We start from the raw sequence: 49355 nt of genomic DNA on the forward strand, positions 1-49355 counted from the left end.
CTGGCGAGAGATCGGAACCCAAGCTGATTGGGCTAAACAAACTCACCGTCGAGCTTTGCGGTAAAATAAATCCATCGCAGTAAGTACTCACCAAGCAGCACCATGAAACTCAACGCCGATCTTTCCCAACGCGCAGTCGTCAACAGCAACAACGTCGAGTGGGTTGCCTCACCAGCCGCTGGTGTATGGCGCAAACCCCTGGAGCGAGATGGCGATGAAGTGGCGCGTTTAACCTCGATTGTGCGTTACGACCCGGGCTGTGCATTTCCGGAACATGAACACGGCGGTGGCGAGGAATTTTTCGTGCTTGAAGGCACGTTCGAAGATGAGTTTGGTGCCTACCCAGCAGGTACCTTTGTTAAAAACCCGGTGGGCACCAAGCATTCGCCCAAGTCTACCGAGGGTTGCACCATACTCGTGAAGCTGCGCCACATGCGGCCTGAAGATCAAACCCCTGTGGTCATCAATACCAACACAGCAGAATGGCGACAGGGCCTGGTGCCAGGCTTGAAGGTCATGCCGCTGGACAGTTTCGAGACCCGTCACACTGCGCTGGTGAAGTGGGCGCCCGAGACCTATTTCAATATGCATCGCCACATGGGCGGCGAGGAAATTTTCGTGCTTGAAGGTGTGTTTTCAGATGAACATGGCGATTACCCTGCGGGCACCTGGATACGCAGTCCGCATGCCAGTGCACACACACCGTTCAGCAAACCGGGTTGTACCATTCTTGTCCGCACGGGTCATTTGATCGACGCATAACAAATTGGCACTAATTGTGTCAGTTTGGTGACTTGTCTCTTAGAAGGTTTCACCTCATCCCAAGCACGCGCAACTTGGTAACAGTACCAAACCCAATTGGACTGTTGCCATGTCGTATACCACCCGAATTTTCTTTCCTGCGCTTCTTGTTTCACTCCTGGCCGCATGTGGTGGTAGCGACAACAACAGCAATACCCCCACGAGAACAGAAGGGCAGGAAAACCTTCCTGCCCTAAGCGCGGGAAGCGATCAGGAAGCCGCAGAGCGCAGCACCATCGAGTTGCGCGCAACGGTGCAAAACACGGATCAAAATTCTGTGGTGGCTTATGCCTGGTTTCCTGTCAGTGAAGAAACAGTGTTCTTTGGCGATGCGGGTCGCTCCGACGAATCAGTCCTGAATTTGCAGTTACCCCAAGTCAACAACGACACCCCTGTCGAGTTTGTGGTGCAAGCCCAGCTTTCCAATGGCACCGTGCTGGAAGACCAGGTTCAAATCACCATCCAGAACACTTTCGACAACGCTTTGCCCGTGGTCAATACCACGGTGGTGCCAATCCAGACTGACAACAGGTTGATGGCCAGCGCGTGTGATTCCACCGATTCCGACGGTACCATTCAAACTTACCAGTGGCGCAATGAAACACTGAACATTCAATACGAAGAAACAAGCTGCAATTTGAGTGCGCAGCTTCCCGGTTCGCCTGAATCACAAACCTACACCTTGCGGGCCATTGCAATCGACAACGAAGCTGGCCTGGGCTTCAAGCTGTTCAATGTCACTACGCCCAACCGCCCTGCCAATACTGCACCAGTGATTCAAAGCGCCAGCGCATTGCCTGAACCGGTACGTCCCGGTGAAATGTTGAACCTGCAAGTGAACGCAAATGATGCCGACGGCGACACTTTGTTTTATCGCTGGACACAAACAGCAGGTACCATGCTGGCGATCAACAACGCCGACAAGGCAATGGCTCAGGTACAAATTCCAATCGACCTAGCCAATCAAACCCTGAGCTTCCGCATCGAAGTGTCGGACCGGGCCAATTTCCAAACCTCAGTGGACCAGCGCAGCGTGGATGCCAGCGTGCGCAGCAACACCAGCAGCAACGCCGGTCTTCTGGAATGCCTGCAAGACCCCACACGCTTGGGTTGTCCCTTGGCTGGCTTGTTGTCTGCTCCACCAGTTGGTACCCAACAACCCAACAGTGCGCAGTTTTCAGCGGGCCAATGCACACCCTTCTATGGCGGCGGTTTGAATGGGCAAGGCTATACCCACCTGTTGGGTGCCATGCACGAGCACACCGCCTATTCTGACGGGCAAGCCAACACCGATCCGCTTCAGGTGTACCAGCAAACCCGTGAACGCGGCATGGACTTCGTGATGTCCTCGGATCACTCCGACAACCTGGCCATTCCTCTGGCCTTGCCCGACACCGACAATTGCACCGACAACCCTTTGTCTTGTCTCATCTCTGATCCCGACAACCTGCCCAACAGCCTCACCAAGTGGCGCAGTACCTTGAACCAGGCCAATCAGGTGACTGGCGAGTCGCCTGGCCTGTTCACCGCCATGCGGGGGTTTGAATGGACCTCTGACCGCTTCGGGCATGCCAATGTGTACCTGAGCAGAAACAACATCAACGCCAAGCTGGGGCCGGGTTATCTGGTGTCCATGGACCTGTTCTGGCAGTGGTTTGTACTGTCGCCCCAATTGGGCGGTGGTGGTGACGGCATTCTGGTATTCAACCACCCGGGCCGTGAAGACGCCCTGCACAGCGCCCTACTGCAAATTGGCGAGGGCGTGGGGCAAGCCACACGCATGGCTGGTGCGCTGAATGCCTTGAATGTGTTTCAGCAAGGCGACCCAGCCTATGCCTTCAACGACTTCAAATATGTGGCACCTGCCGACTACCGCGTGGTGGGCATTGAGGTGTTTGGCAAAGGCGATGAATACGACACCGATGGCAAGTTTGGCTCTTGGTACGGCCACGCCTTGGACAAGGGTTGGTACGTGGGGCCAGCCGGTTCGGAAGACCACCATGAAACCAACTGGGGCGGTGGCAATTTGCCCAAAACAGTGCTTATATCGCGTGCCAACAATCAAGCCGATATTCGCGAAGCTTTTTTAGCACGCCGCTTTTACACAGTGGCTCAAAATGAAAATGCCCTGCGCATGAACTTTGAAGCCGTTACGCAAGATAACCAGCGTCTGCCCATGGGCTCACGCATTGGTACAAAGGCGAATACGGTTCAGTTTGAATTTAACGTTAGCAGCATCGATCCAATGGACGCCTTGCAGGACATGTCGTTTGAACTGTTCAGTTCGCAGTCAGGCCCGCGCAGCAATCAGGAGCAGCGCTACCTGCCCCTGCAAACCCAGACCGGTAAAAATGGACGATTCACTGTAACCCCGAGCGATGGAAAGAACTGGTACTTCGTGCGCGTCAAACGTGGCGATCGAATTGTGGCGGTGAGCGCACCAATCTGGATATTCAAGGGTAGCGAGCCATTGCCGGAATGTGCTGCGTCATGATTCCTTGATCTGCATCAAGACCAGGCTTTTTCAAGCTGGTTATGATGCAGTGATGAACCCAGACACCGTTTCTCAATCCGAGGGTCTTGCAGCCAGCCAGTTTCGTCGTGCAGACGGCCTGTGGGAGGGCATTGCCCGCGTCAGCGGCATGGACTGTGGTGCCTGCGCGGTAGACATTCAGCATGCTGCAAGACAGGTGTCCGGGTTCAAAGAATTTTCAGTCAATCCGGCCAGTCACCTGGCGCACTGGGTGGCTGTCAACCCGATTGCAATCGACCAGTTGGTCGACAAAACACAACGACTTGGTTATATCCTTGGCCTGCAAAAAGCTGAATCGGGCGCAATTCAGGCACAGCGCAATCGAAGGTCAGCCCGGTCTCGTTTCTTGCGTTTTCTGGTGGCCGCACTGTGCATGATGCAGATCATGATGTACAGCACGCCTGAATATATTTTCGCAGCTGAAGACATCGGCCTGTCCGAGAGCGGCCTGTTGCGCTGGGCGCAGTGGGTGCTTGCCCTGCCCTTGATGTTGTATTGCGCGATCCCTTATTACAAACGTGCTTGGGCCGCCACGGTACAGGGTAGGCTGGTGATGGACCAGCCCATCGTAATCGGTCTCTTGCTTGCCTTTGTTTTAAGCAGCTTGAGCTTGGGCAATATGCAAAGCCATGTGTGGTTCGATTCGATTGCCATGTTGCTGACCTTGTTGCTTCTGGTTCAAATGCTGGTGGACAACCAAACGGCGCACGCCTTGAATCATTTGGCCACGCTCCAGCCCGACATGCCAGTTCAGGTGGATGTGCCCGATGACAATGGTGGCTGGAAAACAATGCCTGTGGCGCTGTTGCGTGCGGGGCAGGTGTATCGCTTGAACAAGTCCCAGGCGGTACCAGTGGATTCCGAATTCAGTCCCGCCCATTCCAACTCAAGCGAAACCCTGTGGGTAGACGAAGCCATGCGCACTGGCGAAGCTGACCCTGTTGCCAAGCACAAAGGTGATCTGGTTCAGGCTGGTAGCCGTCTGTTGAGTGAACAATCTCTTCTGCGTGTTACATCGCATCCAAGTGGTGACAGTCTGTTGTCAATTGGCCAGTTGTTGTTGCAGGCTTTGGCCGCCAAGCCAGGCGATCAAGACAAAGTCGATCGAATTTTGCCCTGGTTTGTATTCGGAGTAATGGTCTGTGCGGCCGGCACAGCGTTGTATTGGGGTGTGGTTCAATCACAAGCTGAACTGGCTGCCAGCGCTACCCTGGCAGTATTGATCGTGACCTGCCCTTGCGCTTTGGCACTGGCTTTGCCTTTGGTTCGGCTGTTTGGCATTCGCCGCCTTGCAGATGCGGGTGTTTTGGTTCGAAATCCCCAGGCTTTGGATACCTTAGCCAAAGTCAATGTGGTGGCCATGGACAAAACCGGTACGTTGGCCACACACAATGCGGTGCAGGTGAGTCAGCAAGCTGTTCTCGGTTATCTCGAAATCACTGATTCCGACAAACTGAACGCCTTGTGCATGTTGGCCAAGCGCTCCGCCCATCCACTTTCAAGGGCGGTCGCAGCCCATCTGTTTCAGCCGCTCAATGTGCAAGGCATAGCGCAGCCTATTCAATGGCTTTATTTTGCAGAATTGCCGGGTGCCGGTTTGGTGGGTGTATGCAAGTTGTTGGATCATTCGGTTGAACTGCGTTTGGGCTCTTCCGAACATTGCGGACTCGGTGGGCGGCATGGCAACACAAGCGAAGTATTTGCAGTGTGTGTGACTGACAATAATCCGGATTCTCGGCAGGTGTTGAAGTTTGCCGTGAATTTACAAACGGATGGCGAGTTGATTGACCAGCTGGCTGTTTTGAATCAACAGGGTTTGAGTTTGAATTTGTTGTCGGGTGATCAAGCCAATGTCGTTGAGCGATGGATGCCCTCGTTGAAGTTTGATTCCCGCATGGGCGGTATGTCCCCGGAAGAAAAGGTCAACTGGATTGCATCGCAACAGGCGAACAACCATTGCGTGGCCATGGTTGGCGATGGGTTGAATGACAGTGGTGCTTTCGCACAAGCCAATGTGTCGTTCGCCGCATCGGGTGCGTCGACTTTAAGCGCAGGGCAAGCTGATTTCTTGATGACCAAGCCCGGCATGGCGGGCTTGGTGTCGGCTGTCAACACCGCGCGAATGGTTGAAACCATTGGTCGTCAAAACCTGTTCTGGGCATTGGCCTACAACGGCGTCGCTGTGCCGGTGGCTACCATGGGTCTGCTAACCCCCTGGATGGCCTCTGTCGGCATGGGCTTGAGCAGCTTACTTGTCTTTATGAATGCCCTGCGCGTGAAACACGGACGATAGCTCATGGACATTCTTTTTTTGCTGATCCCTTTGAGTCTGGTGCTGGTGGCCGTGATCGGCATTGTACTGTTTTGGGCAGTCAACACAGGCCAGTTTGAAGTGTCTTCCAAAGAAGCCAATCAGATTGTTGAAGACGACGACAGTAGCAAAATCACTGACGATTGATTTAGATCAAGGCGGCTTGACTGTCGCAAGCGCACACTGAAACCTCCAAATATTTTCAATTTTCCGGAGGCTTTCGTGGCCCAACAACTTCAAAACGAACACTACAACTACAAAGTAGTTCGGCAGTTCTCAATCGCCGCGATTGTGTGGGGTGTGGTCGGCATGGTGGTCGGCTGCTGGATCGCCGCACAACTGGCCTGGCCTGAACTGGGGCAGGGCATTGAGTGGCTAAGTTATGGCCGCTTGCGCCCGCTGCACACCAATGCAGTTATTTTTGCCTTTGGTGGCTGCGCGCTCTTCGCCACGTCCTACTACGTGGTGCAGCGAACTTGTAATGTGCGTTTGATTTCTGACAAGTTGGCCGCCTTCCATTTCTGGGGGTGGCAGGCTGTGATTGTCGCGGCGGCCATCTCACTGCCTTTGGGTTTCACACAAGGCAAGGAATACGCCGAGCTGGAATGGCCCATCGACATTCTGATCACCTTGACATGGCTCGCCTACACGGCCGTGTTCTTTGGTACCTTGGCCATCCGCAAGGTCAACCACATTTACGTGGCCAACTGGTTCTACGGCGCGTTCATTATTGCGGTAGCGTTGCTGCATGTGGTTAACAGCGCAGCCATTCCTGCAGACTGGATGAAAAGCTATTCCGTGTATGCCGGTGTTCAAGACGCCATGGTGCAGTGGTGGTATGGCCACAATGCCGTGGGCTTCTTCCTGACTGCGGGCTTCCTTGGCATGATGTATTACTTCATTCCAAAGCAAGTGGGCAGGCCTGTTTATTCTTACCGTTTGTCGATTGTTCACTTCTGGGCACTCATCTTCACTTACATGTGGGCAGGTCCCCACCACCTTCACTACACTGCCTTGCCCGACTGGACCCAATCCGTGGGCATGGTGTTCTCTCTGATTCTTCTGGCGCCAAGCTGGGGTGGCATGATCAACGGCATCATGACCTTGAGCGGTGCCTGGCACAAGCTGCGCGACGACCCCATCCTTCGCTTCCTGGTCGTTTCCTTGAGCTTTTATGGCATGAGCACCTTTGAAGGTTCGATGATGTCCATCAAAACCGTGAACCAGCTGAGCCACTACACCGATTGGACGATTGGTCACGTTCACAGCGGCGCTTTGGGCTGGGTGGGTTTCATCTCCATGGGGTCTTTGTACTACCTCTTCCCCCGCCTGTTCGGCAAGGCTGAAATGCACAGCAAATCAGCCATTGAAGTGCACTTCTGGGTCAGCACCATCGGCATCGTGTTGTACATCGCAGCCATGTGGATTGCCGGGGTAATGCAGGGCTTGATGTGGCGGGAATTGAACCCCGATGGCACCTTGGCCTACACCTTTGTTGAAAGCGTGAAAGCATCCTATCCCTACTATGTAGTTCGTTTCCTGGGGGGCGTGTTGTATGTCGGCGGCATGGTTGTGATGGCCTGGAATTGCTGGATGACCGCCAAAGGCGGACAGCGTGTTGAGGCAAAAATACCTGCCTTGCCTGCATACGCTTAAATTGGGGACCATGATGAAATTCAAACACGAAAAAATTGAAACCAATTCCTGGCTCATGCTGGTGCTGGTACTGCTGGTGATCAGCGTGGGTGGTGCAGTTGAAATCGCACCCCTGTTTTTCCAGAAAAGTACCACCCAGCCTGCACCGGGTGTTGTGCCCTACAGCGCACTTCAGCTGGCAGGCCGCGATGTGTACCTGAAAGAAGGTTGTTTTAACTGCCACTCGCAAATGATCCGCCCCTTCCGCGCTGAAACATTGCGCTACGGTCCATTTTCAACTGCTGGTGAATTTGTATACGACCATCCGTTTCAGTGGGGGAGCAAGCGCACCGGGCCCGACCTTGCACGTGTCGGCGGTCGTTATTCCGACGAATGGCATCGCATTCACTTGATCAACCCGCGCGATGTGGTGCCTGAATCAAACATGCCCGGCTATGCGTGGCTGGAAAAGAAAAAACTGAATGGCGAAAAACTGGTTCAACACATGCAGGCGCTTGTGAAAATTGGTGTGCCCTACACCGATGAGCAACTGGCAGCAGCACCTGCTGAAGTGGCTGGAAAAACTGAACTGGATGCATTGGTGGCTTACCTTCAAGGTTTGGGTGTGCGCCAGGCTGTACAGGGGAACTGACATGGACATGCTGAACGATGTGAATTTCTGGCGACAAGCCATCACCGTGGGTGCTTTTGCCTTGTTTCTTGGCATCACCTTCTGGGCTTATAGCCGGAAGCGAAAAACCGAGTTTTCGAAAATCAGCGATTTTGTGGTTCAAGACGACGACAGCACAACGATTGCAGAGAGGTCAAAATGAGCGATTTTTTTTCAACCGTTGTGCCTTGGGTCGTGGCAGTGGTCACAGTCCTCAGTGTGTTGGCATGCGGCGTTGTGTTGTGGGTTCAAGCCAGTAAAAAACTGAAAGTCAGCCTGGACGAGAAAACCAACTCCACTGGCCATGTTTGGGACGAAGACCTGAAAGAATTGAACAACCCAATGCCGCGTTGGTGGATGGGCATGTTCTATCTCAGCGTGGTGTTTGGCTTGGGTTACCTGGCGTACTACCCTGGGTTGGCTGTTTGGGAGGGCGTAAGCCAGTGGACGTCTGCAGAGCAATACAAAGCCGAGCGTGCAAAAATCGAAGCGGCTGCTGCGCCTTTGTATGCTCAATTTTCCGCCATGAGCATGGAAGAAGTGGCGCGTCATTCCGATGCACTAGGCATGGGCCAGCGTCTGTTTCTGAATAACTGTGCGCAGTGTCATGGGTCTGATGCGCGTGGATCGAAGGGCTTTCCGAATCTGGCGGATGCGGATTGGCTGTACGGTGGTGACACAGAAAGTATCCGCGTATCCATCGAAGCAGGCCGCCAGGGCATGATGCCACCCATGATCGACGCAGTGGGTGGTACGCAAGAAGCGCGCGCGGTTGCGCAGTATGTGTTGAGCCTTTCCGGTCGCAGTAACAATTCTGTCTTGGCCCAGTTGGGTCGTGAAACCTTCAAAAACGTGTGTGCAGCCTGTCACGGTGAAGACGGCAAGGGCAACACCGCCATGGGCGCTCCCAATCTGGCAGACCGAATCTGGTTGTACGGCGGAACCGAGAACGCCATTGTAGAGGCGATCGTCAAGGGGCGTGCGGGCAACATGCCTTCACATGCCCACCTGTTGACTCCAGAACAGATTCGCGTGGTGAGCAGCTATGTGTGGCAAATGAGCAATTCGCCCGAACAAGGAAAGTGACCGTGAGCAACCTCAAAGGTGAAGAATGGATCCCCATGTTTCAAGCCGACCAGAAGATTGTTCCGCGGTCGGTGTGGGGTAAGTTCGCACGCTCTCGCTGGGTCATGGTGTGGTTCACGCAGTTGTTGTACTACGGCACAGCATGGCTGGAATACAACGGCCGCCAGGCCTTGCTGTTCGATCTGGACACCCGCCGGTTTTTTCTCGGCCCTTTGGTTTTTTATCCGCAAGATTTCATTTACCTGACGGGCCTGCTGGTGATCTCGGCGCTGAGCCTGTTCTTGTTCACCGCTGTAGCGGGTCGTGTGTGGTGCGGCTATGCCTGCCCACAAACCGTGTACACCGAAATTTTCATGTGGTTTGAACGCAAGATAGAAGGCGACAGGAACGACCGTCTGCGCCGTGCTGCAGGCCCATGGACATTTGACAGGGCTTGGCGGGCTGTCGCGAAGAATTCAGTCTGGATTCTGTTTGCCGCCTGGACCGGGTTTACCTTCGTTGGTTACTTCACACCCATTCGGGAGCTGACTCAGGAACTGCTTACCTTCACTATCCAGCCCTGGGAACTATTCTGGATCGGCTTTTACAGCCTGGCGACATTCGGCAATGCAGGCTTCATGCGCGAGCAGGTGTGCAAATACATGTGTCCGTACGCGCGCTTTCAAAGCGCCATGTTCGACAAAGACACACTGCTGGTGACCTATGACGAAGCCCGTGGCGAACCCCGTGGCAGCCGCAGTAAAAAAGCAGACCCCACCGCGCTTGGTTTGGGTGCGTGTGTTGATTGCAATCTGTGTGTGCAAGTGTGCCCCACAGGCATCGACATACGCAAAGGTTTGCAATATGAATGCATCGGTTGCGCTGCCTGTGTCGATGTGTGCGACCAGGTCATGGACAAAATGAATTACCCGCGTGGGCTGGTTCGCTACAGCACACAGAACGGGTTGAAAAATGCATGGAGCAAGGCACAAATGTTGCGCCGAGCGTTCCGCCCACGTGTGCTGGTGTACACCGCCGTGGTGTGGCTGCTGATCGCAGGCATGGCTGCAGCAATTGTGGCGCGCGATGATTTAAGGGTTGATGTATTGCGAGATCGCTCTGTCAGTTTTCGCCTTGCCGAAGACGGACTGATTGAGAACGTGTACCGACTCAATCTGATGAATGCCAGCGAGAAAGTCCTTGAAGTTCGAGTCAGCTTGTCAGGTGACAATCCCGATTTCAGGGTGGTTGAAGACGCGCCAATTCGGGTCAAGCCCACTGAAAGTCAATGGGTGGTTTTACATGTTCAGGCAGACCCGGAAGGGGTTGAGTCAGGTTCCAATCCGATTGTGTTCAATATTCAAAGCGCCAGGATTGTGGACGGTATGGTTCAGCCTGCGAGCGCTCAAACTGTCGAAGAAGATGCCGTATTTTTGGCACCCCGTTAAGGAGATATTGCGCCATGAAAAAGAACGACAACGCGATGATGAAACAACCCTGGATGTGGCTGGTTTGGGGTTTGCCTGCCACGGTGGTGTTGGCGGGTTTCGTGACAGCCTGGATCGCAGCGTCTAACCCTGAAGCGATCGTTTCAGAGCCCCACAACAAAGTGGGCTTGACTATTCAGCAAGCCAAGCCTGAGGTGCAAAAGGCTCAGTGAACCTTTCCTGTAGCCAGGTTTTGTAAACCAGCGGAATCCAGAATTGTCAGGTTTTTTTGATCAATCCTGATCAACTCATCTTTCTGCAATTTACTGAAAGTTCGGCTGACCGTTTCAATCTTCATGCCCAGGTAGCTGCCAATTTCTTCTCGGGTCATGCGCAGCACCATCTCGCGGCTCGAGAAACCCCGCGCCTTTTGGCGTTCAGCCAGATTCACCAGAAACGCCGACAAGCGCTGCTCGGCCCGCATGCTACCCAGCAGCAGCATGGCGTTTTGGTCCTTCACAATTTCCCGGCTCATGATGCGGTGAAAGTGCATTTGCAAGGCGTGAAACTCTTGAGCCAATTCATCCAGTCTGGAATAGGGAATTGTGCAAACCTCCGAATCTTCCAGTGCCACTGAATCACACATGTGCTGCCCGGTACCCAAACCATCCAGCCCGAGTAATTCCCCCGTCATCTGAAATCCAATGACCTGGTCACTGCCATCCTGATTGTTCACCAAGGTTTTGAAGGTTCCGGTTTTCACGGCGTACAGGCTAGAGAAGGTCTCTCCCGTTCTGAACAGGTTTTCGCCCCTGCTTACCTTGCGGCGCAGGCTGACCAGGGAATCCAGTCTGTCCAGTTCATCGGTTTTCAATCCAACTGGCATGCACAGCTCTTTCAGATTGCAGTTGGAGCAATTGTGTTTCAGCTCCTGAATGGAGACTGTGCAGGCTTGATTCAGCATGTGCAGGTAGACCACCATGTGTATGAGTATGGGCTCATTTTACTCAAGGCTTGATGCAGATCAAAGCATGCACTGCAACGACCATGCACTATGTTGGTGAATAAACGTCAAACAGGGCGATCAACATGTCGGCAATCATCTTTCCGTTCAACACACAGCACAGTGTTCTTGCCTCACCGGCGACTCCACTTGCGCTGAATGATTTGCTGGCTAGTTACGATGTTCCAGGGCCTCGCTACACCAGTTACCCGACGATTGACCAGTGCACCGAATCGGTAGGCTCCATTGAATTTGAAGACGCCTTGCGCAGCCGTTGTCTGGGTGGCTTGCGACGCCCTTTGTCGCTGTATGTCCACGTGCCATTTTGTGAATCGGTGTGCTACTACTGTGCCTGCAACAAAGTGGTGACCAAGAAACACGATCGTGTGGCCCATTACCTGAATTGCATTGAACGTGAGGCCATGTTGATTGCGCGCATGGGTACAGGCAACCTGACCCCGGTCACCCAGTTTCACATGGGCGGTGGCACGCCGACGTTTTTGAATGATCAGGAACTGCTGGGTCTGGTTCAGGGTTTGAAAATGGTGTTTCCATTCGCAGCAAATGCAGAAATGTCGATCGAGGTTGACCCTCGCACCGTGGACGAAGTTCGTCTGCTAAGCTTGCGCGGCATTGGTTTCAATCGCATCAGTTTTGGTGTTCAGGATTTCGACCCACAGGTACAGAAGGCTGTACACCGTGAACAAAGCTTTGAATCGGTTGATACTTTGGTGAAAGCTGCACGCCGTTTCGGCTTCGAATCCATCAATGTGGATTTGATCTACGGCCTGCCCAAACAAAACCCGGGAAGCTTTGCGAAAACGCTGGATCAATTGATCAGCCTGTCACCAGACCGTGTTGCCTTGTATGGCTATGCCCACATGCCAGAGCGCTTCAAACCACAACGCCGCATTCATGATGCGGATTTACCGAATGCCGCAGGTCGTGTGGCACTGTTGGCCCAGGCCATTGAACGCATGCAGACAGCGGGTTACGACTACATTGGCATGGATCATTTCGCCAAACCCCAAGACCCCCTGGCGGTGGCCAAGCGGCAAGGCAGGTTGCACCGCAACTTTCAGGGCTACACCACACAGCCCGATGCAGATTTGATTGGCCTTGGTGTGAGCGCGATCAGCAAAGTGGGCTCTGTCATGGTACAAAATACCCGTGAACTGAACGAGTATGAAGACTCTCTTTCACGGGGTCATTTGGCCATGTTCAGAGGGCATGAATGCAATCGCGATGACCTGATCCGCTACAGCGTCATCATGGGTCTGTTGTGCCAGGGCAGTGTGCGGTTTGCAGACTTTACACTTTGGCACTGGATTGAATTCGACACCTACTTTGCGGATGAACTCAAAAGGCTTCATGACTTCATGGCGCAAGGTCTTGTTGAACTGACTGCAGAGGGCATTCAAGTCACCGCCTTGGGCTGGTTTTTTATTCGACCCATCGCCATGGTGTTTGATCGCTATTTTCATCAACGAACCACAGGTCAAAGCAAGGTGCTCTAATTGATCAGCGTTTCATTGCTTGCTTCTGCATTCGCGCTTGGCCTGCTGGCCATGCCGCACTGTGTTTCCATGTGTGCTTGCCAGTTTGCGGCGCCCTGGTTACGCAAGCCACTCTATTTTCAAGCAGGGCGCTTTCTTGCCTATACCGCGGGTGGTGCGCTGGCTGGTGGAATTTCTTCTGGCGTATTGGGTATGGCTTCAAATGGCATTCAGGTTTTTCAGGCTTTGAACTGGATGCTGATGTCCGTGCTCGCATTCTCGGCCGTGTTGCTATTGTGGCGCGGCCAATCGCTGGGCGTGCTGGTTCAAGAGCGAATCCAATTGCCGCCCGCCCTGCAGCGCAAGCTGGGCGCTGTGCAGCAGGTCAGTCCTGTCGCATCATTCAAAGCCGGTTTGCTGTGGCTGCTCATGCCCTGTGGCGTGTTGTGGGCGGGTTTCATGCTGGCTTACATTGCCGGCAGCCCGTTGCAGGGTGCCTTGATCATGGCGGTGTTTGCACTCACCAGCGGTGCCGGTTTGCAGTTGGTCAGCAGCCTTCGGCAAGCCCTGTCAGGTCGCGTGGGTGACGCACTCATGCTTCGTGCCAGTGGCTTGATTATTCTGCTTGGCTTGGGTGTTATGTTGGGAAGGCAGGCCGGTTTCATCTCCAGCCCGGTGTGGATGGAAAGCATGGGCTTTTGCCTGTGACTGAACGCAGCGCTTTAAAACTCCTCAGCCCACTTCCTGAATTGCCCCAGCGAGTTTTTGAACAGATGGTCGATGTCAGCCAAATGTTCATCTACAAATTCGCGCACCATTGAACTGGTACTGGCAGGTTCCACCCGCAAGTGGGCCTCGCACTGGCCGTCGGCGTTGCTTACGCGCATGTTCAGCTTGTGTGCAATGCGCAGCATGGCCTCATTGTCCATCAGCGTGTAAATAAACAGCATTTCAATGCCTTCATTGCGTGCTCTGCGCAAAGCCCTTTGAAACAGCAGCGTACCCAGGCCATGCCCGCGCATATTGGCATCCAGCGACAGCCCCAGTTCTGCGCCCTTTGGCGCTGTGCTGTCTTTGGGCTGGTTCAGTTCGGCCAAATGCACCACGCCCAGCAACACATCGTCACGCCCGAAAATGCCAAACACTGAATCCCGCTCAAAATCAATGCTGCCGGTGTACTTCGCAATTGCGGCATCCCCCAGCGCATAACTAAAGCGCAAACGGCGGTCAGTCTCATCCAGGGCCAGCAAGTGTGCAAGAATTAAAGGGCGGTGTGAATCATCCAGCTCCACAATAGGAACTTTGGACAGGCCCAGAATGGACGCAGCCCTGCGCCCCAAGACGCTGGGAATATCAAACCATTCAATGGGCTCTGACGACATGATGAACTCGACTGCAAAATTGTGAAAAATCGGAAATATGCTTACATGATCCACCAACAAGAAAGCAAGCCGCAACCCAACACCCCGCAAGTTGGAGTACCTCTTCAAATTCGCGAATTGGGTTTGGTGGACTATTTGCCCACCTGGGAGGCCATGCGAAATTTCACAGACGCCCGCTCAGAGCAGGATAGCGACGAGATCTGGATTTGTGAACACCCCGCAGTATTCACTTTGGGCCTTGCCGGCGACCCTGCGCACATGTTGCAACGCAGCAACATACCCTTGGTGAACACCGATCGAGGTGGGCAAATCACCTACCACGGCCCTGGGCAAATTGTGATTTATCCACTTCTGGACCTTCGCCGCTTCGGTTTAAAGGTGCGCGAGTACGTCCAATTGCTTGAGCAAAGCATTATCGACGCCCTGGTACAGGTGGGTGTGGCGGATGCCCAACGCAAGCCAAACGCCCCTGGCGTGTACACCATGCACCATGGCAGCCTGGCTAAAATTGCCGCCTTGGGCATCAAGATCCGCAAGGGGTGTAGTTATCACGGTCTGTCGCTGAATGTAGCCATGGATTTAAAGCCCTTTCTGCACATTAACCCTTGTGGTTACGCGGGTTTGGAAACAGTGGACTTGGCCGCGATTGGTGTTAAAATTTCACAAGCTGAGATGCAAATGCATCTGATGAAATACCTGATTCAACACCTTGAAGCTGCGCGATCCGCGGTGGCAAAGTAAACACATGGCCCACATCACCCAACGGCCAGGGAGCAAAAAACGTGTCCGAGATCAATGAAAAGTCCGCTGTGGCCAAAGAACTGAGCGCAGTCAGCGATCCGACCGTCAAGCAAAAAGCGGCTGCAAAAACCGCCCGAATTCCCATCAAGATTGTGCCTGTTGAGCAGTTGAAAAAACCCAGCTGGATCCGGGTGAAAGCCGGTTCACCGTCTACCCGTTTCTACGAAATCAAAGAAATTCTGCGCGAGCACAAACTGCACACCGTGTGCGAGGAAGCCTCTTGCCCCAACATTGGTGAGTGCTTTGGCAAAGGCACCGCCACCTTCATGATCATGGGCGACAAGTGCACACGCCGTTGCCCCTTCTGCGATGTGGGCCATGGCCGCCCTGATCCGCTGGACGAAAACGAACCCCTGAATTTGGCAAAAACCATTGCTGCCCTGCGTTTGAACTACGTGGTAATTACCAGCGTAGACCGTGACGACCTGCGCGATGGTGGCGCTGGTCACTTTGTGGCCTGTATTGAAAAAACCCGTGAATTGTCGCCCAACACCAAAATTGAAATTTTGGTGCCCGACTTCCGTGGCCGCCTGGACCGTGCCTTGGGTATTTTGAATGCAGCCCCGCCCGACGTGATGAACCACAACCTGGAAACCACCGAGCGCCTGTACAAAGAAGCCCGACCCGGCTCAGACTACAAACACTCGCTGAAACTGCTGCAAGAATTCAAGAAAGCCCACCCCAACACGCCCACCAAAAGCGGCATCATGGTGGGGCTTGGCGAAACAGATGAAGAAATTTTGCAAGTGATGCGCGACATGCGCGAGCACCAAGTGGACATGATCACGATTGGTCAATACCTGGCACCTTCTGGACACCACCTGCCGGTGCGCCGCTATGTGCACCCCGATGTGTTCAAAATGTTTGAAGAGAAAGCCTACGAAATGGGCTTTACGCACGCAGCCGTTGGGGCAATGGTTCGCAGCTCATACCATGCAGATGAACAAGCGCATGGTTTGGTCTAACACACCGCTCGCCGTGCCTGCGTTTTAAAATTCGCTTCAATTCAATTCGGTGAATGTCGGCCTGCACCCGTTTCAGGTGCCGAATGAACGCATAACGAGCCAGGGTGCCCAAAGCAAAAGCGCCGCCCACCGCGAACACGGTGAATATCAGCAGGTACAGAAAAATTTCTGTGCCTTCTATGGCGTGCAGCACGGTACTCAAAATGTAAATTGAGTCCAGAAAAACAATGGTCATCAAACCCAAAGTGATCGATACACTGATCTGTTTGGCTTGTCGCTTGGCCAGCAACTGAGCTTCCAGTTTGTCAATTTCGGCCTCACTCACCGTACACCCCACCACCTGAATATTGCCAATCTCCGCGCCTCGTTGCGCGGACTCGCATTGTCAGGCGTCTTGCAATTTCAGTCCATAGAGGGTTTGCTGCGATGCATCAGTAAAAGCACCAAGAACGTGATTATCTGAGCATATTTGTCACGTAAACGGTGTACCTATTCACCTGCTTTTTGTTCAGTTAATTGCGAAACTGCCCGGCGCTGATAAATTCTCCGAAGCGTTCACACCACACAACAGCCGCGCTGTAATTTTGCAAATCAATATTTGGCGGAAGGTCGAGAATGAATCCGCCGAAGGTTTTTACAGAACCCACTTGCAGGGATTGGCTTTTGATCTCCAAAAAACCCGCTTCGTCTTCCACAAATTTTGGTACCAGGTACAAGTAATAATCGGGCCCCGGTGAAAGCTCACCTTCGAACACGGCCTGGCTTGCAGACAAGGTTAAGCGGCCTTCTCCCCAATGTAAAAAGTCGCTACCTTTCAAATCGCGTTTGAATTCTGTCGAGAACAGCGCCCCGCTTTGCGACGCCGTAATGGCTTCAGCGCCCGGGCTTTCAGGCTCTACAAGAATGGGGAGTAAATAAATACCCAGCGCAACACCAACAATTAGCGCGCCAGCGTGGGTAATCAAGAGGAGAAGTTTTTTCATGGTGTTTCGAGCCGTCAGGGTGTGAACTTCTCAGTTCGCTCCCTGGGCTCAAAACGTTGCACGCGCTGTTGAATAATTCTGGCTTACAGTTCCCGCTTGTCGGCACACTCGCCCAGGCTGCCATCGAGCCGGCAACGAATACGCTTCAAAATTTTCATCATTTCAGGGTCGTAGAATCCCTCAGCAGTCATCTGGATTCTTGATTCCCGCATCAGCACATCGTACTTGGCGCGGTCGCCCTCGGGAATATCCAGCCAGGCTGCGGCAGGTACACCTTTTTCAGAGGTGTCCACCAAGGCAATGGCACGGTCAAACTGCTTTTGAATCCACTCGCGCGACTTTTGCCCGTAACCTTCGGGAAACTTGTCTTTGCGAATCAGAATATTCGCGGTTAGCTGCACCAGTGGAAAGCGATAAATGCCACCTTTGGTTCCAATGCCTTTGTACAGTTCCAGCGGTTGGTAAGCGATTGCAGGTGCGGCAATAATGTCCACCTGCCCATTGTTGAACTTCGTACCGAAGTTGATCACTTCACTTGATACTGGCTGCGCACCCAGTTGCTGCACCATTTTTGCTTGCGACTTGTCATAGTCCAGCACCGCAATTTTTTTGCCCGCTGCTTTTTCAACTGAATTAATGGCCCTGTCGTTTACCATCACATACGCTGCGCCAATCGGCAAAATGCCGGCCACTTCAAACAGGCCCGAAGTCATTTTGTCATTCAGCTTTGGGCTGCTCATGAGGTCGATCACCGTGCGCAGGTGCTTGTAAGTGGGCACCGCGCCAATGGAATCGATACTGCCCACAAACTTGTTGAATTGCCTGCCACGCAAAGTTGAAATGGCTGCCGCATCGCATTTGCCGGTTTTGAAATCTTCGGCTGCAAGGCGTTCATCCACATACGCTTCCAGCTCAATATTGGCACCCCAGGCCTTGGCGGCCACTGCGTAGTCTTTCGCCTGTGCAAAGGCAGGGCCGCTGCGCCCGGCGATGTCAAAAATACACATCTTGGTGGTTGCTGCGTTGGCTTGAAGGGGTGCAACCAGGCTTGCGCCCAGCAATACGAGTGCTGCAGCTTTGATGGTGTTCATGTCGTCTCCGGTAATTTTGGGCTTTTTTTGTAATGTTTCAGCCCTTTGGGAGATTTCATTCTACAGAAGAATTAATCCACCGCATCTAATGAGAACCAAGCTGCAGCCAGTCGATCAATGCAACTACCATTGGCGCACGGGCTAATTCCTTCGAGTGCATGAATTGGCGATCCAGCTTTTCCTTGATCAGCCTGAATTAAGCCGAATCCGTAGTGGTCCTGAAAGTTCAAGTGCTCGTAGTTACGCGGCTGCTCTGTTACCACCACTAGAAACTGATTTTCACCGGCAGGGCCTGCAGCTTGAATGGGTTCATTATTCGGAGGTAATTGCAGGGGCTTATTGGCTCCTATCGACAATACCGGTACACGTGCATTTGGAAGTAATTGAATCAGCGACTTGTCGCTACCACGAACATACACTGCCACGAAACCTGACTCTTGGGACTGAATTTGAAAACGCAACAAGTCCACACCAATTTTAAGCACGGTTTGTTCAATTTCGATATTCAGTGCGCTGTCGGCTCTGTCGATTACAGCTTGAAACGACGCATCCAAGTTGTTGGTCAGCTCTGGACTGATTGGTATTGGTTCAGCCGAGGCCCCATCTGTTTGAACAACAGTTGTTTTCGTGGTGTCAGCTTTTTCCTCCATGAGTTGAACATTTGGGTCAAAGTTGAATGTCGCAACTAGAGCCGTAACTGCAATCGTAGCAACAATCACTGGGCCCCAAAGCTTCATCGGCCTTATTAAGTGAGATCGTTTTGGACGTGTTTCCGGTTGGGGGTGGTGCAACAAAGCCGGCCACTTGTGATGCAGAGGACTCAGGCCTAAACTGCGCACCCTGATAATGTTGCATTAGGGACTTCCTGTGTAGCCACCACAGGGAGTCTGCCGCATACTTCGGTTTGACATTTTTAACCGAATTGGAGCAAGTACATGAAAACCAAACCGATGTTGTCTGCCGACGACGTTCAAGCAATTTTGACAGCTGCCCGCGCGGAAGCCGAAGCCAACAGCTGGGCTGTAACCATTGCCGTGGCAGACGACGGCGGACACTTGCTGGGTCTGATCCGCCTGGACGGCGCACCACCCATGAGCGCACACATTGGCCCTTCCAAGGCCAAGTCTGCGGCCATGGCCCGCAAAGACACCAAAATTCTTGAAGACGTGATCAACAACGGCCGCACTGCCTTTGTAACCGCTCCTTACGTAGACGGCCTGCTGGAAGGCGGCGTAACCATTGTGGTCGATGGCCAGGTGGTGGGCGCTGTGGGTGTTTCTGGCGTTAAATCAGATCAAGATGCGCAAGTGGCTCGCGCCGGTATTGCAGCACTGAAGCTGTAATAGTTGCTATTTGAGCTCTTCAGAAAACCCCGGGCATTGGCCTCGGGGTTTTTTTATGTCCGTACGCTCGTCTAAAATGGAACGGTAATTACCGATTCTGGAGCGCTATGAGCTATCAACCTAATCCGGTTCCCAATCAGGAGGAGTCCAACCGCACCATCGTTTTGGTGGCGTACGTGTTGGGCGCTGTGGGTATATTCACGGCCTTTATTCCAATCCTGATCGCTCTCATTATTTGTTACGTGAAGCGGGGTGAAGCAACCGGCACCATTTATTACAGCCATTACGACTGGCTTATTTCAACCTTCTGGATCGGCATGTTCTGGTTCGTGGTGGCCATGGTCACCATGGTGTTTGGCGTGGGCTTTATTGTTTACGGCGTTTTAAGTGTGTGGTTGCTTTACCGCTTCGTGAAGGGTTTGCTCCGTTTTAGCGAAAGGAAAGCGGTTGTTTAATCAAGCTGGGGTTGTATTGGGCCGGCTTGCTGGCGTTTGCTTGCTGGTGTTGTTGCAGGCCTGTGCTGGTTTGCAAGAGGGTGATGCTGACGCTGTGGTGCTTGAAGACGGCACCGTTTTTACCGGCTTTGAAACAGAAAAACCTGCCGTGCAAAAAGCTTTGTTGGCCCAGTTTCGCGAGTGGCGCGGCACACCTTATAAATTGGGAGGCAATTCAAAAGCGGGCATCGATTGTTCAGCCTTTGTTCAACAAACCTTGTCGACTCATTTCGACATTACTGCGCCGCGCAGCACTACCCAACAAGTCAATATGGGTGCAGAAGTCGACCGCGATTCGATGCAGGTGGGCGACCTTGTATTTTTCCGAACGGGCTACACCACCAAGCATGTTGGCTTTTACTTGGGCGATGGCAAGTTTCTGCACGCATCAACCAAGGTAGGTGTCACCATCAGCAGGCTAGATGATTTGTATTGGCGCAAAACTTTCTGGAAGGTGCGCAGGGTGATGTGAATTACTCAGCAAATTCATTATTTGCACGCAAAAGGCCTGATGTAAACCGTACATACTGTTTGTCACAGAACAGGTCAAAGACCACCAACAGCGATCGAATATTATCCTACTTGAATAAAACATATTGTTATACTAAAATAGGATTCTTAAGTGATGGAGGTAACTATGCTTCAAACTCTTCGCAGAGCCGGGGGCTCGCTCGTGATGACCGTGCCCAAGGCGTTTATTGAGCAGAATGGTTTGGGCGAGGGTTCTCAGGTGGAATTGCATCTTCTGGGCAAGACAATGACAGTTGAAGCACCGACCCGTCCACGTTACAAACTGGCTGATCTCATGGCTGAAATGCCGGAAGGGTTGCCGCTTGCCGAAGGCTGGGATGAAATGCCCTCGATTGGGTTGGAGAACGGCTAATGGCGTATATGCCAAACCGCGGCGATATCGTGCACCTTGATTTCGATCCGTCATCTGGTCGAGAGATGAAAGGCCCACATTTTGGCCTTGTTCTAAGCGGAAAAGTATTTAATCAGCAGGGTTTGGCGATGATTTGCCCAATTTCTCAAGGGGCTGCTGCTGCCGCTCGGACTTACGGGACGGTCGTCACTTTGATGGGTGCTGGCATCGACACTCAGGGCGCAGTGCATTGCCATCAATTGAAATCACTAGACTGGCGATCGCGGAATGTGCGTCTTAAAGAAACGGTTCCGCAGTACATCGTAGACGAGGCCTTGGCCAGAATCGAGGCCATCCTATTTGAATGACGCTCACCAAAGCTTTTTAAATTTTAGTCATTCGTGTCTTATTCAAAAAAACCCGCCAAACTTCGGCGGGTTTTTTTTATTACTAAATACAACGCCGGTTTATCGCTGCTGGGCCAGTGCCTCAATGCGCTGCTCAATGGGTGGGTGGCTGCTGAACAAGGCCATCACGCCGCCCTTGCCTGAAATACCTGATGCAGCCATGTTCGAAGGCAGTTCACCCGCCTGCATGCCACCCAAACGCTTCAGGGCGGAAATCATGGGTTGCTTGTTGCCCATCAACCATGCGGCACCCGAGTCGGCGCGGAATTCACGCTGACGCGAGAAATACATCACGATGATGGAAGCCAAAATACCCAGCGTAATTTCCATCACGATGACCGTGATGAAGTAACCCATGCCCGTGCCGCTCGATTCGGAATCGTCTTTGCGCAAAAACTGATCCACCATAAAGCCCACCACGCGGGCCAGGAAAAACACGAAGGTGTTCACCACGCCTTGAATCAGCGTGAGCGTGACCATGTCGCCGTTGGCAATGTGCGCCACCTCGTGCGCCAATACGGCTTCGGCTTCTTCGCGGCTCATGCTTTGCAGCAAGCCGGTGCTAACCGCCACCAGTGAATTGCTTTTGCTGGGGCCGGTGGCAAATGCGTTGGGTGCACCTTCGTAAATGGCCACTTCCGGCATGGCAATACCGGCTTTGTCGGCAAAGCGCTGCACGGTGCCAACCAACCACTGCTCGGTGGGGTTGCGCGGTGTTTCAATCACCTGTGCGCCGGTGCTCCACTTGGCTACTTTTTTGCTGATCAACAGGCTGATGAATGAACCACCAAAGCCCAGTACAGCACTGAATGCCAGCAGCATGGTCAGGTTAAGCTGACCCCCGGCCATGAACTGGTTCAAGCCCAGCACATGCACGGTTATGCCCAGTACCACCATGATGGCGACGTTGGTGGCTAAAAATAAAACAATGCGTTTCATGATGCGTGTTGTCCTTTCAACAATTGCAAGGGGGTCACCTGGTGAAGGGTGTGTTTCAGTTGGCGGCGAACAGCACGTGCTGCTGATTCAACCGCTTTGTCAATTGCGCTAAGCCAATGCGGCCCGGCGCTGTCTACGATCAATGGGGCTTCTTGCCCATCGATACGAATTTCAATTACACAGTTGCGCTGGTCGGCCTGCTGTGCAGAATGCCGGTCCAGCTTCACGGTGATGTTTTTAATCTGGGTCGAAAGTCGATTGATGGCCGAGCGCACACGGCGTAGTACGTACCTGCGCAGGGTTTCATCGATCTCGGGATGCCGAGCCACAATTTCAGTTTTCATGGGTGCGTCCTCCTTTCGGGGAAATAGACAGTTGAAGTGTACGCCGGTTCAATGTAAGAATAAATGGAACAATTGCTTAGTAAATATTCGAATAAATCGAAGGGTTAATGAAACTTACCGACTTGAACTTTCACCACCTGCGCTATTTCTGGATGGTGGCCAACACGGGTAGCCTGACTGCGGCGGCCGAGCGACTTGGGCTGCGCGCGCAAACGCTTTCCAGCCAAATTACCCAGTTGGAACAAACCTTGGGGCGGGCTTTGTTTCAGCCGGTGGGGCGGGGTTTGGGGTTGACCGAGGCCGGGCGAATTGCCCTTCGCTATGCCGATCAAATTTTTCAGTTGGGCGAGCAAATGGCTGAAAGCCTGGGCGATGAACAACTGGATTACACACTGCGCTTGTCGGTGGGCATTGCCGATGCGCTGCCCAAAACCGTGTCGTTTCACATGATTGAGCCAATTTTAGGCATGCAGCGGCCTGTGCGGCTGGTGTGCCACGAGGGCAGGTTCGAGGCGCTTTGTTCTGAGTTGGTACAACACAGCGTCGACGTGGTGTTGGCCGAGCGCCCCGGTGGCCAGGGTACGGCACACCTGCAGGTGGCCAAACTTCTAACCTATCCGGTGCGAATTTTTGCGAGCCCCAACTTGAAACAAAAGTACGAGAAGAACTTTCCGCACAGCCTGCAACACGCACCTTTCCTGATGCCATCGCGCAACAACGTGTTGCGACTGAAGCTTGAACACTGGCTTGAAAGCGTGGGTGTTGAAGTAACCGTGGTGGGTGAATTTGACGACCTGGCCTTGCTGGAAACTTTTGGCCGGGCGGGTTTGGGTTTGTTTGCGGTGCCCGCCCTGCTGATCGAAGACGTGGTGCGCGACCACACTGTGGTGCACATGGGCGATGCACAAGGCGTGGTTGAAGATTTTTTTGCATTCACACACCCGCGCAACTTGAGCCACCCGGCCTTGAAGTTGCTGTTTGGCCAAGGCACCAATACAAACCCGAATCGCCCCGATTAATCGCTTGCAGTACACTGCGACCTTCCCTGTCACTTACCCGTACGGTTTTCTATGTTCTTGCGCATTGTTGCGGTTATTTTTCCAGTGTTTGCGGTAGTGGCCCTTGGGTATTGGTACGGGCGGGTGAAAAACCCCGACATGAAGTTTGCCAATCAGCTGAACATGGAAATTTTTGTGCCGGCGCTGGTGTTCTCGGCCTTGGCCAGCAAGTCGTTTGAAATTGAGTCGTATTGGCTGCTGGCTGTGGGCGGTGCCATTGTGGTGTTGGGCTCGGGTTTGCTGGCTTGGCCAATTGGCCGTTTGTTGGGCATTGAAAGCCGAATTTTCGTGCCCCCCATGATGTTCAACAACTCTGGCAATATGGGTTTGCCGCTGGCCATTCTCGCTTTTGGCGAGGAAGCCTTGCCCGCTGCGGTAATGTTGTTTTTGGTGGGCAACACGCTGCACTACTCGCTGGGCACCTGGATGATGAGTCCCAATGCCCGTATTTTAATGTTGTGGAAAGAGCCTGTAATTGCCGCGTCGATTGCAGGTTTGCTGGTCAGCGTACTGAAAATTGAAGTGTGGGCGCCCCTGTATTTTGCGATCGACATGGTGGGCGATGTGTCCATTCCATTGCTGTTGTTTTCGTTGGGGGTTCGCTTAACCCAAGCCGACTTTTCGGATGTGAAGCTGGGTGTGATTGGTGGCGTACTGTGCCCTTTGACTGGCCTTATATTCGCGGCGCTGTGCGTGTGGCTGCTGCCCCTAAGCCCCGAACACACGGCGATGCTGATTGTGTTCGGTGCCCTGCCGCCGGCGGTGCTCAGTTTTGTGTTTGCTGAAAAATACGGCCTTCAGCCCCAGCGAGTGGCTTCACTGGTGATGATGGGGAACCTGATGAGTCTGATCTTCGTGCCGATGGCCTTGTATTGGGTACTGTGACCCGTTGCCCGGGCTGGGCATGCTAACCCACACCCGTTCAGTTTTGGGCAGTCGCAGGGTGGCATTGGCCAGCAAGTCGGGGTATTGGGCCAGGTCGATGACCAGCCTTTCTTTGCGGGGGTCATTGTAAACATGGCCCAGCGTGGGCCCAGTGCGCATGCCCAAGGCCGTGAATTCTGGTGTTTTCATCCACAGGCCCAGTGGCAGCATTTCCATGGTGTTGTAAATTTCGCCAATTTTATTGGTAGGCAATGTGCCCACATGCACTTGTACGTAAGGCCCCAGTGGCGAACGCAGTACGGTTTTAATGGCGCGCAACTCGGTGCTTAATTGCAGTGGGGGTAGTGCGCTGCCCAGGGCAATCCGTATGGTGTTCCCTTGTAGCTTTACGGCGGCTTCATCAATTTTTATAAAGCTGCCAAGTTTCAAACCTGCGTAATCAATCAGTGGCATTACTGATACACCAAACATGCGCACTTCTGCGGGCGTGAATTCAAGGTGCTGCTGGTCGTTGGAAATAAGCAGTGGGCCGCTGAGTTTGGCAGGCAACCAGAACAATGGAATGCCAAAAATTTCAGGCTTTACCTGCAGGGAAAGCTGCAAGTGAGGCTCGCCAATGCTGGTGTTGACTTTGCGAATCGGGCTGCCTTCGAAGTTGAACAAGGCTTTGTTCATCAGCGTGTTCAATGCTGTTTCGCCCAGTGAAATTTCCCCCACATGCACGGTTTGTGCAGCTGTGGGTAGTTGGCCAAGGTCTGTTGAATCGGTGCTGGCCAACAGCTTTTCAACGCGCAGCTCGATCCCTTCCCTCGACAACAGCGTGGCATGGTGTACAGCCAGGGTTACGGCCTCTTGCCTGGTGTTCATTGCTTCAAGCTGGGCAATTGCAGCTTCGCCTGTGTTGAGCAAAGCCATTTCAGCTGGGTTCAGCAAACCTTCCTGAGCGCTCATCCACAGGGCGCCGTCGGTGCGAAGCTGAACGGTGCTGGTGTTGATCAGGCTGTTAAGATCGTGCAGGGCAATGGGCAAACTGCCATTGCTGATTCCGGTGACCAAAGTGGGTTGGCCCGCCAGCACCATGCCTGCGGCACGCAATTCACCACCGTGGGTGTACACAAAATTGACTGGGCAATCGGCTTTGCAAAAAAAGAGGGGTGCTGGGTTGGCCTTGCCCAACAAAACAATCACTTCACCTTGCCCCAACTGCACGTCGTTCAGTTCAAAAGAAAGTTTGGGGGCGGGCACCACTTGATCAAGCCGAAGCACCATGGCTTGGCCTTGCAAAGCGACAGCTTTGGACTTCATGTCGATCAGCGATTGCAACTGAATATTAGTGGCCAGCAAGGCTTTGTACAGGGGAACACCAGCCACTTTCAGGGTGCGCGGGGTGAGGGTAATTTCCCCTGCATTGGCCACGGTGGGTGTGCCTTCCATGGTGAATGGAATCCACAGGCCCAACCTTTTGATGTCGCCGGTAATCAGTATGCCGTCGGTTTGCGTAGTGACTTGCTTGATTCTCAACGGTGCTTCGCTGGCCTCAAGCTCGGCTTGCACAAGTGCCTGCAACACGTTGTCGGCAATTCGAAGTTGTGCATGTTCTACGTTCACTTGGTAGGCCGCCAGGTTTTCGAGTGAAACAGGGGTGTTGGGCTGTGTGGCAGCAACTGTGCCGTGTAAGGTTTGAATATCAAACTGGATGTTGTTGGCCAAAGCCAACCGGCTGTTGCGCACCTGCACCAAAGCCTGTTCAGTGGGCTGCCAGGTGTTGGGAAGCGCAATACGCCAGTCCTGAACTTTCTCCAGGTTATTGGCCCACGCGCTGGGGGCTGTGCACACGGTGAATACAGCCAATGCGAGGGTTGCCAACAGGCGTGCTTGACGCTTCATCACGGTCGCTTAGAGTGAATTTGGGGTGAAGTGTAGCCGGATGTGACTGTTTTTAATGGAATTGCTGTTCTAGGTGTTGTTATTTGGGTGTATAGCCCCATACCTCGTTCAAGCGGTTTTCGCGGCCACAGGTGGTTTTGTAATACCGATACCGCAAGGGGTTTTTGCGGTAAAAATCTTGGTGATATTCTTCGGCCACGTAGAAGGTGTGGGCGGCCTCAACCGTGGTGTAAACGGTTTTGAATTTTCCGGTGCCCAACAGTTGTTCTTTGCTTTGTTTGGCCTCGCGGTGCTGCTGCTCATTCAGGTAAAAAATGGCCGACCGGTATTGTTCGCCTACATCGCAAAATTGCCGGTTTTCAACGGTGGGGTCAATATTGGTCCAAAAGGCTTTCAACAGGTTGCCGTAGCTGATTTGCTGAGGGTCGTATTGCACCCGCACCACTTCTACATGGCCAGTGTTGCCCTGGCTGACCTGCTCGTAGGTGGGGGAGGAAGTGCGTCCGCCTGTGTAACCCGACTCAACCGATTTCACGCCTCTGATTTTCTCGAATACTTCTTCCATGCACCAAAAGCAGCCGCCTGCGAATATGGCCTGCTCCAGTTTTTGGGCGTGTGCCTGGGGTAAAAGGCCTGAAATCCCCAACAACAAAGTTGCAGTGTTACGCGACCAAACCACCCAAGCCATGCAAGTACTCCTTGTGCAACATTCAAACTGATTGTGGTGCCAACCACGGTTTTGCTTTCAATCAGACTGGCTTTTTGAAATAATGTTCACCCTTTGCCAGAAAAATCAGTGAAATCATGAGTTTGTTGCCACACGAGTTGGAATTGCTAGCCCCCGCACGCGACGTTGAAATTGGTCGCCAGGCGATTCTGCACGGTGCAGACGCGGTTTATCTGGGCGGGCCGGTGTTTGGTGCACGGGCCAATGCGGCCAATTCGGTGGCCGATATTGCGAAGCTGGTGGAATTTGCCCACCGCTACCACGCGCGTATTTTTACGACCATTAACACCATTCTTCACGATGCCGAGCTGGAAGAAGCCCGCAAGCTGGTGTGGCAGTTGTATGACGCAGGCGTGGACGCGCTGATTATTCAGGACATGGGTTTGCTTGAAATGGATTTGCCACCCATTCAACTGCATGCCAGCACGCAGTGTGACATTCGCACCGTTGAGAAAGCGAAGTTCTTGGCAGACAGCGGCTTTTCGCAGTTGGTGCTTGCGCGTGAATTGACTGTTGACGAAATTACGGCAGTGCATGCGGCGGTGGGCGACAGCGCCACCATTGAGTATTTCATTCACGGTGCGTTGTGCGTGGCGTTTTCGGGGCAGTGTTATATCAGCCATGCTGAGACAGGTCGCAGTGCCAACCGTGGCGATTGTTCGCAGGCTTGCCGCTTGCCTTACACCTTGACTGACCAAAGTGGCGCTGTGGTGGCCTTTGACAAGCATTTGCTGTCGATGAAGGACAACAACCAAAGCGGCAACCTGGAACATTTGATTGACGCGGGTGTGCGTTCTTTCAAGATTGAAGGCCGCTACAAAGACATGGCCTATGTGAAAAACATCACGGCCCACTACCGTATTTTGCTGGACGAGATCATGGAGCAGCGTGGTGAGTTCACCCGCGCTTCCAGCGGCAACACCCGCCATTATTTCAGGCCCGACCCCGACCGCAACTTTCACCGTGGCTCAACCGATTACTTTGCCAGCGGCCGGAAAATTGACATTGGTGCATTTGATTCACCTAAGTTCATTGGCCAACCCATTGGCCATGTGGTGGCTGTAAACGACAAAAGCATTGACATACAAACCAGCGACGAACTGAACAACGGCGATGGCTTGAACTTCATGCGTAAGCGGGAAGTGGTGGGTTTGCATGTGAACCGCGCAGAGAAGTTGCACAACAAGGGAGAAGGACAAGCGGTGTACCGCGTGTTTCCCAAAGACCCAATCAACAGCTACGGTGGCCTGAAAGCGGGCTTGCCCATGCACCGCAACCGCGACCACGCCTGGGACATGGCGCTGACCAAGGAAAGTGCCGAACGCCGAATTGGCTTGTGGCTAACGCTGACCGAGAGGATGGAAGGCAATGTGTTGAAGGGCTTGCAACTGAGCCTGACCGATGAAGATGGCATTGCCACCACCACGCAGCTTGAAATGAATCTGGAAATGGCCAAGCAGGCCGACACGGCAGTTGAAAGCATTAAAACCCACTTGGCCAAGTTGGGCGGCACTGATTATTCCGCTTTGGGGCTGAACGTACACCTAAGCCAGCCCTGGTTTGTGCCTGCCAGTGCCTTGAATGGCATGCGCAGAGAAGCAATTGAGGCTTTGAATGCAGCCCGCGTGGCTGCCTGGCAACGCCCGGCTCGCAAAGAGCCAGTGCAGCCTTATGTGGACTACCCGGAAAAGTCGCTGAGCTTTCTGGCCAATGTTTACAACGACAAAGCGCGTGAATTTTACAAAAAACATGGTGTGCAGATGATTGCCGCCGCGTATGAGGCTCATGAGGAAGCTGGTGAGGTTCCTGTCATGATCACCAAGCATTGTCTGCGATTTTCTTTTAATTTGTGCCCAAAACAGGCTAAAGGTGTAAAAGGCGTTCAGGGGCAGGTGAAGGCTGAGCCCATGGTCTTGGTCAATGGTGATCAAAAGTACACCCTGAAATTCGATTGCAAACCCTGCGAAATGCACATCATGGGTAAAATGCGCAAAGACATTTTCAACAGCCCACCCCCGTCGGTGGTGCCAATTACTTTCATGAAGCGCAAGCCGGCGTAAGCTTTTAGCCACGTTTCCGTGCCGTGATATTCGATTTCACGGGTACGTCAAATTTTTGTCATTTTTTTGTCATAATTCTTGGATACCCTTGCAGGTCTGCGTGAAACTTTCTGCTGGATTAACTATTTACCAATATGTCTGACACCTCGACGATCAAGGTCCCGACCAAACGGGGCGACGCCATATTCGGCTTGTTGACCAGCGGCGCATCTGTTTTCACCTTGCTGATGCTGGGTGGAATCATTGCCTCTCTTGTGTATGCCTCGTGGCCTACCATCACCGCCTTTGGTTTTGATTTCCTGTTCACCGCGAACTGGGATCCCCCCATCGACGAATACGGCGCACTGGTGCCGATTTACGGCACTTTGGTCACCTCATTTATCGCCCTGATCATCGCTGTGCCAATCAGCTTCGGTATTGCGCTGTTCCTCACAGAATTGTCCCCAGTTTGGCTGCGCCGCCCGCTGGGCACCGCGATCGAGCTGTTGGCGGCAGTGCCGTCAATCGTGTATGGCATGTGGGGTTTGTTGGTGTTTGCGCCAATTTTCGCCAAATACGTGCAGGCACCCCTGAATGCGACCGTCGGCGAAATCCCGGTGATCGGCGCCTTGTTTTCCGGCCCGCCCATTGGTATTGGTCTGCTGACCGCCGGTGTTGTGCTGGCCATCATGATCATTCCCTACATTGCAGCCGTGATGCGCGATGTGTTTGAAGTAACCCCAGTGATGCTGAAAGAGGCTGGTTATGGCATGGGTTGTACCACTTGGGAAGTGGTGTGGAAAATTGTATTGCCGCACACCAAAGTGGGTGTGATCGGCGGCATTATGCTGGGCCTTGGCCGCGCCTTGGGCGAAACCATGGCGGTGACCTTCGTGATTGGTAATACCAACTACCTGAATGACATTTCGCTGTTCTCTCCCGGTAACAGCATTACCTCCGCACTGGCGAACGAATTTGCGGAAGCCGACGCTGGTCTGCACACCTCGGCCTTGATGGAGTTGGGCTTGGTGTTGTTTGTGATCACATTCTTCGTTTTGGTGGCCTCGAAGTTGTTGCTGGCCAAATTGTCGAGCAACGGGAGATAAACCATGAGCAGCATTTATTCTGACCAGACCAATGCTCCAAAAGTGAGCGCTGTAACCACAGTGGCCACCGATGAAAAGATGCGCGTCAAGATGCAGGCCAAGCGAAAGCTGGTTAACACTGCCGCACTGACACTGTCTTTGGCAGCGATGGCTTTTGGCCTGTTCTGGTTGATCTGGATTTTGTACACCACGGTAACGCTAGGTATCAGTGGCTTGTCTGCCCAGTTGTTTACTGAAATGACGCCTCCCCCCAATGCTGAAGGCGGTGGTTTGGCCAACGCGATCATGGGTACCTTACTGATGGTTGGGTTCGCCACCTTGTTTGCGACACCTTTGGGCATTCTTGCGGGTGTTCACCTGGCCGAGTCCAGGAAAGACAACAAATTGGCCATATCCGTGCGTTTCTTCAACGACATTTTGCTGTCAGCCCCTTCCATTGTGATTGGTCTGTTTGTGTACGCTGTCATGGTTCGACCCATGGGACATTTTTCAGCCTGGGCCGGTGTTGTAGCCTTGGGCTTGATTCAAATTCCAATCGTGATTCGAACCACCGAGAATATGTTACGCCTGGTGCCCGATGCCCTGCGCGAAGCCGCTTTCGCCTTGGGAACACCCAAGTGGAAAATGGTGATGGCCATTACCGTGAAGGCCAGCTATGCAGGTATTTTGACCGGCATTTTGCTGGGCGTTGCACGCATTGCCGGTGAAACCGCTCCCCTGTTGTTCACGGCGCTGTCGAACCAGTTCTGGAACAGCGACATGATGAAGCCCATGGCGAACCTGCCTGTGATCATTTTCAACTTTGCACTGAGCCCGTTCACGAACTGGCAAGAGCTTGCGTGGGCAGGTGTATTCCTGATCACCGCCGGTGTGTTGGTGTTGAACATCATCGCGCGTTCGCTGCTGAAGAACTCGAAATAACTGACCTTTGAAGGCCCAGACCATGTCTACGATTGACGTTGAAGAAAAGATCAAACTTGAAGTGAAGAACCTGAACTTCTATTACGGTTCATTCCATGCGCTGAAGTCGGTCAATTTGAGTATTCCGGAAAAGAAAGTCACTGCTTTCATCGGACCTTCTGGCTGCGGCAAGTCGACCTTGCTGCGCGTATTCAACAAGATGTTTGCCCTGTATCCCGAGCAGCGTGCCGAGGGTCAAATCTTGATGGACGGTGAAGATTTACTGACCAGCAAGAAAGACATTGCCTTGATTCGCTCCAAAATTGGCATGGTGTTTCAAAAGCCAACGCCGTTCCCGATGTCGATTTATGAAAACATCGCTTTCGGTGTTCGCTTGTTCGAGAAGTTGTCCAAAGGCGAAATGGAAGAGCGTGTTGAGTGGGCGCTGACCAAGGCTGCACTGTGGAAGGAAGTCAAGGACAAATTGCACCAGAGCGGCAACGGTTTGTCGGGTGGTCAGCAACAGCGTTTGTGTATTGCACGCGGCATTGCGATCAAGCCCGAAATTTTGTTGCTTGATGAACCTTGTTCAGCACTGGACCCGATTTCTACAGCCAGTATTGAAGAGCTGATCACCGAGTTGAAAGAAGATTACACCGTGGTGATCGTGACCCACAACATGCAGCAGGCCGCACGTGTTTCCGATTACACCGCCTACATGTACCTGGGCGAGTTGATTGAGTTTGGTGTAACCGATCAGATTTTCCTGAAACCCAAGAAGCAGGAAACCGAGAACTACATCACAGGTCGATTTGGCTGATGAGCTGTTAAGTAATTGAGTTGATTGAAAAAAACCACATTTGGGCAGCCGAGTGTGGTTTTTTGACATTTATGTTAATGCCTTATATCTGTCATGATTCTGAAACATTTGTAAGGCACTATGACCGTACTTTAATAAGTGAGGTGAAAAATGTTCAACATCAAAACAATCGCTACAGCGATTTCCGCAGGTGCCCTGGCCCTGAGCATGACTTCCGTGAACGCCGCTGAAATTACTGGTGCTGGCGCTTCTTTCCCCGCTCCTGTGTATTCCAAGTGGGCTGATGCTTACAACAAGGAAACAGGCAACAAGGTGAACTACCAGTCCATCGGTTCCGGTGGTGGTATCAAGCAGATTTCCGCAAAAACTGTAGATTTCGGTGCTTCCGACATGCCTTTGAAGCCTGAAGACCTGAAAGAAAAAGGTTTGATGCAGTTCCCAACCGTGATCGGCGGTGTTGTACCCGTGGTGAACCTGCAGGGCGTGGCCCCAGGCCAGATGAAGTTGTCTGCTGAAGTATTGGCCAACATCTACTTGAACAAGATCACCAAGTGGAACGACAAGGCGATTGTTGCTTTGAACCCAGGTGTGAACCTGCCCGACCAAGACATCAGCGTGATTCGTCGTGCCGATGGTTCAGGCACAACATTCATTTTCACCAACTACCTGAGCAAGGTAAGCGCTGACTGGAAGAGCACCGTTGGTGAAGGTACAGCCGTGAAGTGGCCAGTAGGTTTGGGTGGCAAGGGCAACGAAGGTGTTTCAGCTTTCGTACAGCGCGTACCCGGCTCTATTGGTTACGTTGAGTATGCTTACGCCAAGCAGAACAAGTTGACACATACCCAGTTGAACAACGCTGAAGGTGCATTTGTTCAGCCTTCTGAAGAGTCATTCAAGGCAGCTGCTGCTGGTGCTTCTTGGTCTAACAGCTTCTACGAAATCCTGACTCAGCAACCTGGCAAGGCCGCATGGCCAATCACTGGTGCGACTTTCATTCTGTTCCACACAGAACAGGCTGACGCAGCCAAGGCTTCTGAAGTGCTGAAGTTCTTCAACTGGGCCTACGCAAAGGGCGACAAGCTGAGCTCTGACCTGGACTACGTTCCACTGCCAGACGAAACAGTGAAGAAGATTGAAGCCGCCTGGAAGACAGTAAAAGCGACTGACGGCAAAGCAATCTCAATGAAGTAAATTTCAACTTCGGTTGATTTGAGAAAGGCCCCGGTTTAAACAACCGGGGCCTTTTTCTATTGTGGTTCCAATTTAATTCGTCGGCAAAGTTGGGATTGAGTACTTGCAGATACAAGGTTACGATACGTTGCAATAAATGCATTTGTTGTAATGTTCGGTTTTGTGAGCGCCCCAATGACTTTGCCCGATTATGAACAGTGGACCCTGCTGATGTATGTGGTCGCCATTCCTTATTTTTTTGCGGCCATGGCCATTGAAGGCTGGGCCATGCGAAACAAGCCCCAAGGTTTTTACGCCGGGTATGAATTGAAGGACTCCTTGTGTTCGATTGCCATGGGTGCCCTGAAGCTGGTGACCATGGGGCTAAGCGTATTTTGGGCTTACCCCATTATGTTGTGGCTGTTTGAATACCGGGTGGTGAGCTGGGACATTTCAACCTGGTGGTTTGTGCCCCTGCTGTTGGTGGCCGATGATTTTTGTTACTACTGGTATCACCGCGTGGCCCACCGCTGTGCCGCGTTTTGGGCCGAGCATTCTAACCACCACACCAGTGAGCGTTACAACCTGAGCACTGCCTTGCGCCAATCGGTGTTGGGTCCTTTCTACACCTTTATTTTCTGGTTGCCATTGCCCCTGCTGGGTATGGACCCCTTGGTGTTGACCTTTGCGCACACCGTGAATCTGCTGTATCAGTACTGGATACACACCGAAACATTCGAGGTACACGGCTGGTTTGAGAAAGTGTTCCAATTTATACAAGAAAAATCAAAGTTAAAGAGAGTGATGTTTGCATAAGATCGTTGCTGGGTAACGTTCGGAGCACATTGACGTTCTTGTGTTTTTACTCCTTTCGTGGGGCTTAGGGTAAAAAGCGCTCAATCCGATTGAAATTAGGTATAGTTTTTACCCCAAATTCGCGATGACTTTAAAAAAGTTGAGACAGTTGCCCTACTCATGTTTGTAGTCCGTTCTAGATCTGTAGCAGATTTCTGTTCTTCTGTTTATTGGATCGGTGTAGTTTACACGGCGAGGGCAATTCCGGTTTGCGACATCTTTGCTTGTTTTGGTCAAGTGGCAAGTCCATGACAATGAGGCTATTTTCTTAATGTGCAGACAATTCAAATTAAGCAGCGCCTTCAGGATATGCTTTAGATCTTGGGTCACGCAGTAATTCCACGATATCTATTTTGAGAGCAACTGCGAGTTTTTCGATGTTGTCCAGTGAGGGATTGCGGGCCCCTCTTTCTAAATGTGCAACGAATGTGTGGTGCAAGTCAGCCTCGATCGCCAAAGCATGTTGGCTTAAACCGTGGAATGCTCTCCATTTTTTTAAATTCAATGCGAGTCTTTCGCGTGCACATACAGTGGACGACAGATTCTGTTGAGGAATTTTATGCATCCCACATCTTTTCTGTTTCGCTCTTTTAAGTCAGCCGCTTTTAAGTCAGAATATTGGGAGTTCAACTTCCTCGATTTAATAATGCGAAAAACACTTGCAGTAAATAAGCACATTAATTTTTCAGTCGATGACGACGAAGTTTGGTGGCTCGAGGTTCCTTCGAAAGGTCTCACCATAATGTTTTCTGTTGATATGAGAGATCAAGGCATTTTGTTTGATCACAACGATGATCAGATCGTACTTTCAGGCAGGTCAACTTTTGCTGTCTTCGCTGAGACTACGCTAGACAAGGCTCGTAAATTGCTAAAAATGACCGGTGGCGCCTTCGAAGAGCAACCCAAAATCACGGAAGAAATGCTTAAGACGTATTCGGTAGAAATTGAAAATGGTCGAGCCTGGATGGGTTTTGAAAATTCCAAGACGAGGAATAAATGAAAAATCTATCCGGAATCGGTCGCTCGAGGGAGGATGTCGAAATAGGCATAGACAAACAAGTTCGAAGTGGACTTGTAACAAGCGAAGATGTAAAGATGCTGGTTTTGTCGCACGGCGGGCTCACAACCCCGCGTGACGTTGCAAGCAGAACTGGGTTCACCCCGAACCGTATTCGGTCCCTGATTTCACGCTGGGAACAAGATCGACTTATATTTATTCTCCGCTTCAAAGGTCGAATCTATATCGCAGAATATGCACTCAGTATTTCTGATGGAGCTATTAAACCTATACCAGCCATTAAGTTTGTGATTAATAGCCTTACCGCTAATATGGGGAGCTGGCAGATGGCTTTTTGGTTCATGTGCGGATCAAATTTCCTTAAAGGTAAGACTCCAGAGCAGTGCTTGAAACGAAATCCTAAACTTGTAATTGCTGCCGCGAAGTTTGAACTAGAAGGCGTGATGCACGGTTAACTTCAAATTGGTCATCCAGAAAATTGTGTATAAGAAGAGGTTGTCATATTAGTACCAAGTCAAGTTTTCTGTAGCAAACTCAAACTCAAACTTATCGCTTGCCACGAGAAGCTGAACTTAATTCAGGAGTTTTCCACCGATGAATTCGCGCCAGTTCGGCATCCTGCGTAACGCACTTAAAATATACGGCTCTAAGCGCAGGGCTGAAGTCTGGCTGAGACGGCCTTTTGAAATATTTGAAGGAAAAAATGCGCTTCAAATGATCGAAACCGAGGATGGGTGCGAAATGGTACCCGAGATTCACCGGGTTTGGGAGAAGAACATGAGGGTTTACGGCGCTGATAAAGTCTGGCGTCAGCTTCACCGCGAAGAACAAGCCGTGGCACGTTGCACGGTTGAGCGGCTGATGCGACGACTTGGTATTCAAGGCGCAAGGCGCGGCAAGTCGATGCGTACCACTGTGCCCGATACGTCGGCGCCATGCCCACTGGACCACGTTAATCGGCAGTTCAAGGCCGACCGTCCCAATCAGCTGTGGGTGTCGGATTTCACCTACGTGTCGACCTGGCAAGGGTGGTTGTATGTGGCGTTTGTGATTGACGTGTTTGCACGGCGCATTGTCGGCTGGCGGGTCAGCAGCTCAATGCACACAGATTTCGTTCTGGATGCACTGGAGCAGGCGTTGTATGACCGTCAGCCGCAGCAAACTGGCAGCCTGGTCCACCACAGCGACAGGGGTTCTCAATACGTCTCTATTCGCTACACAGAGAGACTGGCTGAGGCAGGAATTGAGCCCTCAGTGGGCAGTCGTGGAGACAGCTATGACAACGCCTTGGCAGAAACCATTAACGGCTTATACAAGGCCGAGGTGATTCACCGTCGAGGGCCCTGGAAAACCAAAGCGTCGGTCGAACTGGCTACGCTGGAATGGGTATCGTGGTTTAACCATCATCGCCTGCTGGCTCCCATCGGGTATATTCCACCGGCGGAGGCTGAAGAAAACTATTACCGGCAGCTGACTGAAAAGGTCGCCGTCGAGGTCTAACTTAAACCAACCGGCCTCCACGAAAACCGGGGCGCTTCAACTACCCAATCGCCCCAAGCGCTGGAAACGTCCTCAGTAACCAGATAGCAAAACGCACCAACTGTCCACTTGCCACAGCAATACCCATCAGCACCAGAATCCCGCCGGTGATTATTTGAAGGTAACGACCCGTTCGACGCAATGACCCTATGCGACGCATAAACGGCGTCATGAAGTACGCGGAAAGCAGGAACGGCACACCTAACCCCAGTGCATAGACCCCCAAAAGCAGTACGCCCTGCCCAAGACTCTCAGAGGTGGCGCCGAGTATGAGAATACCGCCAAGCACGGGACCAATACACGGCGTCCAACCGAAGCCGAATGCCATGCCAAGCACGGTCGCCGACCAGGGCTTACCGCCGCCGCCCTGCGGTTCAAAGCGGTAGTAACGTTGCATCCAAAGCGGGGCACGTATAACGCCCATAACCATCAGGCCAGCGACGACAATAACGCCGCCCGCAGCAATATTCAGCTCGTAGCGATACGATAAAAACAAACGCCCAATTACAGTGATGCTGGCCCCTAAAATCAGAAACACCATGGAGAAGCCAGCAACGAAACACGCACTAAGGCCCAATGCTCGCCAGCGAGCCACACGTGCTTCGATATGAGAGGCACTGGACTGAACCGAATCGCCCGCAATATAGGAGAGGTAACCTGGCACGAGCGGTAAAACACAGGGCGATAGGAAGGAAGCAATACCGGCGAAAAACGCCGTTAATAGCCCAATGACAGTTAATTCAAGCATCGCATCATCCCCAGTTGGTAGTCTGCTTTATTCTTATCTCGCATCACTTTGAATCCCGAATAGAGGCGTGCAGCAGTGCGCCATCAATCAAGGCTTCAACTTGCGGGCCATCCCAGGCAGCGGGCCCCATTGCCCGGCCAATCTCACGGCCCTCTCGATCAATCAATAGCGTTGTTGGCACGCCCGGCGCACGCAGCGTGTCTGAAACCCTTGTCGTCGGGTCAACGTAATGCTTTAACGTTAGAATGCCAAAATCCTGATAGAACGGTTTGATCAAATCAGGATCCCGATCAATCGACAGGGCAACGACTTCAAAGTCTGGGCCGCCACGCTTGGCATTTAACCGGTCCAACGATGGCATCTCCTCCCGACACGGGGGGCACCAGGTCGCCCAGACATTAAGCAATATGATACGGCCTTCAAAATCGGCCAAAGTCACGGTCTTGCCCGTCGCATCCTGGAAGGAGATCAAAGGCAGTTCGCGTGGCGTATGCCAGCGCATGAATCGCTGCCCCCCTATGTCCACCGCAACATTAAGTACTCCACCTAGGAGATTTTTCGAGGCATTGTTACGTTGGTACAAAAACAAAGCGGTCGCGATGGCGATCACGCTGATTAACGCCACTGCTGCCCAAACACTTATCTTAAAAGAGTTCTTCCTTGTTAACGTTCAGCATCCATCAGTTCTTGGGGTTTGCCGTTTCGACTTGTTCTCGGCGAGCTCGCTCTATGCTGTCTGCGACAGCCCGCGCGGCGTCCGAGTCAGGCGGAAGCAGGTCGAATAACTGTTGCCAATAGTCAATCGCTACCGGATAGTCTTGGCGCTCAAGCGCTGCGGCGCCCGCCAAAGTCAGGGCGAATGGCTCCCGGGGATTGAGCGATAGTGCGCGCTCCAGCAATTGCGTCGGCTCCCCTTTAAAGCCAGCTTGATTGCTTCTGGCGAGTGTTTCAGCATATTCGGATAGCGCCAAAGGATCTGTCTGGATGACGGTCGCCGCTTTGGCAAAGGCTGCAGCCGCATCTTCATACTTTTCAAAATAGCGATAAGAGCGCGCCAGCATGAGCCAACCAGGCGCGTCATCAGGATTGCGCGCCAGCCTCGCAGCGAGCGAATCCACCATGGCTTGCACATCGGCTTGTGTCATAGCGGGAGCACTTTGCGCTGGCGGTGGCGTAATGGCTGCGGGGTTCCCTATCGCCAGATAGGTAAGCGTTGCTGCCACGGGCAAGACGATGGCCAGCGCTATCGCTGCTTGCTTGCTGCTATGGCGCCGTACTCCAGTATTCTGAGCGGGTGTCGCTTCGTCAAGCACTCGTCGTTGCAGCTCTTGTTGGGCCGCTGCATGATCATGCAAAGACAAAATGCCGTTGGCGCGATCCTGCTCGATCTCAAGCAATTGGTCGCGCAGTACCGCCGCATTGACGGCGTGATGCTCGACGCCAGCGTCCAGCTTGGGTCCGCGCCACAGAACAAATACTAGCCACCAGGTAACACTAGCAGCAAGTAATGCGGCAATTAGGATAAAAATCAAATTCATGGTTATGTTCCGTTGTCCGTGGTTTGCGCTAGCAGCGCCTGCGCCCTCTTGCGCTCATCGTCGCTTAACAATGCGTCAGCCACACTGCTTTTGCGGCGACGCAATGTTGTCGCCAGAACGAGCAGTCCAAAGGACAGCAGCAACATGGGGCCAAACCATAGCAATAGCGTGGTGGCTTTTAATGGCGTGCGATAGAGTACGAAATCACCATAACGATCAACCATATAGGTTCTAATCTCGGCATCGCTTTTGCCCGCTTGTATCTGCTCGCGTATCTGCTGACGCAAATCCACGGCCAAGTCGGCGCGCGAGGCCGCGATTGATTCGTTCTGGCACACCAGGCAGCGCAGCTCGCCAGCAATATCCAACATGCGCTTTTGCGCCGCGCCGTTATCCGCCCACGATGGCAAGGCGATGACCAAGCACAATAATGTCAGCCACCAACGTTTCATTGCTCAAGCTCCCGTATCAGCGGTAGTATCGTGTCGCGTACCGCACTATCGGTTACTGCACCGATGTGCTTGTAACGAATGAAGCCGTCCTTATCGATAACAAAGGTCTCGGGCACGCCATAAACGCCATAGTCGATGCCCACGCGCCCTTGCGTATCGGATACGGACAACACATACCCATTGCCATGGCGTTCCAACCACGAAATGGCTTCCCCGCGTATATCCTTGTAGTTAAGGCCGACAATGGGTACTCCATGTGTTTTTGCCAACGCCGTAATCACGGGATGCTCTTCAAGGCAGGCATAACACCAGGAGGCCCACACATTCAGCAGCCACACTTTGCCCTTCATGGCGTCGGGAGAAAAGGTCTGCTCGGGCGTGTGCAACTGCGGCAAGGTAAAGCTAGGTGCCTGTTTGTTAATAAAAGGCGAAGGGACTTCGCTAGGTTTAAGAGTCAAACCGAAACCCAGGAAGCCAACCAGTACGACAAAACCGACCAGGGGCCATATAAAGCGACTCATGCTGTAGCTCCTACTGCAGCCAAGGCAGTTTTTCGTTCGCGACGCTTAAGACGATAACGACGATCACTGATGGCTAACAGCCCACCCAACGCCATCAAGATGCACCCAATCCAGATCCAATCAACGAATGGTTTGTAGTAAACACGCACGCTCCAGGCGCCGTCGGCGAGCGGCTCACCCAAGGCGACGTACACGTGACGCAATCCGTTGGCGTCAATGGCTGCTTCTGTCATGGGCATTTCCGAGGAGATGTAGCTACGTTTTTCGGGATGAAGCAAACGTAAGATCCGGCCATCGCGTGACAGCTCGATGTCACCGATTTCTGCAACATAATTAGGTCCCTGTGCTTTATTGACGCCTAGAAACTTCAAGTCATAGCCCCCTGTGCTTACCGTGCTACCGGGCGTCATACGAACGTCCTGTTCAGTTTCATAGCCCATGACGAGCGTCACTCCCGCTACGAACACAGCAATGCCTAAGTGGGCCAGATGCATGCCTAGCCAGCTAAGCGGTTGGGCTCGCAGCCCTGTGCGCGTAGCCCGCATACGGTCAACGATGCCCTTAACCACCGCAGTGGCAATCCACGTGGCCAGTGCCAGACCTAACGCCACCAGCGCCGACCAACGCCCCAGCATGAACGGTGCGCCAACACCGACCACAAGCGCCACTACAGCCGGAACATGTAGGTGTTTTATCAGAGCGCTTATCTTGGCTGACTTCCAGTTAGCCACCGGACCTACCGCCATGAGAAGCAGCGCCGGCACCATCAGCGGTATGAAAACGGCATTAAAGTATGGCGGCCCCACGGAAAGTTTGCCTAACCCGAGCGCATCAATGAAAAGTGGATATAGCGTTCCGAGGATCACGGCACCTGCTGCTACGGCCAACAATACGTTATTCACCAGCAAAAGAGATTCACGCGATATCAGTTCAAACCGTCCGCCCATGCCCACCTTGGGTGCGCGCAGCGCAAATAAAAGCAAGGATGAGCCCACCACCACGGCGAATAACATCAAAATGAACACGCCGCGGCGCGGATCGGTGGCAAAGGCGTGTACCGAAGTCAATACGCCTGACCGTACGAGAAAAGCCCCCAGCAATGAAAGCGAGAACGTACTGATGGCAAGCAGCACCGTCCAGTTTTTAAAACTGGCACGCTTTTCAGTTACCGCCAGGGAGTGAATTAATGCGGTACCCACCAGCCACGGAATAAAAGAGGAGTTTTCTACCGGATCCCAGAACCACCAGCCGCCCCAACCCAGTTCGTAATAGGCCCACCAGCTCCCCAAGGCGATACCCAAGGTCAGGAACAACCACGCTGCCGTCGCCCAAGGCCGGGACCAACGGGCCCACGTCGAGTCGAGCTGCCCTGCCAGCAGTGCGGCAATGGCGAATGCAAATGCTACCGAAAATCCGACATAGCCCATGTACAGCAGCGGCGGATGAAATATCAGCCCAATGTCTTGCAATAGCGGATTCAGGTCCATACCGTCCAAGGGTGCCGGTACCAGGCGCTCGAACGGGTTAGAGGTAAGCAGCACAAAGAGCAGGAATCCAGCGGTGACCAGGCCCAGCACCCCCAATACGCGTGCCACCATGACATCGGGCAGTTGCTTGGAGAACACACTTACAGCGTACGCCCAGCCTGTTTGCATCAGCAGCCACAGCAAGAGCGATCCCTCGTGGCCGCCCCAGACCGCCGCGATACGGTAAAGCAAGGGCAATTGCGAGTTGGAGTTCTGGGCGACGTAAGCCACCGAAAAGTCCTTAACGATGAAGGACCAGCCCAGCGTCGCGAAGCTAACAATAATTAAAAGAAACTGCGCGCGCGCGGCAGGTCGAGCAAAGGCGATCCAGACAGCATTGCCACGCGCCGCACCCGCGAGGGCTAAACAGCCCTGCGCAAGCGCTACAAATAGCGTCAGAATCAGTGAAAAATGACCGAGTTCAGCAATCATGAGCGTTATGGCCTCGCAGTAATCGTGTTCTTGGCGGCCTCATCCAGCGCATGCTGCGCTTCAGAGGGCATATAGTTCTCATCGTGTTTGGCGAGCACCTCTTCAGCGCGGAACAATCCATCGGCCCCGAGCTTGCCTTGAGCCACTACCCCTTTGCCTTCACTAAACAGGTCGGGCAATATTCCCGTATAACTGACCGGTATCATTTTGGCGGTATCGGTCACAACGAACTTCACCGTGAGCCCATCACTTTGGCGTTGCACACTGCCGGTTTGCACCATGCCACCGACGCGAAACGTCCGCTCCTGGGGTGCTTCACCGGCACTCACCTGCGTAGGCGTGAAAAAGAACACAAGATTGCTTTGAAAAGCATTGAGCACTAAGGCTGTGGCAATGCCGAATGCGGCCACGCCACCAGCAATGAGCGCGAGGCGCTTATGGCGATTTTTCATCGAGATCCCTCTTCCCTCAGGATTAACTTGCGCTTCACTTGCGATAAAGCCGCTTTGCGGCGCTGGCGCAGCAGGAGCCATTCAGTGCAAAGAGCGACCAGGGTGACGGCGACTGACCCCCACACGTATTGCCCATAGCCGCCCATCGCAAAAAATTCAGCAGGACTTGTCCAATTCATTGCTTTACCTCCCTCAATTCGTCTAACCACCCAGCATGCTGTTCGCGCTCTAGAATGATGCAACGCACGCGCATCAGTGAAACCGTCACCGTATACATCCATGACGCCAAGGCCATCAGCAGCATGCCAACAAGCATGATCATTGCCATTGAGGGAGCTTGTGTCAGCGAAACAGAGGCGCCTTGATGCAAGGTGTTCCACCATTGCACTGAAAAATAAATAATGGGAATATTGACCACGCCGACAAGGGCAAGGACAGCACCGGCCTTATCCGCGCGCCGTGGCTCATCAACCGCTGACTGAAGCGCCATAAAACCGATGTACAAAAAGAGAAGAATCAGCTCGGAGGTCAGGCGCGCATCCCAGACCCACCAGGTCCCCCACATGGGCTTGCCCCACAAGGCGCCCGTCCAGAGTGAAAGAAACGTGAACATGGCGCCGGTGGGGGCCAAGGCTGAAGCCATCATGGCGGCTAAACGATTGTTAAATGCCAGCCCTATCGCGGCCCAGAAAGCCATGACCAAATAAATGAACATCGACATCCAGGAGACCGGCACATGCAGGAAAATAATACGATAGCCCTCACCTTGCTGGGCGTCGGTGGGCGCCATGAAGAAACCCACGTACATCCCTATGATCGTCAGCATCGCGGCGGCGGTGGCAAACCATGGAATCAGCTTGCCCGCAAGCGGGTAAAACATTTTTGGTGATGAATACTTAAACCAATTAATCATTCATTTACTCATTATTCCAACGCAATTCGTAATGCCACGGTTGTGGCCCACGGTGCAAAAAAAACAGTTAAAACCAGCACGGCGCCCAGCAACGACAGATTCGCCGTAGCGCCCAGGCCGGCTGCGGCGGCGTCTACCGAACCCGCGCCAAAGATCAGCACCGGCGCATAAAGCGGAAGTACAAGCAAGGCGACCAGGACACTGCCGCCTCGCAGGCCCAGGGTCAAACTCGCTCCGATCGCGCCAATAAAGCTAAGCACCGGCGTACCAAGGGCCAGCGACGCAGCCAGCACCAATAACGACGGGGTTGGTAAATCAAATTGCAATGCCAGCAGGGGAGCCAGCAACGTCAAGGGCAAACCCGTCAACAGCCAATACGCGACCACCTTGCCGAGCACCAGGATTCCCAACGGGGCGGGTGAAAGGGCCATTTGCTCCAGGGTGCCGTCGGCATAATCCTGTTCGAACAACCGATTAAGCGACAACATAGTCGCCAGCAACGCCGACACCCAAAGAATGCCCGGCGCGATCTGCCGCAACGTGTCGCGCTCAGAACCAATGCCCAACGGAAACAGGCTGACCACGATGACAAAGAAAAAAAGCGGTGTCAGCACATCGGACTTGCGTCGCATGGCAAGCCTCAAATCTCGACGTACTACCCCGCGAAGTACGGATAAGCCAATGGAGTCGCTCATACGCCTACCCGTATAACGTGTGTCGCGCCTGCCAAGGTCAAATCCTGATGCGTCGTCAAGACTGCGATCCCGCCATTGCTCAGATGCTGGTCGATCACCCGTACTACCCATAGGCTGGCTTGGGTATCCAATGCCGTCAGGGGTTCATCGAGCACCCACAAGGCACGTTTTTGCAGCAAGAGCCTGGCCAGATTGACACGACGCTTTTGCCCCTGCGACAAGGCTCGCACCGATAGATGCTCCCTACCCTGCAATCCAGCCTTGCCTAAAGCTTCGTACACAGCGTCCTGGGTAACGAGCTCGTCCGTCAACGCCATGCTGAAAATTAAGTTTTCCGTCGCACTTAGATCATCCTTCAGGCCCAACGGGTGTCCGCAATACAGTAGCTCGCGACGGTACTCATCGCCCAGCTTCTTAATCGGACTACTGCGCCAATCAATGGCGCCGGCAGCCGGAGGCGTCAGCCCCACCAGCATGCGCAAAAGACTGGTTTTGCCGCTGCCGTTCTCGCCACGCACCAACAGGCACTCGCCGGCCTTAAGCTGAAAGTTCAGGTTATGAAATAGGCGTCGCTCACCGCGCACGCAGTCCAGATTGATGGCTTCAAGCACCGTCGACCTTGCTCGCAAAAACGTTAATCACCAGGTGATATCGGTATTTAGGCTAAGTGCTGATCTGCAACGGACCATCCGTTACATGCGGCACTAAGCGCTACCGTCGCAAGTAGCTGGGCGCACGCTCAAAGTTAATTGAACGCGACGACGCTGAGAACGTAGGTGTGGGGCAAGAAGAAAGTCGAATCAGCGGCGTGCCAGCTTAGGCAATAAAAAGCCACTGAGGCCGCTCGGGCCGCTCGGAAAAGGTCGGTAAGCTTAGCAGCGCCTCTTGAAACTGGGGGGCCAAGCTAGACGATAAGGAAGGGATAGTTTGATGTGCAGATGAAATAATCGACGCCGCAGGCGCTTGGCAAGAATGCTCATACTGGCCCAAGAACCCCGAAGTTGAACCCGTTTGCTCAGACCCGTCAGTTAAAGCGACACGCGGCTCTTGAGCTTCGCTATAACAAGGCTCGATGCAAATCTCCCTTTCCGGCTGGCAATACACGCTCACGACGCCCCAGGAGACCTGAAGCGGCAGCATAACCAGCATAAAAATAAGGAGAAATTTCTTCATTGCAGGAACGATTGTACCAAATGAAAAGCGTGTCTTACAAACGAAGGTATGAAAAGTTGAAGTCGGGGTCGGTTATTCTACAATCGCGATCATGGACCTGACCGCTTATCCCAACAATGGGAGCGCCCTGTCTTGCGACACTGCCTGTACCGCAGGCAAGATCCAGAACTCGCTCGCCGTTTGGGTGCTAAGGTTTGGTTGCTGGCTCACTGGGCTTTCCTGATCACAATTACGCGCATTCTAATGTCGCAACAAGCCCGATTCAGATTACCGAATCGGGCTTGTCATTGAATAACCCCAGCATACTGGAGCCACATCGAAGGGGTCGGCCTTACGGAGTGCTGCGGTATGTGATCCCATTCGGATTGGGGCCCACTGAATAGGTAGCGACCACATCTTGAGTGCTTGTGTCGATTGCACTTACGGTGTTGTCTTTGGTGTTGGTAATGAATACGAAACCGCCATCGGTGCTCGCGGCCACGCCATGTGCGCCTTTGCCGGTGACCACTGTGTTTATAACTCTTTGAGTTTTCGTGTCGATCACCGAAACAGTGTCATCTGGATTGTTATCGCTTCCCTGGTTAGCTACGTACATTTTGCTGCTGCCGGCTGCCGCATAGAGTTGAATGGGGTTGCGTCCGACGCTTATGTTCTTTACGACTTTCCTGGTGGAAGTGTCGATGATCGCCACACTATCTTCATCTCGTAGCGACACATAGACGTGTTTACCGTCGGGAGTAAAGGCCACTTGTACCGGTGCTTTGCCGACTGAAACGCGCGCCGCCTCTTTAAGGCTTTGGGTATCGATGATCGATACTGTATTGTCGGTAACGTTTGCTACATAAAGCTCCCGCCCGTCCGGGCTTAACCGCAAGCCGTGCGGATAACCTCCAGTAGCAACTTCAGCGATGACTTTCTTCCCTTGGATGTCGACTACCGACACGCGATCTGTATCGGCGTTCGTGATATAGGCGTAGCGTCCGTCCCGACTGGTGACGACGTGCGAAGGGTGGCTCCCAGCAGGTAGTGCTTCCGGTACCTGTCCGAGCTCGCTAGCGTTGAGAATGAGTAACCCGGCGTCACCCTCCGCGTGCGAATCGGCTTTAACAGAAGTCGAAGTCCCTCCTGCGCCGCCATGCGTCCCATGACCACCCGTCTTCACGGCTGGTGTACCGACGGCAAGCAGTGTCTTGCCATCGGGGGAAATTTGAACATTATGCGGTATGACTGCTATTTGAGCTGTACGCACAACACCCGTACTTAGGGTGATTTCGCTAATAGAGCCATCTCCCTCATTGGCGCTATACACGACGCCTTTTGGCAAGCTTGCAGCGTGGACTGCGCTTGCGGACAAAGCAAAGGCCATGGCAACAAGAACGGGACGAATTCTAAACATGTTGAATCTCCAATATGAGCAAAGTGGGTTGGCTTCAAAGGTGGCATCAGAGCCGCTTGATGACAACTATATTGGCCGGCCACTGACAGGACGATGACTGCAGCATTACTCTTTCGTGATGCTGCAACATTAGCCCCAATGCATCAAAACCGACCGAGCTGGCCACCGCCACTGCGAGCGGTCCTCTTAACCGCCAGAAGAAGACTCCTCCGTACACGGCACGCCGATAAATTTCCGGCCCATAGCCGCGCACATGACAAAAATGTAATGCGTCAGAAGATTAAATAACGACTGGGTATGTGGCATGATGGACTCTGACCCTATTTACCTGGGTGCGGGGGAGGTTCGACCGTTGTGTATAGACCGGACTCGTGCTCGTTTCTGGAAGGTTATCGTCGCAATGGCACAGCAAAAGTCTGAATCCCATCACGAACACAACGCCAAACCGCTGGCCTCTGGTTCGCAACTCATCGATCCTGTATGTGGTATGCGCGTAACAAAAGACTCTCCTCAACACGTTCAGCATAAAGGCGAGTCGTTCTATTTTTGCAGTATAAAGTGCTTGGAAACATTCAAGCGTGATCCTGAGAAATTCACTGTCCAACGTAGTAGTGACGAAAAGGATCATGAGCAAGTAGCTCCCGGCACCATCTATACCTGTCCGATGCATCCTGAAATCCGACAGGATCACCCGGGGAGCTGTCCGAAGTGCGGTATGGCGCTCGAGCCGCTTATGCCCAGCCTCGATGACGATAATCCTGAGCTGAAAGACTTCTCGCGCAGATTCTGGTGGACGCTGCCCTTTACCGTTGTCGTCACTGTGCTGGCCATGTTCGGTCCTCGGCTCGGCTGGTTTAACATAACGACGCAAACGTGGATCGAGCTCGTGCTCTCGATTCCTGTGGTGTTATGGTCGGGGCAGCCATTTTTCGTGCGTGGCTGGCAATCGATTATCAACCGCAGCCCTAACATGTGGACGCTCATTGGGCTGGGCACAGGTGCGGCATTTGTCTACAGCACCGTTGCGACGGTCGCCCCGGGCGTATTTCCTGAAACGTTCATGTCGATGGGGCGCGTTGACGTTTACTTTGAAGCCGCAGTGGTCATTATTTCCTTGACACTATTCGGCCAGGTTCTCGAGCTGCGGGCGCGATCGCAAACTTCGGCCGCCATCAAGTCTTTACTTGGCCTGGCCCCCAAGACGGCCCGCCGCATCAACGCGGACGGAACCGAAGAGGACGTACCGCTTTCGAACGTCCATGAAGGCGATCGTTTGCGTGTGCGCCCAGGCGAAAAGGTACCGGTGGATGGCCTTGTCGAAGACGGCACGAGTTCCTTGGATGAGTCGATGCTAACCGGAGAATCTCTGCCGGTGAGCAAGCGGCCAGGCGACAGGGTCATCGGGGCAACCATGAATACGTCTGGTGCGCTGGTGATCCGTGCCGAGAAGGTCGGCTCGGCCACGGTGCTCTCGCAAATCGTCCAGCTCGTCGCCCAGGCGCAGCGCTCCCGCGCACCGATGCAACGCATGGCTGACCTTGTGGCCGGTTATTTCGTCATGGCCGTGGTCGCCATCGCCATCGCCACGCTGTTTGTCTGGGGCATTTTCGGTCCACAGCCAAGCTGGGTTTATGGCTTGATCAACGCCGTAGCGGTGTTGATCATTGCCTGCCCTTGTGCATTGGGGCTCGCCACACCCATGTCCGTCATGGTGGCGACGGGCCGAGGCGCCACGCAAGGCGTGCTCTTTCGCGATGCAGCCGCGATCGAAAACCTGCGCAAAGTCGATACGCTCATTGTCGATAAAACCGGCACCTTGACCGAAGGCCGGCCTGCGTTCGAGCAAGCCATCCCCGCCGGCGACATGGAAGCCGACGAGGTGCTGCGCCTTGCAGCAAGCCTGGATCAAGGCAGCGAACATCCCTTGGCAGACGCCATCGTCGACGCCGCTCGCGAACGAGGCTTAAGCTTGAGTCCTGTTAACGATTTTGAATCAGGCAGCGGCATTGGCGTTCGCGGCCAGGTCGACGGCAAAATGCTGGCATTGGGAAATACCGCGCTCATGCAGCAAGAAAGCGTGAATGTCCAGGAGTTGACGACCACCGCTGAATCCTTCCGGACCACGGGCGCCAGCGTCATGTATCTGGCAGTTGATGGCCGGTTGGCGGGCTTGCTGGCCGTCTCCGACCCTATAAAGGGCAGTACGCCTGAAGCGATGCGCACGCTGAAGGCGGCGGGAATCCGCGTCATCATGGCCACCGGCGACGGCGTCTCGACCGCGAAAGCCGTTGCGCAACGCCTGGGCATCGAAGAGGTCCATGGCGAGGTTAAACCCGCCGACAAGCTGGACTTAGTTAACAAGCTCCAATCGGAGGGGCGCATTGTCGCCATGGCGGGCGACGGCATTAACGATGCGCCGGCTCTTGCCAAAGCAAACGTCGGCATTGCTATGGGAACGGGCACCGACGTGGCCATGAATAGTGCGCAAATTACGCTGGTCAAAGGGGATCTGCGCAGTATCTCCACGGCTCAACACCTATCGAACATGACGGTGGCCAATATGAAGCAAAACCTCGGCTTCGCATTCATTTACAACGCACTGGGCGTGCCGCTGGCAGCGGGTGTCTTATATCCGTTTACTGGACTCTTGCTCTCGCCGTTGATCGCTGCATTGGCCATGAGCTTAAGCTCGGCGTCAGTCGTATTTAACGCACTACGACTGCGAAAATCCGTCTAAGGCCGAGTTTTCCTTGCGTACGCGCGACATCCAATAATAGTAGACATAGACCACGGTCATTACGGCTTTGTAATGACCGCGACATCTCTGTGACAGATCATGGCAAGTATAGTCAAGACAGTAGCCAACCTCTTGACTACAAATTGCCTGCCAGGAGCTCACCATGAAAAAAGGGGTATACGGATTTAATGATTGATGGGGCACCTTCACCCCATC

The 49355-nt window shown here is 53.2% G+C and carries 53 protein-coding genes and 1 pseudogene; 31 read left to right on the forward strand and 23 right to left on the reverse strand.

The window, feature by feature from the left end; all coding sequences use genetic code 11:
- The first annotated feature begins 102 nt into the window (after nt 1–102).
- The 10 genes from B4N58_RS15335 (at nt 103) to B4N58_RS15380 (ending at nt 10675) form a co-directional block, all read left to right on the forward strand.
- Entirely contained in the window at nt 103–762 is a 660-nt protein-coding gene (locus tag B4N58_RS15335) for a cupin domain-containing protein (protein ID WP_291750605.1), read from the forward strand.
- Between the two features lie 109 nt (nt 763–871).
- Nucleotides 872–3295 carry a hypothetical protein gene (locus B4N58_RS15340; protein ID WP_291750606.1) on the forward strand — a complete coding sequence of 808 codons (2424 nt, stop codon included), beginning with the start codon at nt 872–874 and terminating at the stop codon, nt 3293–3295.
- Nucleotides 3296–3347: 52 nt separating this feature from the next.
- Nucleotides 3348–5627, forward strand: coding sequence for a heavy metal translocating P-type ATPase (locus B4N58_RS15345; protein WP_291750607.1), 2280 nt, complete (start codon nt 3348–3350; stop codon nt 5625–5627).
- A 3-nt stretch (nt 5628–5630) separates the two neighbouring features.
- Nucleotides 5631–5792 carry a cbb3-type cytochrome oxidase assembly protein CcoS gene (gene ccoS / locus B4N58_RS15350; RefSeq protein WP_291750608.1) on the forward strand — a complete coding sequence of 54 codons (162 nt, stop codon included), beginning with the start codon at nt 5631–5633 and terminating at the stop codon, nt 5790–5792.
- Nucleotides 5793–5867: 75 nt separating this feature from the next.
- Complete coding sequence (gene ccoN, locus B4N58_RS15355) at nt 5868–7301, forward strand: cytochrome-c oxidase, cbb3-type subunit I (RefSeq protein WP_291750609.1); 1434 nt, start codon at nt 5868–5870, stop codon at nt 7299–7301.
- Nucleotides 7302–7314: 13 nt separating this feature from the next.
- A complete protein-coding gene (gene ccoO, locus B4N58_RS15360; protein ID WP_291750610.1) occupies nt 7315–7932 on the forward strand; it encodes a cytochrome-c oxidase, cbb3-type subunit II in 618 nt (205 codons plus the stop codon).
- 1 nt (nt 7933) lies between these two features.
- A complete protein-coding gene (locus tag B4N58_RS15365) occupies nt 7934–8113 on the forward strand; it encodes a CcoQ/FixQ family Cbb3-type cytochrome c oxidase assembly chaperone (protein ID WP_291750611.1) in 180 nt (59 codons plus the stop codon).
- A complete protein-coding gene (ccoP, locus tag B4N58_RS15370; RefSeq protein WP_291750612.1) occupies nt 8110–9036 on the forward strand; it encodes a cytochrome-c oxidase, cbb3-type subunit III in 927 nt (308 codons plus the stop codon). The genes B4N58_RS15365 and ccoP overlap by 4 nt, the downstream gene beginning before the upstream one ends.
- Nucleotides 9037–9038: 2 nt before the next feature.
- Nucleotides 9039–10463 carry a cytochrome c oxidase accessory protein CcoG gene (gene ccoG / locus B4N58_RS15375; RefSeq protein ID WP_373567519.1) on the forward strand — a complete coding sequence of 475 codons (1425 nt, stop codon included), beginning with the start codon at nt 9039–9041 and terminating at the stop codon, nt 10461–10463.
- 14 nt (nt 10464–10477) lie between these two features.
- On the forward strand, nt 10478–10675 hold the full coding sequence (locus B4N58_RS15380; RefSeq protein WP_291750613.1) for a FixH family protein: 198 nt from the start codon (nt 10478–10480) through the stop codon (nt 10673–10675).
- On the opposite strand, the gene fnr is transcribed toward B4N58_RS15380, so the two are convergent.
- Complete coding sequence (fnr, locus tag B4N58_RS15385; protein WP_291750614.1) at nt 10669–11406, reverse strand: fumarate/nitrate reduction transcriptional regulator Fnr; 738 nt, start codon at nt 11404–11406, stop codon at nt 10669–10671. The two genes, B4N58_RS15380 and fnr, sit on opposite strands and share 7 nt — an antisense overlap.
- A gap of 125 nt (nt 11407–11531) precedes the next feature.
- On the opposite strand from fnr, the gene hemN reads away from it, so the two are divergent.
- Together hemN and B4N58_RS15395 are read left to right on the forward strand one after the other, a co-directional pair.
- A complete protein-coding gene (gene hemN / locus B4N58_RS15390; RefSeq protein ID WP_291750615.1) occupies nt 11532–12962 on the forward strand; it encodes an oxygen-independent coproporphyrinogen III oxidase in 1431 nt (476 codons plus the stop codon).
- The gene (locus B4N58_RS15395; RefSeq protein WP_291750616.1) at nt 12963–13649 is read left to right on the forward strand and encodes a sulfite exporter TauE/SafE family protein; all 687 of its coding nucleotides are present in this window, start codon (nt 12963–12965) and stop codon (nt 13647–13649) included.
- Nucleotides 13650–13663: 14 nt separating this feature from the next.
- Here the strand turns inward: B4N58_RS15395 and B4N58_RS15400 are convergent, their stop codons facing one another.
- Nucleotides 13664–14323, reverse strand: coding sequence for a GNAT family N-acetyltransferase (locus B4N58_RS15400; RefSeq protein WP_291750617.1), 660 nt, complete (start codon nt 14321–14323; stop codon nt 13664–13666).
- A 45-nt stretch (nt 14324–14368) separates the two neighbouring features.
- On the opposite strand from B4N58_RS15400, the gene lipB reads away from it, so the two are divergent.
- Complete coding sequence (lipB, locus tag B4N58_RS15405; RefSeq protein ID WP_291750618.1) at nt 14369–15064, forward strand: lipoyl(octanoyl) transferase LipB; 696 nt, start codon at nt 14369–14371, stop codon at nt 15062–15064.
- Nucleotides 15065–15105: 41 nt separating this feature from the next.
- Nucleotides 15106–16089 carry a lipoyl synthase gene (lipA, locus tag B4N58_RS15410; protein ID WP_008248225.1) on the forward strand — a complete coding sequence of 328 codons (984 nt, stop codon included), beginning with the start codon at nt 15106–15108 and terminating at the stop codon, nt 16087–16089.
- Here lipA and B4N58_RS15415 read toward each other — a convergent pair.
- The 4 genes from B4N58_RS15415 to B4N58_RS15430 form a co-directional block, all read right to left on the reverse strand.
- Entirely contained in the window at nt 16016–16414 is a 399-nt protein-coding gene (locus tag B4N58_RS15415; RefSeq protein WP_291750619.1) for a hypothetical protein, read from the reverse strand. The two genes, lipA and B4N58_RS15415, sit on opposite strands and share 74 nt — an antisense overlap.
- A gap of 187 nt (nt 16415–16601) precedes the next feature.
- On the reverse strand, nt 16602–17072 hold the full coding sequence (locus B4N58_RS15420; protein ID WP_291750620.1) for a DM13 domain-containing protein: 471 nt from the start codon (nt 17070–17072) through the stop codon (nt 16602–16604).
- A gap of 83 nt (nt 17073–17155) precedes the next feature.
- On the reverse strand, nt 17156–18163 hold the full coding sequence (locus B4N58_RS15425; RefSeq protein WP_291750621.1) for a putative solute-binding protein: 1008 nt from the start codon (nt 18161–18163) through the stop codon (nt 17156–17158).
- Between the two features lie 71 nt (nt 18164–18234).
- Nucleotides 18235–18882: a DUF4384 domain-containing protein gene (locus tag B4N58_RS15430; protein ID WP_291750622.1), complete on the reverse strand. Its 648-nt coding sequence runs from the start codon at nt 18880–18882 to the stop codon at nt 18235–18237.
- A 216-nt stretch (nt 18883–19098) separates the two neighbouring features.
- On the opposite strand from B4N58_RS15430, the gene B4N58_RS15435 reads away from it, so the two are divergent.
- The 5 genes from B4N58_RS15435 (at nt 19099) to B4N58_RS15455 (ending at nt 21230) form a co-directional block, all read left to right on the forward strand.
- The gene (locus B4N58_RS15435) at nt 19099–19506 is read left to right on the forward strand and encodes a heme-binding protein (protein WP_008248170.1); all 408 of its coding nucleotides are present in this window, start codon (nt 19099–19101) and stop codon (nt 19504–19506) included.
- A gap of 107 nt (nt 19507–19613) precedes the next feature.
- Complete coding sequence (locus B4N58_RS15440) at nt 19614–19961, forward strand: DUF4870 family protein (protein WP_291750623.1); 348 nt, start codon at nt 19614–19616, stop codon at nt 19959–19961.
- Nucleotides 19954–20472, forward strand: coding sequence for an NlpC/P60 family protein (locus tag B4N58_RS15445; protein ID WP_008248165.1), 519 nt, complete (start codon nt 19954–19956; stop codon nt 20470–20472). Before B4N58_RS15440 ends, B4N58_RS15445 begins: the two co-directional genes overlap by 8 nt.
- Before the next feature lie 165 nt (nt 20473–20637).
- Nucleotides 20638–20883, forward strand: coding sequence for an AbrB/MazE/SpoVT family DNA-binding domain-containing protein (locus B4N58_RS15450; protein ID WP_040512262.1), 246 nt, complete (start codon nt 20638–20640; stop codon nt 20881–20883).
- On the forward strand, nt 20883–21230 hold the full coding sequence (locus tag B4N58_RS15455) for a type II toxin-antitoxin system PemK/MazF family toxin (protein ID WP_008248163.1): 348 nt from the start codon (nt 20883–20885) through the stop codon (nt 21228–21230). Before B4N58_RS15450 ends, B4N58_RS15455 begins: the two co-directional genes overlap by 1 nt.
- Nucleotides 21231–21329: 99 nt before the next feature.
- On the opposite strand, the gene htpX is transcribed toward B4N58_RS15455, so the two are convergent.
- Both htpX and B4N58_RS15465 read right to left on the reverse strand, forming a co-directional pair.
- Nucleotides 21330–22208 (reverse strand): protease HtpX, encoded by an 879-nt coding sequence (gene htpX, locus B4N58_RS15460; RefSeq protein WP_291750624.1) that lies wholly within the window; start codon nt 22206–22208, stop codon nt 21330–21332.
- Entirely contained in the window at nt 22205–22552 is a 348-nt protein-coding gene (locus B4N58_RS15465) for an HPF/RaiA family ribosome-associated protein (RefSeq protein WP_291750625.1), read from the reverse strand. The genes htpX and B4N58_RS15465 overlap by 4 nt, the downstream gene beginning before the upstream one ends.
- A gap of 107 nt (nt 22553–22659) precedes the next feature.
- Between B4N58_RS15465 and B4N58_RS15470 the strand changes: the two genes are divergently transcribed.
- A complete protein-coding gene (locus B4N58_RS15470) occupies nt 22660–23571 on the forward strand; it encodes a LysR family transcriptional regulator (protein WP_291750626.1) in 912 nt (303 codons plus the stop codon).
- 51 nt (nt 23572–23622) lie between these two features.
- Nucleotides 23623–24495, forward strand: coding sequence for an AEC family transporter (locus tag B4N58_RS15475; protein ID WP_040512261.1), 873 nt, complete (start codon nt 23623–23625; stop codon nt 24493–24495).
- Here the strand turns inward: B4N58_RS15475 and B4N58_RS15480 are convergent.
- A complete protein-coding gene (locus B4N58_RS15480; RefSeq protein ID WP_291750627.1) occupies nt 24427–26382 on the reverse strand; it encodes a hypothetical protein in 1956 nt (651 codons plus the stop codon). The two genes, B4N58_RS15475 and B4N58_RS15480, sit on opposite strands and share 69 nt — an antisense overlap.
- Nucleotides 26383–26461: 79 nt before the next feature.
- On the reverse strand, nt 26462–27070 hold the full coding sequence (msrA, locus tag B4N58_RS15485) for a peptide-methionine (S)-S-oxide reductase MsrA (RefSeq protein WP_291750628.1): 609 nt from the start codon (nt 27068–27070) through the stop codon (nt 26462–26464).
- Between the two features lie 116 nt (nt 27071–27186).
- Between msrA and B4N58_RS15490 the strand changes: the two genes are divergently transcribed.
- From B4N58_RS15490 to B4N58_RS15515, 6 genes are all read left to right on the forward strand, one after another.
- Nucleotides 27187–29169: a peptidase U32 family protein gene (locus tag B4N58_RS15490; protein ID WP_291750629.1), complete on the forward strand. Its 1983-nt coding sequence runs from the start codon at nt 27187–27189 to the stop codon at nt 29167–29169.
- 134 nt (nt 29170–29303) lie between these two features.
- Nucleotides 29304–30254 carry a phosphate ABC transporter permease PstC gene (gene pstC / locus B4N58_RS15495; RefSeq protein ID WP_008248151.1) on the forward strand — a complete coding sequence of 317 codons (951 nt, stop codon included), beginning with the start codon at nt 29304–29306 and terminating at the stop codon, nt 30252–30254.
- 3 nt (nt 30255–30257) lie between these two features.
- Nucleotides 30258–31175 (forward strand): phosphate ABC transporter permease PstA, encoded by a 918-nt coding sequence (gene pstA / locus B4N58_RS15500; protein WP_008248149.1) that lies wholly within the window; start codon nt 30258–30260, stop codon nt 31173–31175.
- A 22-nt stretch (nt 31176–31197) separates the two neighbouring features.
- Entirely contained in the window at nt 31198–31974 is a 777-nt protein-coding gene (gene pstB, locus B4N58_RS15505; protein ID WP_008248147.1) for a phosphate ABC transporter ATP-binding protein PstB, read from the forward strand.
- Between the two features lie 159 nt (nt 31975–32133).
- Nucleotides 32134–33165, forward strand: a complete 1032-nt coding sequence (gene pstS / locus B4N58_RS15510) for a phosphate ABC transporter substrate-binding protein PstS (RefSeq protein WP_291750646.1) — start codon at nt 32134–32136, stop codon at nt 33163–33165.
- A 174-nt stretch (nt 33166–33339) separates the two neighbouring features.
- Nucleotides 33340–33960: a sterol desaturase family protein gene (locus tag B4N58_RS15515; RefSeq protein ID WP_291750630.1), complete on the forward strand. Its 621-nt coding sequence runs from the start codon at nt 33340–33342 to the stop codon at nt 33958–33960.
- Between the two features lie 328 nt (nt 33961–34288).
- On the opposite strand, the gene B4N58_RS15520 is transcribed toward B4N58_RS15515, so the two are convergent.
- On the reverse strand, nt 34289–34564 hold the full coding sequence (locus tag B4N58_RS15520; protein ID WP_291750631.1) for a helix-turn-helix domain-containing protein: 276 nt from the start codon (nt 34562–34564) through the stop codon (nt 34289–34291).
- Between B4N58_RS15520 and B4N58_RS15525 the strand changes: the two genes are divergently transcribed.
- The 3 genes and pseudogenes from B4N58_RS15525 to B4N58_RS15540 form a co-directional block, all read left to right on the forward strand.
- Nucleotides 34559–34999 carry a hypothetical protein gene (locus tag B4N58_RS15525; RefSeq protein WP_291750632.1) on the forward strand — a complete coding sequence of 147 codons (441 nt, stop codon included), beginning with the start codon at nt 34559–34561 and terminating at the stop codon, nt 34997–34999. The genes B4N58_RS15520 and B4N58_RS15525 overlap by 6 nt on opposite strands.
- Nucleotides 34996–35472: a hypothetical protein gene (locus B4N58_RS15530; RefSeq protein WP_291750633.1), complete on the forward strand. Its 477-nt coding sequence runs from the start codon at nt 34996–34998 to the stop codon at nt 35470–35472. The genes B4N58_RS15525 and B4N58_RS15530 overlap by 4 nt, the downstream gene beginning before the upstream one ends.
- A gap of 286 nt (nt 35473–35758) precedes the next feature.
- A pseudogene (locus B4N58_RS15540) lies at nt 35759–36517 on the forward strand (IS3 family transposase); the annotation flags it as partial.
- Between the two features lie 40 nt (nt 36518–36557).
- Here B4N58_RS15540 and B4N58_RS15545 read toward each other — a convergent pair.
- The 12 genes from B4N58_RS15545 to B4N58_RS15600 all read right to left on the reverse strand — a co-directional run bounded on the left by B4N58_RS15545 (nt 36558) and on the right by B4N58_RS15600 (nt 46402).
- Nucleotides 36558–37304, reverse strand: a complete 747-nt coding sequence (locus B4N58_RS15545; protein ID WP_291750634.1) for a cytochrome c biogenesis CcdA family protein — start codon at nt 37302–37304, stop codon at nt 36558–36560.
- Nucleotides 37305–37347: 43 nt separating this feature from the next.
- Entirely contained in the window at nt 37348–37914 is a 567-nt protein-coding gene (locus tag B4N58_RS15550; RefSeq protein WP_291750635.1) for a TlpA family protein disulfide reductase, read from the reverse strand.
- Nucleotides 37915–37984: 70 nt separating this feature from the next.
- Nucleotides 37985–38842, reverse strand: a complete 858-nt coding sequence (gene ccmI / locus B4N58_RS15555; protein ID WP_291750636.1) for a c-type cytochrome biogenesis protein CcmI — start codon at nt 38840–38842, stop codon at nt 37985–37987.
- A 2-nt stretch (nt 38843–38844) separates the two neighbouring features.
- Nucleotides 38845–39294 (reverse strand): cytochrome c-type biogenesis protein, encoded by a 450-nt coding sequence (locus B4N58_RS15560; protein WP_291750637.1) that lies wholly within the window; start codon nt 39292–39294, stop codon nt 38845–38847.
- Entirely contained in the window at nt 39291–39815 is a 525-nt protein-coding gene (locus tag B4N58_RS15565; RefSeq protein ID WP_291750638.1) for a DsbE family thiol:disulfide interchange protein, read from the reverse strand. Before B4N58_RS15565 ends, B4N58_RS15560 begins: the two co-directional genes overlap by 4 nt.
- Entirely contained in the window at nt 39812–41773 is a 1962-nt protein-coding gene (locus B4N58_RS15570; RefSeq protein WP_291750639.1) for a heme lyase CcmF/NrfE family subunit, read from the reverse strand. Before B4N58_RS15570 ends, B4N58_RS15565 begins: the two co-directional genes overlap by 4 nt.
- Nucleotides 41774–41778: 5 nt before the next feature.
- Nucleotides 41779–42225 carry a cytochrome c maturation protein CcmE gene (gene ccmE, locus B4N58_RS15575; RefSeq protein WP_291750640.1) on the reverse strand — a complete coding sequence of 149 codons (447 nt, stop codon included), beginning with the start codon at nt 42223–42225 and terminating at the stop codon, nt 41779–41781.
- Nucleotides 42222–42506 (reverse strand): heme exporter protein CcmD, encoded by a 285-nt coding sequence (ccmD, locus tag B4N58_RS15615; protein ID WP_348680791.1) that lies wholly within the window; start codon nt 42504–42506, stop codon nt 42222–42224. The genes ccmE and ccmD overlap by 4 nt, the downstream gene beginning before the upstream one ends.
- Nucleotides 42401–43138 (reverse strand): heme ABC transporter permease CcmC, encoded by a 738-nt coding sequence (ccmC, locus tag B4N58_RS15585; RefSeq protein WP_291750641.1) that lies wholly within the window; start codon nt 43136–43138, stop codon nt 42401–42403. Before ccmC ends, ccmD begins: the two co-directional genes overlap by 106 nt.
- Before the next feature lie 11 nt (nt 43139–43149).
- Nucleotides 43150–43833, reverse strand: coding sequence for a heme exporter protein CcmB (ccmB, locus tag B4N58_RS15590; RefSeq protein WP_291750642.1), 684 nt, complete (start codon nt 43831–43833; stop codon nt 43150–43152).
- Nucleotides 43830–44444, reverse strand: a complete 615-nt coding sequence (ccmA, locus tag B4N58_RS15595; protein ID WP_291750643.1) for a cytochrome c biogenesis heme-transporting ATPase CcmA — start codon at nt 44442–44444, stop codon at nt 43830–43832. Before ccmA ends, ccmB begins: the two co-directional genes overlap by 4 nt.
- A gap of 893 nt (nt 44445–45337) precedes the next feature.
- Nucleotides 45338–46402, reverse strand: coding sequence for a cytochrome D1 domain-containing protein (locus B4N58_RS15600; RefSeq protein ID WP_291750644.1), 1065 nt, complete (start codon nt 46400–46402; stop codon nt 45338–45340).
- A gap of 304 nt (nt 46403–46706) precedes the next feature.
- On the opposite strand from B4N58_RS15600, the gene B4N58_RS15605 reads away from it, so the two are divergent.
- Nucleotides 46707–49139, forward strand: coding sequence for a heavy metal translocating P-type ATPase (locus B4N58_RS15605; protein WP_414673845.1), 2433 nt, complete (start codon nt 46707–46709; stop codon nt 49137–49139).
- The last annotated feature ends 216 nt before the right edge of the window (nt 49140–49355 follow it).

Source organism: Limnobacter sp. UBA3528, from assembly GCF_002377005.1.
In the GTDB taxonomy this organism is placed as follows: Bacteria; Pseudomonadota; Gammaproteobacteria; order Burkholderiales; family Burkholderiaceae_B; genus Limnobacter.

Bases quoted from the DNA above. Each gene is read 5' to 3' on its own strand.
- B4N58_RS15335 (WP_291750605.1), top strand. From the start codon at position 103: ATGAAACTCAACGCCGATCTTTCCCAACGCGCAGTCGTCAACAGCAAC.
- B4N58_RS15340 (WP_291750606.1), top strand. From the start codon at position 872: ATGTCGTATACCACCCGAATTTTCTTTCCTGCGCTTCTTGTTTCACTC.
- B4N58_RS15345 (WP_291750607.1), top strand. From the start codon at position 3,348: ATGAACCCAGACACCGTTTCTCAATCCGAGGGTCTTGCAGCCAGCCAG.
- ccoS (WP_291750608.1), top strand. From the start codon at position 5,631: ATGGACATTCTTTTTTTGCTGATCCCTTTGAGTCTGGTGCTGGTGGCC.
- ccoO (WP_291750610.1), top strand. From the start codon at position 7,315: ATGAAATTCAAACACGAAAAAATTGAAACCAATTCCTGGCTCATGCTG.
- B4N58_RS15365 (WP_291750611.1), top strand. From the start codon at position 7,934: ATGGACATGCTGAACGATGTGAATTTCTGGCGACAAGCCATCACCGTG.
- ccoP (WP_291750612.1), top strand. From the start codon at position 8,110: ATGAGCGATTTTTTTTCAACCGTTGTGCCTTGGGTCGTGGCAGTGGTC.
- B4N58_RS15380 (WP_291750613.1), top strand. From the start codon at position 10,478: ATGAAAAAGAACGACAACGCGATGATGAAACAACCCTGGATGTGGCTG.
- fnr (WP_291750614.1), bottom strand. From the start codon at position 11,406: ATGCTGAATCAAGCCTGCACAGTCTCCATTCAGGAGCTGAAACACAAT.
- hemN (WP_291750615.1), top strand. From the start codon at position 11,532: ATGTCGGCAATCATCTTTCCGTTCAACACACAGCACAGTGTTCTTGCC.
- B4N58_RS15400 (WP_291750617.1), bottom strand. From the start codon at position 14,323: ATGTCGTCAGAGCCCATTGAATGGTTTGATATTCCCAGCGTCTTGGGG.
- lipB (WP_291750618.1), top strand. From the start codon at position 14,369: ATGATCCACCAACAAGAAAGCAAGCCGCAACCCAACACCCCGCAAGTT.
- B4N58_RS15420 (WP_291750620.1), bottom strand. From the start codon at position 17,072: ATGAAAAAACTTCTCCTCTTGATTACCCACGCTGGCGCGCTAATTGTT.
- B4N58_RS15425 (WP_291750621.1), bottom strand. From the start codon at position 18,163: ATGAACACCATCAAAGCTGCAGCACTCGTATTGCTGGGCGCAAGCCTG.
- B4N58_RS15435 (WP_008248170.1), top strand. From the start codon at position 19,099: ATGAAAACCAAACCGATGTTGTCTGCCGACGACGTTCAAGCAATTTTG.
- B4N58_RS15440 (WP_291750623.1), top strand. From the start codon at position 19,614: ATGAGCTATCAACCTAATCCGGTTCCCAATCAGGAGGAGTCCAACCGC.
- B4N58_RS15450 (WP_040512262.1), top strand. From the start codon at position 20,638: ATGCTTCAAACTCTTCGCAGAGCCGGGGGCTCGCTCGTGATGACCGTG.
- B4N58_RS15455 (WP_008248163.1), top strand. From the start codon at position 20,883: ATGGCGTATATGCCAAACCGCGGCGATATCGTGCACCTTGATTTCGAT.
- htpX (WP_291750624.1), bottom strand. From the start codon at position 22,208: ATGAAACGCATTGTTTTATTTTTAGCCACCAACGTCGCCATCATGGTG.
- B4N58_RS15465 (WP_291750625.1), bottom strand. From the start codon at position 22,552: ATGAAAACTGAAATTGTGGCTCGGCATCCCGAGATCGATGAAACCCTG.
- B4N58_RS15470 (WP_291750626.1), top strand. From the start codon at position 22,660: ATGAAACTTACCGACTTGAACTTTCACCACCTGCGCTATTTCTGGATG.
- B4N58_RS15475 (WP_040512261.1), top strand. From the start codon at position 23,623: ATGTTCTTGCGCATTGTTGCGGTTATTTTTCCAGTGTTTGCGGTAGTG.
- B4N58_RS15480 (WP_291750627.1), bottom strand. From the start codon at position 26,382: ATGAAGCGTCAAGCACGCCTGTTGGCAACCCTCGCATTGGCTGTATTC.
- msrA (WP_291750628.1), bottom strand. From the start codon at position 27,070: ATGGCTTGGGTGGTTTGGTCGCGTAACACTGCAACTTTGTTGTTGGGG.
- B4N58_RS15490 (WP_291750629.1), top strand. From the start codon at position 27,187: ATGAGTTTGTTGCCACACGAGTTGGAATTGCTAGCCCCCGCACGCGAC.
- pstC (WP_008248151.1), top strand. From the start codon at position 29,304: ATGTCTGACACCTCGACGATCAAGGTCCCGACCAAACGGGGCGACGCC.
- pstA (WP_008248149.1), top strand. From the start codon at position 30,258: ATGAGCAGCATTTATTCTGACCAGACCAATGCTCCAAAAGTGAGCGCT.
- pstB (WP_008248147.1), top strand. From the start codon at position 31,198: ATGTCTACGATTGACGTTGAAGAAAAGATCAAACTTGAAGTGAAGAAC.
- B4N58_RS15515 (WP_291750630.1), top strand. From the start codon at position 33,340: ATGACTTTGCCCGATTATGAACAGTGGACCCTGCTGATGTATGTGGTC.
- B4N58_RS15525 (WP_291750632.1), top strand. From the start codon at position 34,559: ATGCATCCCACATCTTTTCTGTTTCGCTCTTTTAAGTCAGCCGCTTTT.
- B4N58_RS15520 (WP_291750631.1), bottom strand. From the start codon at position 34,564: ATGCATAAAATTCCTCAACAGAATCTGTCGTCCACTGTATGTGCACGC.
- B4N58_RS15530 (WP_291750633.1), top strand. From the start codon at position 34,996: ATGAAAAATCTATCCGGAATCGGTCGCTCGAGGGAGGATGTCGAAATA.
- B4N58_RS15545 (WP_291750634.1), bottom strand. From the start codon at position 37,304: ATGCTTGAATTAACTGTCATTGGGCTATTAACGGCGTTTTTCGCCGGT.
- ccmI (WP_291750636.1), bottom strand. From the start codon at position 38,842: ATGAATTTGATTTTTATCCTAATTGCCGCATTACTTGCTGCTAGTGTT.
- B4N58_RS15560 (WP_291750637.1), bottom strand. From the start codon at position 39,294: ATGAAACGTTGGTGGCTGACATTATTGTGCTTGGTCATCGCCTTGCCA.
- B4N58_RS15565 (WP_291750638.1), bottom strand. From the start codon at position 39,815: ATGAGTCGCTTTATATGGCCCCTGGTCGGTTTTGTCGTACTGGTTGGC.
- B4N58_RS15570 (WP_291750639.1), bottom strand. From the start codon at position 41,773: ATGATTGCTGAACTCGGTCATTTTTCACTGATTCTGACGCTATTTGTA.
- ccmE (WP_291750640.1), bottom strand. From the start codon at position 42,225: ATGAAAAATCGCCATAAGCGCCTCGCGCTCATTGCTGGTGGCGTGGCC.
- ccmD (WP_348680791.1), bottom strand. From the start codon at position 42,506: ATGGATGTATACGGTGACGGTTTCACTGATGCGCGTGCGTTGCATCAT.
- ccmC (WP_291750641.1), bottom strand. From the start codon at position 43,138: ATGATTAATTGGTTTAAGTATTCATCACCAAAAATGTTTTACCCGCTT.
- ccmB (WP_291750642.1), bottom strand. From the start codon at position 43,833: ATGAGCGACTCCATTGGCTTATCCGTACTTCGCGGGGTAGTACGTCGA.
- B4N58_RS15600 (WP_291750644.1), bottom strand. From the start codon at position 46,402: ATGTTTAGAATTCGTCCCGTTCTTGTTGCCATGGCCTTTGCTTTGTCC.
- B4N58_RS15605 (WP_414673845.1), top strand. From the start codon at position 46,707: ATGATGGACTCTGACCCTATTTACCTGGGTGCGGGGGAGGTTCGACCG.